We start from the raw sequence: 43,288 nt of genomic DNA, 5'->3' as shown, positions 1-43,288 counted from the left end.
GGGGCGAACACAGCGGCGACAGACGGGTAGTCGGCAGCAGGTATGCCAGTCACGAGCAAGGGGCCCTTCCTCCTTCGGGGCGGAGCAGCGGGGGGGTCGCCACCCCGCCCCCCACACATGCAAACTAAGTTCCTAAAGCTCTCCATTCAATGAATGCGCCGGAATCCCAGACAGGACCCCACGGCCGTCTGTGCGCTACGCGCGCCGACGGTTGCTCGGCGGCGGTTCGATGCTCCGGCGCACGGCCAGACCTTCGGCGTGGCCCTGCCAGTGTGGGTCCGGCTCGACGTGGGGACGCTCCGCGAGTTGCCCATGGCACTCCCGGCAGGGGCACGCGGCCACGTACGCCACGTACCTCGTGTCGCGGAGCGCGCCCAGGGCGTCCCCGATCAGTACGAGGCACGCGTGCCGGTAGGCCATGCGGTTCGGGTCATGGTCCTCGATCAGCTCGGCCAGGCACTCAGACGCGTCGATCAGCTCCGAGTAGAAGCCCTGCGCGGGCTGCGGCATCCCGTGCAGCGCCTCGAAGGTGAGCGGTTCGCCGCCGGTGGAAGCGGCGGCCAGCAGGGCGCACACCACCTCGTAAAGGGGGCGCAGCGCGCGCAGGAACACCCTGTCGGCGTTGCGCTTCTCATAGGCGTACCGCCACGCCTTCAGGGCGGCCGTGCAGTCGGAGACGAGAGCAGTAGGCGTTGCGGCCGTGTCCGGCGTTCTCATGAGGAGTGTTCTCCTTGGGTACTTACGTACGGGGATTGGGGCCGGGACCTGGTGCTGCCGGACTTCGCAGCGTCGCCAGCAGCGCGTCAAGACCTGCCCCCATGCCCCGTAGGGGGCCTTGGCGTTGAAGTCGGCGGGCAGCCCCCAGGCGTCCTCAATCCCGGCGTCCAGGTCATCCACGGCGGGCGGTGCTTGCGTCGCGCCCCGGCAGGTGGCCGGGGCGCCGCCCGGTGCTGGCGGCAGTCAGTCAGTCGGCGGGATCGAAGCCTTCGGCCTCGTCGATGAGTCGGCCGCCCTGGTCGCGTACGGACTCGTCGTACGCGCGCTGGACGGCGACACTGTGGGAGTCGACATCGAACGCGCAGGCCCAGGCCATGCCGTCGTCGTTGTCCTGGTCGTTGACGAGTCCGTCGATGGTGTCCTGGTCGCCGTCTTCGACCTGGTGGGACTCCTCGATCACGAGGTTTCCGCCGTGGTCCCAACGGCCCAGTAGCAGCGTGGACATCAGGAGTGTTCCCTTCGGGGTGATGCGTCGCGCCCCGGGGCGGCTCGTACATCCAGGCCCCGGGGCGCGACCGCCTACAGGTGAAGCCAGAGGACGAACAGAGCGAGGGCCTCGCCCCACTCGCGCATCTCGTCGGGGGTGTTGGGAGCGCCCTCGGGGAGGCGGGAGGCGGGCACGAGGTGGTCCTCGCCGGTCTTCCGGTTCTCGACCACCAGGTCGCCGACGGAGCCGTTACCGTCGACGTACAGGCGCAGCGAGACGCGGTCATCGGTGGTGAAGATCAGGCCCCACGCGCCGAGGTAGCCCGACTCGGCATCCCAGCCGGCCCCCAGGGCGCGGGCCGTGGCTCGCGCGTAGTCCGACAGGGCGTAGCTGTACTCGGTGCCCGGCGCCGGGTCGTACGGAGCGGGAGTGGTAGCAGTGCTCACGGGTGTTCCTCTGGTGTGTGATCGGCCCGGCGTGCTCTCACCGGGTGGTACGACGGGCGGGCGGATCCTGTGATCCGGCCCGCCCGTCTGTCGGGTGGTCAGCGCTGGTTGAAGGGGCGCGCGTTGGGAATCACCGCGCTGTAGGTGCCGGGGCGGAGCGGCTCAGGGGGTTGTCACCACCCCGCCCCGACACATGCAAACTATTCAAGCGAGCGACATAATTCAATAGACTCTCACGCGCCTCCGAGCGGCCCGCCGCTTTCACCCAGCCACCCGGCACGGGCCAACGCAGGCAGGCGGGCAGCCCCAAGCCGCGCCCCGCCGCTCGTTGAAGGCAGTTCAGTCGGTGAGGTCGACGGAGAGGTCCGCGCCCATGTCGGCACGCAGCAGCCCGGCGAGCGTGCCGAGCGTGGCCGACAGCACCGCGTCGTCCAAGTCGACCACCTTGACGGGGTCTCGGTGCCCATCCACGTACAGCCCCACGTCGCGGGTGCTGTAGTCGGCGTGGCCCATCCCCAGGCGACCGAAGTCACCGGCGCTGAAAACGGCCTCCGCGTACGGGCGGCTGTCGGCCGCCAAGAGGAGACGGACCCGACGTGCGATCGTGCACCGCAGGGCAGCCTCCTCGGCATCAGCAATGGTCTCCCGCCACTCCGTCAGCATCGCGGGGCCTACCCCGTCCAGGAGTGCCCGCAGCGCGGCCTTGCGGGCCCGTGCGCGTGCTCCGTCGATGGCCACCTGTGCGCAGCACTCGACGCGCCAGCACACGCACCGCCCGCAGTCCTGACAGTCCTGAGCCCGGTCACAGCAACATCGACAGCCGAAAGCCCGACAGCCGGCCGCGTGCTCGGCCTCCAGAGCCTTGGGGATCGCGGCCAGCAAGCGGCGCAACCCGGCGACATCACGATCCTCTTTCTGGGGTCCGGCGGCTGGCAGGGCAGCGTGCGGGCTATCGGTGACGAGGGCCAGCGACGCCGCGATCAACTCTGCGTCCGAACGCGGGTCCTCCCGCCAGCGCAGGATCGAGCAGCCTGAGACCGATCCTTCGTCGATTTCGTGCAGTGTCGGCTCCTGTCCCCATGCTCGGTCCTGCCAGCCGTCCGGTGGCGGCGTGGCCCCGCCGCAGTCGTTGTCAGGCCAGGTGATGCGCACGGCGCGCTCGGCGATGTCAGCGGTGAATACCTTGGTCTGCTTGGTCATTGGTGTGCTCCGGGAGTGTTGTGAGTGCTGATGCTTGCTGCCCAGTTTGCGAGCACTGCGAAGTCGTCTTCGGTTAGGACCTTGCGCGGGTCTACGCGGTGCGGCAGGACCGGGCCCGGGTGGTGTTGATCCACGTATGCGCGGTCCACGTCGCTGATCTGGTCGTGCACCCACGCGAATGGCCGCCCGGCCGCGTACTCGACGATCGGCCGTCATCGTTCGCCATCCTCTCTGGGCATGCGCGCGTTGTTTCTCAGTGGTCCAGGTCGTCGGTGAGTTCCGCGCCCTCGTCGGGCGCGGCAATTCGGCGAGAGTGCGAGCAAGGCTGACGGCCGACGGCACCGCGTCTCTAGGTCGCGGTGCCGTCGGGGCGTGCTTAGCGCTCAGACACCGAAGCCGACTCCTCGGTGCTGGGGAGGGAGGCCCACACGTCGTCGGGGAGTGGCTGGTGAAGGCGCCAGGTGATCGCCATGGGCTTGCTGCCTGTGTGCTGTTCGTATGTCGCGGGACCGAGCAGTATCCACGGCTGTGCCTTACCGATGGGGGTGTCCTTGTTGACACGCACGAAGAGCAGAACGTGGGTGCCCTGCTGGGCGTGTTGCTGATATCGCTGACCCGTGGGTGAGCTGCTCGCGGTCGAGTTCTGTGACTCCCAGTGGAACCGCGTGCGGCTCAGGGCGTAGTCCTTGTACCGGACGGTTGGTGAGAAGTGGCGTTCGCTCTTGTTCAGGGTGATCAGCAGTGCGTCTGTCTTGTTCGCCGCGTCCCACAGGACGCCTTGGGCGAAGAAACCGGGGAGCTGTCCACCGAGGCGGGCCACGCCCAGGGCGGCGAGGATTTCAGAGCGGTTGTACGCGTGGTGGACGCTCATAGGGATGTGGGCGTGGGGTCCTGCCAGCCGCGCGGCAGGACGCAGCGACCTGCGTTGCATCAGATGGGTGAGGATCTGACGGATTTCGCTTCGCACGGCGGGCTGCTTGCGGAGGGCGTCGAGGCCTTCCTCGTAGGAGGTGAACCCTCCGGCCTTGTCCCAAAGGTTGAAGAAGAGCATCCGGGCGAGGGTCTTGTCCCGCTCCGGGAGGCTTTCGTAGGGGGTCGCATCGTCGGCCACGAGCCGCGTGTAGGTCTCCGCGCGTTCAGTGTCGTCGGCGTGGAGGAAGACGTGCATGCGCTTGAGCAGGTCCTGTTCCCCTGGCGCGGAGGGGTGGGTTGCAAGGTCTGCGCGCCTCAGGACGGCCGTCCATGAGGTGTTGCCCCGGTACAGATCGGTGATGTCGCGGCCGGTCCGTTGAAGGAAGTCGGAGAGCTGGGTGACGCCGTGGGCTTTAGCTTCCTGCGCAAGGTTGCTCACGGTCGGCCTTGTCTGGCTGGCGCCGGTGGGCTTGTCGAGTTCGGTGTGGGGCATGTATCTGTTTCCCTTTCGTATCGGAGTCTCCGTGCGGGTGCCACAGGGCCGGTGGCGCTTCCACCAGGCGCACCGGCCGACCGTGGGGCGTTCGGGTCCATTCGTGGCGTGATGCAGCGGGTCTGCTGCGGCGTTTCTGCAGCCCGCGATCACCTGCAAACTATGCCTCTCACAGCTCTCATTCAATGAAAGTCATAGATCCGGAAGGCCGTGCGCTGATCTTGGCTGGCGTAGGAAAAGGAAAGCCCCGACTGAACCCCACGCCGCTCTCCTCTTGCAGGTGCTGCTGCTGCCGCTGATGCACCCGGCGCGTGCGCACAGCAGCGGCGAGGGACCGTCGGTGTGATCCTCAGACTTGGCACCCGGCTTTGCGGGGGATCCCGCTGCCTCTTGCATGCATTGCACAGTGGCGGCGCGCCACGGAGGCGCCCGACGAGCTGCGCGGAAACCTCAAGCCGGTGATGCTTCCGGCCATTGCGGCCCTCAGCGCCTCCGAAGCGTGGCGCGGGCGGAGGGTCCACGAGCGGCCGTCGCGGGTGGCGAGTTCGGTGCTGCCCAGGGCCGCCGGGTTTCCCATCGACGGGGCCCGGGCTGTGACGCCCGGGCTCGTCGGCGGGGTCAGTGCCAGGTGATCAGCTCGCGGGGGGTTACGGCGAGTGGATGCCACGGGCTGGATACAGCTCCCTGCACGGCGCCCGCCTCCGAAGGGAGTGTCGCGCGGAGCGCGGTGCGCTCCTGAGGGGGCACATCGAGCTGGTACAGCGTCGCCTGGTAGTCGGCGACCGGCTCATACCAGTCCTCGCCCTGGACCGCGGCTGAGACGGCCGCGCCCACGAACTTGCTCACAGCGTCGGCGATCATCTGGGCGATGTTCCGGATTCCCTTCGCGCCGGCGCGGGTCGGGATGTAGGTCCACGGGTAATCCCGGGGGAAGCCTACGAGGACTCCAAGATCCGACAAGGTGATCTTTGTGGTGCCTTCTCCCTGGGGGACGTCCGCGGGACGGAAGCGGATTCCATACCAGGGTGCGGTGACGCACTGCCCGACGTCGTTGAGGGGGAAGCTGCCGCCACCCAAGGGCTTGCCCGTCTTGGGGTTCAGCTTCCGCTTGCCGCGCGTGTCGGCCCACCAGTCTTCGGGGAGGTTCAGCGCGGTGGCCACGGTGACGACCGGAAGCGCGGGGCGGCCCTGGTAGGGCTCGATGCGACGGTCGAGCTCTGGCGCCCAGTCGGGCAGCTCGCCGGTGCGCTTGAGTATGTGTGCCCACATCTCGCGGGCAGCTGCCTCGCCGTCCACGTGTTCGGCGTACCGGGGCTGCCCGTAACGGGTCGCCACCATCCAGGCGCGCTCCCGGTGGGTGGCCGCTCCGTACTCGGCCGCGTCCATGATCTGCCAGGAGCACCACGCCCAGCCGAAGCCCTCCACGCTGGTGATCTCGGACTGTATGGCCTCGGCCAGGGCCGGGGTCTGCCGGAGCAAGTTCGCTGACTGCTCCATGGTGATCGACACCAGGGGGGCGCCGATCTGCACCAGGCACATGGGCCAGATCAGCATCTCGGCCATCAGCGCCGTGCGCTCGTCGGACACCACCGAGGCGGCCCACTCACGGAACTGGGCGGGGGTCATGCAGGGGGGAAGGAGACCACCACCGCACTGTTCTCCCCACCCGTCAGCGTCTGGGTGGTCCTCCATGCCGTCGAGCACGTCGCCGAAGTAGCCGTGCGGGCCGCCGTAGAGGGAACACAGGTCGTCGACCTCCAGGAAGCCGAACGCCTCGCTGGCCTGCCACATGATCGACTGCAGTTCCGAGATCTCATCGCTGTTCCACGCGGACCGCTTACCCGCGTCGGAGAGGGTCTGGCACGGCGGCGATCCGTGGAATCGGCGCGTGCAACGCAGGGCAGGATGGCGGGGGTCGAGCGTCCTGATGTCCGCCTCCACGACCCAGTGACCAGCTGCCCGGGCTGTGGCCGCCGCGTCCCGGTTGTTCTCGATGAGCGCCCAGTCGCCGCCATCGTCGACCAGGCCGCGCCCGGCGGACATGCCGCCGGGGCCGCCGAATGCCTCGACTCCGCGCTCCGGCTCGCCCTCCTGCCAATCACGCGCCCAGTGCGGGGGGTACGGCGCGGCGAAGGCCGTGCAGTCCTTGCAGTCCGCGCACGTCGCACCGGCTCCGCAGACGGTGCAGTCGGCACAGGTCCACCCGTCCCACTCGAACACGGCCGGCCGGAAGCCGTTGGCGTACGGACGCCCCTCCTCATCCGTGACTTCCGCGGTAGGTGTCGCGGTCATCGCGCTCATCTGAGCCCCTCCCCTGTCGGTTTCTTCCGGCCGCCCTCCTGGCCACACCTGCAAACTATTTAATTAAAGGTTCCTATTCAATAAAACTAGGGGGCAAAGGCGCTCTGACCTGCGAATATGCCCCCGCGGCAGACGCCTTACTACGGCTTCCCGGGCAGCATCTCCGCCCTTCTTGGTGGCCGCTTTTCCTTTCCTTCGCGATGCCGGGCAGTGGTGCTCAGGGACGGCAGAGGATCGCGTGGGTTCCTATTCGCCTCCATACGACATGGCGGGCTCCGCGGAGGCGTTCGGGTCCGTATGCCCAGGTGGCGCGGCCATTCGGGCCCCATGTCAGCTCGAATACCCCACGCGCCACCTGTAGGCCCCGGATCCGCAGTCCTGGACGAAACAGGCCGGATTCAAGATCTGGGACGAATTCCTCGAGCACCACTCGCTGGAATCTCTGGCGCTGTGCTGGGGTGAGCCTGGCGAGATCAGACGCGAAGCGCTGCGACGTCTCGTAAGTCGGCATGGCTTTCTCCGTGAATAGTAGAATCGCCCCCGACTGCTGCCGGGGGCGATCTTGGCTGATGGGTGCAGGCGCCCGGCCTGATGGGGCAGTTGGCCCTGAGGCAGCCCGGGGCGGCCTCCTCAGCGGGAACCGGCGTGGGACAATTCAATGGATGGGCTGATCGGGGTCGCCTCGTGATCAATGCCAATCCACAAGGTCTCCGGGGGTTACGGCAAGAGGATGCCAAGGTCGGTCTTGTCCAGGCTCAGCCTTCAGGCACAGGGTGGTCTGTCGGGGACTGCGCACTGACGCGATGATCCGTTCGCGCCAGCGCATTGCCCAGCGGATGCAGTTGGAGCAAGACTTATGCTTGCCGACGCATTCGGGCAGCGGGCCGGTCTTGGTGGCCGCCCAGCGGGCGTCGGCGGACCAGGCGAGGGAGTCGGCCGAGGCGAGGAATTCTGCGCAGGTGGCGAGCGCGTCGCCTTTGAGCCCGTAGCCGTGCAGGCGAAGGCCCATATCGGCGAGCGTGGAGAGGATCGCGTATACGTCGCGGACGTTGGTGCGCCGGCAGACGGAGCCGACGCCAACCCATGGGAAGGCTTTCAGGTCGATGCCGCGCCGCTCGTATTCCTCAACGCAGCGGACGTAGTCGGGGACCTTCCAGCCCTGGACGGTGGGGTAGATAGCGAGGGAGTCATCGATCGACATGAGGTCGATGAAGTTGCCAACCGTGAGGTCGATGTGGCGTGCCACGGACAGGCCGGTCTTGGCGACCATGTCAGGCTCACACATCGTGTCCTGCGGCCCAGCCCAGCGCATACGGCCGATCTCGTCGCGGAACCGGTACAGGTCGCGGACGTACTGGAGGGGGCTGACGGTCCAGGCGCCGTTTCGGTCGATCTCGGTGAAGGCGCCGGAGTCGCACATCCAGCTCTCGGCAGCGCGAGGCAGTCGGGCCATGCCAACTAGGGTGTTCCGGGATACGCACATCGGGACGTTCCAGGTCGACAACCAGTTCGCGTGATGGCCGCCAAGCCAGAACATCGGCCCATCGGGCGGGCAGTCGCTCGGGGCGAAGCCAAGGCCGTACTCGCACCAGCACAGACACGGCGACATGGCGCACATGCCGCAGTCCTCGCACTGATCGTGTCGGCAGTGCCCGCAGGTGTAACGGTTGCAAGGGGCGCAGGTGCATGTTTCGGGCAGCGGCGTCCACTCGGGCAGAAGGCGCCACCTTGGGGTGGCCGGCACCTTGGTGAACTGGGCCGTGGTCATGACTTCGTCGCGAATCAACGTGATCTCCGTCGCTGGGGAAGGGCTGGGCTAGTGAGAGCGAGGGCGGGGCCTTGGCGCCCGCTGGCTGTGTTTCGCGTGGCGGGCACCGATGTCCGTGCCTGTGCAGTGGGCGTTTGATGCCAGCTGCCGCTGCCGTGCACCGGCAGGCCGATGCGTGTGCTGCTCAACCTCGGTGATGGGTCGGGGTAGTCGGGGCCCCGCAATGTGGGGCCCCGACTCAGGGGCTTCGTGTCAGCGCGCGGCGAGGGCGAGGGCGTCGAGGGCCTTGGCTTCGAGGGTGTGGGCTGCGTCAGCATCCTCGATGGTCTGGGCGACAGAGGTGAAGGCCTGCATGACTCCGCCGGCTGTGGTCTGGCCGCCCTTGATGAAGTGGCGCAGGATGGCGTCGGCGGTCTCGTCCGGAATGCTGAGCTGCTTGGTGACTTCCTTCACGGTCGCGCCCGGGTCGTTGATCTCGGTGGCGGCCCTCTCCGTGATGCGTTCGATGACCTTCTCGACGTAGTTGTGGGAGAGGAAGTGGGCGACGGCGTCGGCGGTCTTGGAGGTGATGAGTTCGAGTTCCTTGGTCTGGGTTGCCACGGACCAGTCGATCGTGCCCTCCTCCAGCCGGGCGCCGAGGTGGACCGCTTGCATGGTGTCCTGCTCGATCGTCATGCCGTTGCGGCAGACCCGAAACACCGCTCGCGGGATGATGCTGACGGCTCCGCAGCCGACCTCGGAGTTGGTGATGACCAGCCCGGCGTGAACTTCGGGGAGTTCGGCTCCAGTCTGGCCGGAGAACGGGGACCGGTAGTCCTTGAGCAGCTCGCGGGCGGCGACTGCGACCTGCGGCGCTTCGATGCGGACGTACATCCTGCGGTCGCTGAGGTCGCAGCTGGTGACCTCGCCCGGGTGCCCGGCCTGGTGGATGCCGTCCAACGCGGCTACGAGGACGTCGAGGTTGTCCATCACCTTGTACTTGTCACTCAGCAGGGCGCGTGCCACGCCGGTTCCCCTGCTGCGGTCCTGGAGGGTGCGAACCATGAACTTGCGGCTCGGCGCGCTCGCGAGCCAGCCGTTGATGTTCGCGTCGTACAGGCCTATCTGCTCACGCCGGGTCTTCTTGAGGTAGCCGACGGGGATGCCCAGCTTGGCACCAGCCTGCTCGTCGAGGACCTCCGTCGGCAGGAGCAGCGTCTCCGCGCGCCCCACGCCGTGCGCGGTGATCGCTGTCGGGTCGCCGGCGATTCGAAGCATCCCACCCTCCATTCGCAGGTCGGAGGCGGAGGTGACGATGTCCACCTTCGAGTCCCGCTGGGCACGCAGCAGGGACACCATGTCGTCAAGGGTTGCGTTCCGCGCTCCCGTGATGCCTTCCACCGTGGGTGCGACGCGCGCGATCGTCCCGGCCGCCGTGCCGCCCTGGGGCTCCGCAGCGAACAGCGTGTTGAGGTCGAAATCCATCTTCTGTTCCTCCGTCTCAGCGTGTCCGGACTTCCCGGCCACAGCTGCAAACTATTTAATGAAGCATTGTCATTCAATAGATGTTCGGACCGGTCAGCGCGGCACTGGATCGGGCGGAAACCCAGCCTCAGTTGGTGAGGAGCCCGCCCCCACTGGTCCAACGGTCTGGCCTCGGCAAGGCGGCCCGCGCGGCAACGCCGCCGGCCTCTTCTTGCCAGCTCCGCCGTACCCAGGTGAGCTACGGGGAGCCGCCCGAGGTACTGCGGCTCCCCCTTGCTGGTGCGGGCCGCCGCAGAAGCCCGCACCGCTAGACGTTCCCCGACTTAGGACTTGCCTGGCGGCTGCACGCGGTGCCTTCGGCACTTCGCGGCGTGGTCCTCGACCATCCCGACAAGGGGCGGAAGCGTGTCGCCGTGCTCGACGTCGCACAGTCGCTGGCCACAGCCAGTGTGAATCAGCTCGAAGTCGTGCTTGGCGGGGTCCTCAGAGATACGGATCGGGTAGTCGTCCCAAGAGACACCTTCAGCGGCGGGCGTACTGCCGCCTTCCTTCACCGCGGCGGCGGTGGCCCATACCTGTGCCGCGTCCCTGTCCTCCTCCCCGGTTGCTGCTTCACGCGGGGCGAAGGTCTCCAGCACTCGGCAGCCCTCGTCAGGGGCCTCCGTTGCCAGGCAATCGCAACCTGTCGCTGCATGGTGAAGCAAGTGGATGTAGCTCGTGCCGTGGAAGTGCCCTGCCTCGTTGAGCGTGGCCAGTTCGCGGCGTACGGCAGGCAGTAGGGCACGGGCGGCTTCAGGAGTATCGAGCATGTCGCTGAACGTCCAGCCGAAGGCGATGCCGTCGCGTTCGGCGTACAGCGCGTAGGACCCGGTAGAAGCGGGTGTGGATTGATCGGCGCCATGAGGGACCGAGATGTTTGCTGCCAAGGTCACGAGATGCTCCGTTGCAAGGAGAGTCGAGGCTTGTCGTCCTCACGACAATGACCCGCAAACTATGTAAACTGCGAACTCAATTCAATGCGTTCCTCGCCTTTGACGGATTGGAACTTCCGGAGGCGTGTCAAGAAGGGAATCCGGAACGTAGGCCGACTGAGGGGCAGGATCAGTACTCGGCGTATCTCGTCGCGTGAGCGCCCTGTGCGTGCCGGACCTTGCGGGTGGCCTGTTGGGAGCCGGGTGCGGACGCGCGAGTGGATCGCGCGTCTCTCACCGTGTCGAGCGGCGTGGCCTGGCCTGGGTGTCTTCCTTGGGGCGGTCTGCCTGCAGAGACGCCGCGGTCCTGAAAGGAGTGGACCACACTCCACTCATCGTGCTATTGCAGCGGCTTGATCGGGCTGTCCCAGGCCGGGTCGGCGAGCACGGCATGGCCGGCAGAGTCCCAGGCGGGATCTCCGGGCGTTTCCAGGCTGGAGTCGCTGGTCGGTAGCGCGCTGCTGACTGTGATGCCGACGGCCACGGAGAGGCTTAGTGCTGCCGCAACCGCCGCGGCTCGACTTCGGAACGTGCGAGCTCGGATGGGATGCTGCGCCAGGCGTCGGGTACGGCTGGTCCCAGCTGCTGTGGACAAGGGAGCCTCCATCAGTTGAACTTGGTCTAGGCACCTAGTCTGCACTCGCAGAACTGGACGCGCGAGGAGCGGCGGCCAGAATGGCTGTACCCGTCCCGTACGGCGCTGTTGAAGGGCGCAGGCGCCCCGCGCCGAGCGGGGCGAAGAGGACGCGGCAGAGGGCCTGCGAAATGGCGAGGGCCAGCAACCGCCCCTGCACCAAGTGCTCGAGGCACCGCGATCGATACTGTCGCGGCCTGGAAGGGGTTGCTGGCCCGTCGGTTCACCAGAGTAGCGCGCGCCAGCCGTGGTCCGCCACGGCCGGCGTGCCAGCTAGGGCTTGCGCGAGGCATTGCCCCGCCGGTGCCTCCAGGTTTTCGCGATGAAGACTGTGGCTGCGGCGTATCCGAGCAGGGAGTACCAGCCGTCCGGCGCGACTACCCGCCAATTCCAGCCGCTGCCGAGGTAGGTGGCGCCGAGCGCGATGGTCACGGCGAAGTAGAGCAGGCCGACCACCATCACGAGCTCGGCGAAGGTGATTCTCCGTCGCACCACTGTTCTCCCCTCTGCTCGGGGCCGGGCATCGTGTGCCAGCCGTGAAAGTCAATAGATCATACGGGACTTGGATCAGCCCGTGCTCTCTGGTATTGCGGTCAGGGCAGCGTGGTGGCGCAGCAGGCCCAGCCGGGCCATTCCTTCGGCGAGCGCGTGTCGGCTTTGAGCTGCACTTTCGGGCCGCTGGCGGCGCCATGAGGCGACGGCGTTGTCGGCGCACAGGAGGGTGAGGCAGGGGTTGTTCTCCTCGTTTCGGGTTTCCGCGAGCCAAAGCCACGTTTCAGCGGCAGCCTCGAAGTTCCCGGTGAGCCAGGCAAGGTGCGCCCAGTCCTCGGCGGCGTGGAGGGTGACCGGGTGTTCGGCGCCGTACTGCATGGTCAGGTCGATGACGAGACTCTGTGCGTGATCGGCCGCTGCCGTGTGTGCGCCGTTTGTGGCGAGTTGGCTGGTGACCATCAGACGCTCCTCAAGCTCGGGCGCGAGGCCGGCGGGGAGTGGACGAGCCGGTGGCGTCTGGTCCGGCGGGGTGATGGGGAGGTGCAGGGTCTCAGATGAGCCTTCCTGTTCGATGTGTGCTCGCAGGATCAGCTCGGGTCGGGCGCGGGACCTGAGGTGAGCGAGGGCGGTTTCGGTGGGGGTGCGCCCTGCAGGGATAGGGATGGCGCTGCCGTCAACCGTCACGGTGTTGGAACCGATGGCCAGGTGGGTGGAGATGCTGCGGGGCTTGCGTGTGCCGGGGGTTTGGGCGCTCATGGTGCTCCTCAGGGATGTGATCAGATGGTGATGCCGCGTTCGCGCATGTACTTCACGGGGTCGATGTCGCTGCCGTAGGCAGGTCCGGTCCGTGCCTCGAAGTGGAGGTGCGGTCCGGTGACGTTTCCCGTGGCGCCGCTGAGGCCAATGACCTGGCCTGCCTTGACGGCCTGGCCGTTCTTTAAGTCAACGCGTGACAGGTGGGCGTACTGGGTGTAACTGCCGTCGGACATCTTCAGGACGACGTTGTTGCCGTAGCGCCCGCCCCATCCAGCCTCGATGACGGTGGCGTTTCCGACGGCGTGGACTTCTGTGCCGGTGGCGACAGGGAAGTCCACTCCGGTGTGCCTGCCGGAGGACCACATCGATCCTCCCGCCTGGTAGTTGTGGGTGGCCTTGATGCCGACCGGGGACTGCCATGCGCCCGAGGCTTTCGCCGTATTGCCGTCGCCGCCGGCCTGCTCGCAGTCGATGACGTCCGCTCCCCATACCTGGGCGACGAGCTTGCCAGCGCTTGTCTCCCACTTTGCGTAGGCGTCGGGGAAGCCGGACCGTTGAACGCCTTGGGCTACGTGGGCCAGGTCTTTCGCGTCCCAGTTGGGGATCTTCACCAGTGCGTCGTAGAACTTGTTGGACGCGTGGATGGGGTCTGTTACCTGGGCGGCAGTACCCCACCCCTGACTGGGGCGTTGTTGGAAGAGTCCTTGGCTGTCACGGTCTCCGTTGTGGAGGTTGCGCAGGGTTGACTCCTGCATGGCGGTGGCGACGGCGATTACTGCGGCGCGAGGCTTGAGGTTCCGTGTCCGGGCGACGTTGGTGATGACGGCCGCGTTCTTGGTTTGCTCTTCGTTCCAGGACGGCTGCGTCTGGTCTCCGCGTGGGCTCAGCGGAACCTGAGGGCGTTGTGCAGTCTGTCCATCAGCAGTGGATGCCTTGACGACGCACTGGCTGGCGGCTGTCGCAGACATGTCACTGGTGTCTGAGCCGCTGGCACCAGCAAGCAGGAGCACGAGCGCGAGCACCGCGATGGCTGGACTGAGCAGGACGGCTATTCCGATCAGCGGTGCTTTCCGCATTTACCCTCCGAGCGTCCCGCTGGACGGGCCGCTCCAGGAGCGGGTTTCCCGTGGTGCGGGCAGCGACAGTGCATCGTGCCCGTCAGGCGGAAAGGGCTGCGATGCGTGCTGAATTGGCCTCTAACGTCGTGCGCCGTCAGCTAGTCACGGAGGTGTCCGAAGAATCCAAGGCGGGACTTTACTTCACGCCAATAGCGAATAGTCAAGCTCCTCCCGCGTGGCGGGAACTGGACCTCGACTATCCGTACTGCGCGAATTCTTTCCTGCTTTTCGGACCAAGTGGCAACAGTTCGGCGCTCTTGCGGTTGCAGGGCGCCGAGTCAGCAGGGAGGTAGGCATGGTCGGGGCCATACAGGACGCCACCACTTTGGCGGGCGGCGTAGGCGACCTCGTGAACGGACTGAGCCCCGACTGGGGACCGTTCAGCGCGGTCGGCTCAAAGGCACGGACGATCATCCAGGTTCTGATGGCGGCCGTGGTGCTGATCCTTTTCGGCATGGCGATCTGGGGCGCCTGGCAGATCCGTGTCGGGAATTCCCAGCAGAACACCATGGATGTCAAGCAGGGCAAGACCATGGTGATTAGCGCGTTGGCGGGCCTGTTCCTCGTCGCCTCCATGTCGACGCTCTTCGGAATCGTCTTCGGCATGGGGGTCTGATGCCCAAGAAGGCGAAGACCCCCGCGGCAGGAACTCGGATGCTGGTCTCCGAGTCCACGAGTGCCGACTCGGGGAGGCGCCGGCCTCAGCTGCGTCTGTTTATTGGCGTGTTCGCCGCTGCGGTCCTTTTCGTCGCTCTGCTGGTTTCGCTGACCGGGCAGGGTGGCGGCTCCTCCGGGGGCGACAAGCCCGGCACGGCGGCCGCGTCTCAGGCGCCTGGCAAGCCGGGTGGTAGCGGCGGCAAGACCAAACCCACGGCCAAGGCAGTCGGTGTGCCCGTGGGCTATCCCCAGTCAAAGGATGGTGCGGCGGCTGCGGCGGCGAATTTCGAGATCGCACGCTCGAGTCGGTCGTACATCACCAACAAGCCGTACCGGGACAAGCTGATCGGGCAGATCATGGCGCCCGCCTCGGTTGCGAGCCAGATCAGCCAGGACGATCATGCCACCGCGGAGCTCATCGCGGGCTTCGGCCTCCAGGATCCCAAGGCCTCCGGGCTACTGCTGCGATCGGCGTGTCTGGGAACCCGGGTGACGAGCTACTCGGATCAAGTGGCCTCGGTCGACGTGTGGATGACCTCCATAGCCGGGGTCCCGACGGACAAGGCCAAGCTGCCCGTCTCCGCCAGCTGGACCACCTACACCTACAACCTCCAGTGGCGTGATGGCGACTGGAAGGTCACATCCATCGCTTCCGTCGACGGCCCCACCCCGCTGCAGTCGGATGGCTCCTCGCCGTCCTCGATGCAGACCTTCCGCACCGCTGAGGAGGAGTTCGATGCGCCGCCGTATGTGGGCTAACGCTACGTGCCGCCTGTCAGCACTCCTCCTCAGCCTGGTGATCGCCGTGGTGGCCGGGTCGACCATGCTCGCGACCCCGGCCGCAGCGGCGCCAGCAGCAGTTCCTGCCAAGGCCCCCGCGCTCGGAGGCATCGATCTGCCGTGCGTGCTGCCAGCGGGCCTGTGCAAGGACATCAAGGACACCGGAAACAAGGTCATCGACAAGACGGTCGATGGTGCGAAGTGGGTGTGTGACAAGGCCAAAAAGGTCTGCGAGGTGGCCGGAGACGCCGTAGACGGTGCAGTCAGCAGCGTGAGCGACGCAGCCGGCGCCGTAAGCGACACGATCGACTTCGCCTCAGACCCGCTTGGCTACTTGGCCAAGAAGTCCACGCCAGCGATCGGCAAGTTGATCGAGGCCATAGCCACGGACGGGACGTGATCCCGTGCTGCAGATCGACTGGAGCAATCCAGGCTTCCTCAAGCTCTACAGCATGGTCTTCGCCCTGGCGACCATCTTCACCTGCATCGCCTGGCTGATCGCCATCGTGAAGCGCGTCGCCCGCGGCGTAAACCCAGGCACAGCCATTGGGGAGTCCATCGGGCACCTCTTGCTCTCGGTGATCGTCACTGCCTTCGCGCCCGCGATCATCGCGACCGTCGTCGACCTCGTCGACGAAATGGCCATCAGCATGTTCAGACCCTTCCTCGCCGACATGGCACTGACAGGAGCCTTCGTCGTAGTGCTGCTTGCAGCGCTCGCAGCTTCCGGGGTGGGGCTGCCCATCGCACTGGCGCTGATCTTCTTCTTCCTGACCGTCGGGGTCGGCCTGTTCCTCATGCTCGTCGCCCGAAACGCCTTGATCTTGACCGGCGTAGTCTTCGGCCCGGTTGTGTTTGCCGGGCTAGTGGACAGAGACCTGTGGGGTCACACCAAGAAGTACATCGGCATCATCACGGGCATCATCATGTCCAAGTGGATCATGATGGTGGTCCTGGCCATGATTCCGGCCCTCTTCGGCGGCATGTTCCGTCACCCCCCGTCCGGCTTCGGCAAGATCCTGAGCACTTTGCTGATCATCCTGGCGCTGTTCCTCATCGCCGGCTTCGCGCCCTGGCAGGTCTCCAAGTTCATCCCGATGTTCGGTGACGAGATCCAAAACCTCGCCCAGCACCGCGACATGGCGATGCAGAAGGGCAAGGAGGCCTGGTCCAAGGCACGGGGGAGCAACAGTGATGACGAGATGCAGGACAAGGGGACTTCCGGAGGCGCGGATGTCCCAGGCGTAGGCGGAGGCGGCAGCGAAGGCGAACTCGCCGGAGCAGGAGCAACAGCTGCAGCCGGCCCTGCTGGGCTTGGGGTGATGGGCGCTCAGAAGGCCGAGGAGCAGAAGGAAGAGGCCGAGCAGGAAGTCAAGGGCGCGGTCGACCAAGGCTTCGACACCGCCAACATGGGCAACGACGACGCAGGCGCCATGAGCTCGGGCGGTGGCTTGTCTGATGGCTCGGGCGGTGGCTCTGAGCCGGGTCCCGACCAGACTGGTGGAGCTGGGGGCATGGGCGGAACTCCCCAGCCCGGTGCCGGAGGCGGCGGAAGCGGTGGAGGTGGCGGCAGAGGCGGGTCGTCTTCGACACCGAGCGACGTGCCACAGGCTTCCACCCCGCAGACGAACGCTCTGTCCGGCGGTGAGGCGCCTCCTCCCCCGCCGACCAGTGAGTGGCCCGACAGCGACCCCTCATCCCCCGCCTGACTCAGGCTCATCTGAACTGGAGGTGAGCTTGCAGTGGCACGCTCATTCACGTTCCCGAGGCCCCGTCCGCGCGGATTCCTCGGTCGAAAGTTCGAGGCCGACGAACAGTTGGTCCTAGGCGCAGGAGCAGTCCTAACCGTCATCTCGCTGGCAGCCCTGCCCGGAATTCCCCTCAAGATCGCCGGATCGCTCGGGGTTGCCCTGTTCACCGCTTGGGCGGTGCTCATCCCCTTCCGCGGGCGTACTTACCTGCGATGGTTCGAAATCCAGCGCTCATACCGGCGGGGGCTGCGCAACGGCTCGCTGCTGTACCGGTCCACCGCGCCGCTCGCCGGGCGCTGGGGCGACGGGCGTCCGGCCGCCGTCACAGCGCCGGCGGGTGTCCCCCCGAGCATGGAGTGGTTCGAGGCACGGACCGGATTCGGGACCGTCGCTGTCTTGCTGCAACCCAGTGAGGCGATGTTCAGTGCCGTGGTCGAAGTCGAGGGGATGAAGCACTTCGGCGGCCTGGACGCCGAGGACAAGGAAAGCCTCATCAGCGCCTGGGAGTTCCTGCTGCGCAGTACCGCCGAGTCGGGGGGCCGCATCCAGCGCGTGCAGTGGCTTTCCAAGATCATCCCAACGGATCCCAATGCTCACATTCGCGACGCCGCCACACGCCGTGACCCCAATGCGGCCAGCTGGCTCGACGCCTCGTACGAGCAGCTACTGAAGCGGGTGGCTATCTCCGCAGAGGACCGCCGGCTCTTCCTCGCGCTCGGTATTCCCTACAGCCGTGACCTCGTCGAGGAGGCCAGCCGGTACAGCACGCTGGCCGAGGGTTACGGCATCGTCCTCGGCAAGGAGATCGAGACATTCATCCGCAACCTGGGCCGAGCCCAGTTGCGTTGGGTTCGCAGCCTCGACGAGGCGGCGCTGTCTTCTCTCTTCCACCACAGTTATGCGCCCGGGCACTGGCTGGACGACAACCGCGGCATGGACCGCTCCACGGCCTGGCCGGCCGAGGTCGACGCGCGGGACGAGACCCTCATCGCCGCCCGAGGCTTCGAGGCGGACGAGCCGTGGTACAGCGCGACGGCCTGGGTGAAGCAGTGGCCGACGATGCCGGTCGGGGTCAACTTCTTGGCACCGCTCCTGCTCTACGTCCAGGACATGATTTACACCGTCGGGGTCACGATGGAGCTCGTCCCCGGGGAACGGGCGCTGGCCGAGGCGCTCTCGGACGTGACCTCAGAGATCGGCCAGGCCGACGACACCCCAGGCAAGCTGCAGGACCCTCGCGAGCGGCGGGAGATTCGCGCTGCGGCGGGGACGGTCGAGGAGATTGCTGCCGGAGCCTCGGGCGTGCGGCTGACGGGCTGGGTCACGGTGACCAGCTCGGACAAGGAAGAGCTGATCCGGCAGAAGAACGACATCCGGGCCGCGGCTGCCAAGTGCCAGCTGACGCTGGAGTGGTGCGACAAGGAGCAGTGGCGCGCGTTCGCGAACACGCTGCCCCTGGTCGGCGGCATCCTTCCTGAAGGGCGGCGGTGACCCATGCTGCGCATGATCCTGCCTCAGACCGCCACCCGCCGGCGCGCGGTGCGCACCACGACGATGCAGGCCTGTGGCCTGTATCCCGCAGTGGGCGCGCCCAGCCTGGATCCGCGTGGCGTCATCATCGGCCGGGAGATCTACAGCGGGCGGGCCTGGATCTACGACCCGTTCGTGCTGTACGACCCAACAGCCCGGGAGCGTCTGGCCAGTGGGCATGTCCTGGTGCTCGGCAAGTCGGGGCACGGGAAGTCCGCGCTGGAGAAGACCTACGTGCTACGCCAGTTGCGATTCCGCAACCGGTCGTTCTGCATCCTCGACGCTCAAGGGGAAGACGGCCGGGGAGAGTGGGACCAGATCGCCCGCACCCTCGGCATCACCCCGATCCGTCTGGTCTACGGCGGATCCGGCCAGGGCGTACGGCTCAACCCTTTGGATCCCCGGATCCCAGCCCGTCACCAGTTCCGCGTGCTGTCGTCGATGGTCGAAATCCTGGCTGGCGCGCTGTCGTCAGAGACTGACTTCGCGCTGTCACAGGCCCACTCGGTGGCCCTGCGGGTCGCTGCTTCCGAGAAGCGGGTACCGGTGCTGTCCGACGTTCATAACGCGCTTACCCACCCCGTCGCAGCAAAGCTCGGCCAGCGCGAGATCAGCGCGGAAGACCTGGTGATATGGGGCCAGCCCGCCTCACTCGCCCTGGACAAGCTATGCGCCCCGAATCGGGAGCTGGCAGGTCTGTTCAACGGCCCTACCTCGGAGGGCATCGACCTCGACGCACGGCTGATCGTCTTTGACCTGGCGCAGCTGCCCCGCGAGGGTGTCGCGATGCCGCTCCTGATGGCCGTGATCGGACCGTGGCTTCGATTCGGCTGGCTGAAGGAGGACGACGACGTCAAGAGGACGTTGATCGTCGAGGAGGCCTGGCACATCCTGTCCCACCGCGCTGTAGCCCGGCTGTTCGAGGAGTTCATGAGGTACGGCCGCAGGTTGGGGCTGAGCTTCTGGTCGATTCTCCATCATCTGGGCGATCTGCTGATCGCCGATGCTCCCGAGGCCGCTGCCATCCTCAAACTCAGCGCGACGCGCGTCATTTATCACCTGGATCAGCACGAGGCCGAGATCACGGCCGACTACCTGCAGCTGCCCAAGTGGGCGGTGGCCGCCATCACGGACCCTGCCAACCTGTGCGCGCCTGGCCGAGCCGTGTGGCAGGTGGGCAAGCGGGTGTTGCTGGTCGAACATATCCGGTCGCAGACAGAGATCCAGCTGACGAACACCGACAGCAGAATGACGGAGAAGCGCACCGCGCCCTCTGAGGGCTTCACCGCTCCCATTGTGCCCCTGCGCAAGGGGGGTGGCGTGTGAACGGCAAGGTTGTCACCCCCCATAGCGGGATACGGCTTCACCTCTTCCGCGACGGGTGGTGGCTGTTCGGGATTGCCGCGGTGGTCGCCGGGTCCTTCCTCATGTGGGTGGCCGCGGCCGTCTCCGGCCTGCTCAACCACGGGCGGATCGCCACAGTGTCCTGGTCGGAGGCGGGGCAGGCGCTGGTGAAACTGCCAGCCGATCCCCTGGACCCGGGGAAAGCATTCCCGCCCGGGGCAGGGGTGGGCCATGCGCTCATCTTCTATCCGGTGCTCGTCGCCACCGCAGTGTGTACCGCCGTAGTCGGGCGCAAGGCATGGCGACGGTGGTCCGCCTGGAACTCTGAGGGCACGGACGGCCTCGCCACCAAGCGCGAACTGGAAGCGGCTCTCGGCGAGGGCTACGCACTGTCCCGGCTTCCAGCCCTGCGCCCGAGTCTGGCCAAGCAGGCGAAGGCGGCCGGTGCCACGACCAAGGCGCAGTCCCTCCTGCCGGCCCGGCTTCGCAAGGACGATCAGAAGCTGTCCGTTGCCAAGCCCAGCGTCAAGACTGTCGCCGTCCACATCGGCGTGTCGGATCCCACGGGTGTCCCGCTGTGGGTGCCGATTGAGGAAACCCTTCTTCTGGTCGCGCCACCCCGAGAAGGCAAGACGAGTCAGATCATCATGCCAGGAATCCTTGATTTCGAAGGAACGGTTCTGGCGACCAGTTCGAAGGTTGACATCCTCTACGCCACCGCAAAACTGCGGGAGCGGCACGGTCCCGTGCAGGTTCTGGATCCGACCGCTCTGTCCGGGTGGCCACACCAGTTGCGGTGGTCGCTCGTGGACGGCTGCGAGGATTTCACAACGGCACGAAAGCGCGCCGAAACCCTCACCTCCACCACAAAGTCGGAAGAGGGCACGAAAAATGGCGGCTATTTCGCGATGAACGCGCAGATCTTGATTACCTGCTGGCTTCACGCGGCCGCCCTGGAAGGGCTTGGGGCGATGAATTTGCTGCGCTGGGCCACCGCGCCCAGCATCCGAGAGCCGGTGGACATCCTTGCCAGGCACGGCCGGTCAGATCTCGCGCGCGCGCTCGCCGCCCAGCACGCCGCGGCGCCTGAGGAGCGCAGCGCCTCGTGGCGTACTGCAGAGCAGAGCTTCACTGCGCTCTACGACCCCCTCGTGGCGCAGATCTTCGCCGCGGACCCGAAGGATCCGTCCCTGTTCAGTATCGAACACTGGCTGCGCACCGGCGGAACACTGTTCTTGATCGGCGAGGAGGACGAAGGGTCCAGCCTGGCCCCGATTATGGCGGCCTTCACCAGGTCCATTCTGGACACCGCGAAGAAGGTTGCCGCAAAGATGCCGAACGGTCGGCTCGACCCACCGCTTGGCTTCTTCGGTGACGAGTTGGCGAATGTCGCGCCGCTCCCTCAGATTCCGTCTCTCATGAGCGTCAGCGGATCGCAGAACATCTTCGTCGTCGCCGTGCTCCAGAATCTCGCCCAAGCTCAGGAAAGGTGGGGCGAGATCGGTGTCCGAAAAATGTTCGCCGCGGCCACAGTGAAGGTAATTCTCGGTGGTGTCAGCGATGAGCAAGAACTGAAGACGTACAGCGCATTGGCGGGAGAATTCGAAGAGGACACGGAGTCCATATCTGACAGCGGGGACAGCATGTCGGTCTCTGTGTCGACCCGGCGCCGGGCGGTGCTGGAGCCGGCTGACATCCGGATGATTCCCGAACGGCACGGCCTGGTGGTGCACCGCCGCACCAAGGTCACCAAGGTCAAGTTCGAGCGTATCCACGAGAGTTCTCGTGCTGCGCAGATCAAGGCCGCGACGGACGCCGCCCTGCGGGAGGCGCAGAACAGTGGCTGAGAACGAGGACTTCGGCCTGGAGGAGCCGGAAGAGGACCCGTTCCAGCCGCTGCTCGACGCGCTGGACGCCTTCAATGGCGAGCAGAAGATCATCACCAATCGGCTCACCGAGATCGAGCAGCAGCTCAGTGCCCTCCCCCAGCAGGCTTCCGCGGGCGCGGTGGGCAGTGGACCAGCGGGCGGCGCCCCTGCCGAGGGCGAGCGGGTGCCGGGAGCTGCCATCGACTGGCGCACTGTGCCGGAGGATCAGTACCAGGAGCTGTGGGACAAGTTCGTGGACTGGGTGCTGTGGCTGGCCGACGAGTTCGAGCTCTCGACCGATCAGCTTCCGCGCCAGTGCTGGTATCTGCACGGCGCGGCGCGACAGGAGCTCACCGCACTGTGGACAGGGTGGGAGTCCGCCTACAACCCGACGGGGCAGGATGCGGCCGCCGGGCCGTATCTGTGGCACGACGCTCTGGCACGGGTGCTGGAGCGCCTTCCTCGGATGTACCTGGGCGAGTGCGCGAACGGTTACCACCAGCCCCGCACCCGGGTGCCGTTCACAGGCAGCGTCGAGTACCGCGATGCAGTGCGGGGGCAGGTGAGCCCGCCGCAGGGAGCCTGAGCGTCGACACGTCATGCAGGTGGGCCTGCCGACCCCAGAACATCGGGGGTCGGCAGGCCCACCTGCATGACGCCGCCGGTCAGCGTGCTCTGGCTGCCATCGTCGGCGACTGGAGCTCGGCGTAGTAGTGCTGCGGTCGCGCAGGCTTGGGAGGCAGCGGAGCCGCACGGGCGGCCCGCTGGTCGGCTTCCAGTTGTCGAAGACGCATCTGCGTCTCGGTGACGACCTGGATGTGGCGCCGGGCCCGCTCCTGTCTCTGAGTTGCTTCGTCGCCGGCTTCTGCCTCCTGAGCCATGGGTGCGGTCCTTTCCCTTCGTTGGGTTTCTCGGTGAGTCCTCTGTTCAGTTACGGCCGGCACCTGCTGTCCGCGCAAGTGGCTGCTGAGCTTGCCGCGCGGCCTGGTCCTGCGGACGTATCGGTGTGACGGCAGGGCTCACTCCTTGCGCCGCTGGCTCCGGCGGCCGCTCCGTCTTGAGGGCCTTGACTCGCTCTCCACTGTCCTTGAGGAAGCCCGCCACCCGGGCCTGGTTGGAGGGGCGCACGCGCCGCTCCGGTTCGGGTGCGCTCGCTGGCTCCTCTGGACTGCTGGACGGTGCTGCGGGCCCGGATTCCGGCTGGGAGTCGGCGGGCGGCGGCACATTTGCGGGCGTGTCCTCTCCCGCCGCGGGACCCGCGCTCGCGGGTGGCTCGGCTGCGGGCCCATCCGGGGTCGGTGCCGCGCTGGCCTCAGCAGCGCCGACCTCAACGGGGCTGGCTTCGGCCGATGCGGACGGGTCCTGCTGCGCGGATTGCGCGTGCAAGCTGGCGCGGTAAGTCGCGAGTTCGGACTCGGCGCGCAGCAGGGCATGCTGCAGTTCGCCCGGGTCGGTGATGAGCATGGCACGGCGAGAGGGACCCTCGGGGCGCGAGGCGTCCGCCCCTGAGACGATGCCCAGTCGCTCCATGACTGTCAGCGCATGCTGGGCGCGTTCGAAGGCCTCCGGGCTGTCAGCGAGAACTAGCGGCGAAGGCTCCTGAGTGGCGAGGGCTCGCTGTGCGAACTCCTGGATGTCCGTCGCCGTCAGCCGCGCCGCGGCGGCCGGGTCGGGTGTGGTGCTTCCGCTGATGGTGAGGTGAATGCGCTCGGCCCATGCGTCGAGCAGCTGGCGCCGCGGGTTGCGTTCGGACAGGGTCTCCGCGAGCTCGAGGACGGCAGTGCGAATGCGGCTCCACTCTTCGATCCGCGCGGGGCCGTCCACGTCCTTGAGTAGGAAGCCGATCCGGTCGGAGGGATCGAGGGCTGCGTCGAGGCCGTTGCTTTCACCGCGCTGCGCGGTGTAATCCAGCTGGGCCAGTAGCGCCCGGGCGTGGATGCTGGCCCGGCGGGCGGGCGTCTCTGGGTCGTCCGGGTCGAGCGCTTCGAGTTCTTTCCATGCGGCGCGCGCCTGCTGAATGGCCGTCTCGTACACGCCATTGATCTTCTTGCCCGTGTAGAAGCCGGGCTCCCGCGTCTCTCCTTCGCTGATCCTGCCGCGGAGGAGGTCAACGGTCTCCCTGGCCCAGTGGTGGACCGCCTCCCAGAGCGCCGTGCTGAGGCGATGCCCCTTGCTCTCGGATTCCGCAGCCAGGTAGCGGGCGAGGGTTGCGATCACTTCGGCGCTTCGGATCTTCAGCGTCCGCCCGAGCCCATTGAGCTTTCGGTCGTCCTGGAAGCGTTCCAGTGCGACATCCAGGCGGGTCCAGCGGCGGGTGAGGTCGACAGCCGCTGCAGCGGCCGGTGAGCGGCGCATGCTAGGCAGGGAGTTGCGCAGCGCGTCCCAGGTGAGGGCTTCAGGCCAGCTGGGGAGGGGGATGCGGCGCTCGCTGGGCGGGGCAAGTGCCTCCAAGGCAGTGACGAGCTTGTCCATTTCGCGTGTCACGGCAAGGAAGCCGGCGAGACTCGTACCGGGCTCAAGGACTCCGGCGGCCTGGTCAGCAGTGTCACTCGCGACGCTCGCGAGTGCGCTCAGAGCCCGTCGCCGCGGGTGCGCCCAGATGCCTTCGTTGAACATCTCCTCCGCTATGGCGGTGCTGTTGATGGCGATGGCACGGGCTACTGCCGAGGTGAGCGCCGCCTGACGCCGTTGGCGTGTGTACTCGCTGATGTCGGTGTCCGTGCGGATTGCGGTCAGCGAGGCGTTGGCCGCCGCGACGAGACGCTGGATCTGCTGGTACCGCGGATCTTCCCGTAGCGGAGGGAACTTGATGATGGCCGCGTCGTCCATGGCGGCGAGCGTCTCCAGCTCCCGCGTCAGGGGGTGCAGGTCGAGCGGGACCGTGAGGGTGACTTGTTCCCCTGCCGCTGCCAGTGTGGCGTCAGCCTCCTGGGCGTCAGCGACCAACTGCTCTCGGAGAGGTGCCGGGGACGTGGCAGGCGCAGTCTCCTGGGCCGCGCTGACGCTCGGCTCCGTGCCGGCGGCTTCGGCAGCCTGGATGACGGGTTCAAGATCGGCGGCCAGTTGCTCCGCGGGCAGGTTCTGCGCTGGCTCGGCGGTGTCGGTCGCTGCCATGATCGGGAGTTCCTCCTGGGAGTGTGTCTCCTGCTGGGCGCGTTGGCGCTCCTCCATGACCTGGTGGATGGCTTCAGTTGCCCGCCGAAAGGCCGAGTCGGCGCTTTCGTGTTGGTTACGTTCGGCGAAGGCCGCGTAGGTGGTGTGCTCGGCTCCCATCCCCAGGGTGTCTTGCAGGTGCAGCGCTAGCTTGATCACGGTTGCCTCGGGCAGCCGGGCGGCGCCAAGCATCACGCCGATCGCCTGGGCGGCGTCGACTGGAGGCAGAAGGCTCTTCTCGTCCTCCATCTTCTTGAGCGTCTCGGTGGCCCTGAGTTCAACGACTCGTGCGAGGGCCTCATCCAGGGGAACTGGCGCTTCCGTGAGTGCCCGGTGCAGGGCCTCATCACCTTGGGTCAGGCGCAGCTCATCGGGGTCCTTGGCGCCGTCGATGAACACGGCATGGACAGGGCCGTCCCATTCGGCTGCCAGGGCCGCCTGCCGAAGCAGAGCGTCCTGGCCCCCGCGGTCGTTGTCGAGGACGAACACCAGAGGCTGCGGGCCGTCGTGGAGGGCCGCGAGTTCGGCGATGTGATTGGTGGTGAGCGCGGTACCGCAGGGGGCCACGGACACGCCGGGACTCTCGGGGTCCGGGTGCCCGACGGCGTCTAGTGAGGCGGTGTTCGCGTTGGCGTCGAACGGCCCCTCACTGAGGTAGATCGGGCCGCCGCGTGCGGCGGTGGCCTGCCAACCATCGGGCCCGTACAGCTGCTCGCCCTTCTTGAAGACGGGGGTGTTCTTGGAGCGGTACTTGCCGTAGTCCTCGACCGCCTTCGGGTCGAGGGCACGGCCGATGAAGGAGATGACACGGCCCTGCTGGTCGCGGATGGGGAGCACCACGCTGTCGATGAACTGGTCGACCTCCTTCCCCTTCTCTGTGATGTTCAGCAGGCCTGCGGCGACCAGCTCCTCCTTACTGAATCCCTGGTTGCGCAGTTCGTTGGTGATCGCGCGCCACTTTCGAGTACGTGGCCCAGCAGGCGCGTACCCCAGGCTCCAACGCCGGGCCTCTGCCGGCTCAGTGATGCCGCGCTTCTCCGCGAGGTGGGCTTGGGCAGTTGCCGCTTCAGGGGCTGCCAGTGCCTGCTCGAAGAGGGGAAGGGCGGCTTCGAGAGCAGCGTAGATCCGCTCCTCGGCGACCGGCTCCTGCTGCGGCTCGCTGGCAGTGGCGGCAGACGGTACGGCGGTGCGCCGGGACGGTGGGCCTACCTCCACCGAGGACGCCGCTCGGGTCACCTCGCGTGGAGCGGTGGAGGCTGGGGCGGCGGGGGCGGGCCCATTCACCGCCTCAGGGCCGCCATCCTGGGGCGCCTCAGGGCCGCCATCCCGGGGCGAGGGCGAGGCTTCTCCGCTGTGTGCAGGCGTCGCCTCGGCCGCCAAACCTGCGGGCGCGCCAGCGTCCGTCTGAGCAGTCGTTTCCGCATCAACGCGGTTGAGCTGGGTCTGCAGCCACACTCCCAGCTGCACAACCCCTAGGGGGCCATGAGTGTCAACTGGAACTTCGCTCAGGCCCTGTTCCTCGGCATGGGCGGCCATCTGCTCTAGAGCGGCTCGGTCGACCGCCTGGCTCGCGTCGTCGCTCAACCGCTGCGCGTCGGCTCTGGCGACCTGGTTGGGTCCAATGGGTGCCTGCGGGACGAGCTTCGGTCCGGACGGCGCTGTCTGGCCGCTGGCCTCCAGGCGTGCCGCGATGGCGGTCACCAGTCGGGGGTAGGGGGATTCTTCACGCGGCGGGCGCACGCCGGGGGTGAACGGTGTCATGTCGGTGGGTGTCACCGTCAGGACGGGTTCCGGGTCCTCTTCGAGGCTGAAGACGATCCCTGCGGGCGTTGCCTCCCAGTAGAGCGGCAACTGCCGCTTTCCGATGCGCCCGTACATCGTGCGCGTGGCGGGGGCGCCGCTATGGTGCAGGGCGTTGCGTACGTCTGCCGCGAGGCGGTCCGAGGCCTGGTTCTGGAAGGTGTACGTGTCGCCGTTCACTGTGAGCACGACCACCTGGCTGGCGGTGGGCTGGGGGGTGGCGGCTGTGCGGGGCTGCGCCGCCCTTGCGGGCTGGGCAGCCGGAGGGGGTGCAGCCATGGGCTTCTCCATCGGCTCGGTGGCGGGCTGGGTGGCTTCCGGCGCGGTTGTGGGCGGCTCCGGGTCTGCGGTGCCTGAGGTGGCGTCTTTCTGTTTGGGAGGGAGTTGAGGAACGGCTGGGGCGAGGGCGACTTGAGGCTGGGCAGCTGATGTGGCATCGGCTGGCTGCCGGAGTGCAGTGAGCACCTTGAGCAGCGCGTTGGGGTCCGGGAGCTGTGCGACCAGATCGTGTCGGCGGCTGCGCTGTTCTGGCGTGCCGGGCGCTGTCCGGGCGGTGTGGATTGTGAAGATGGTCGTGTAGTTGGCGACGGCGCTTCCCTCGGGGGTGATCGCGATCGACCCGTCCCAGCCGGCGATGTAGTCGAGGTGACTGCAGACCTGGTGGGGGTCCAGTCCGAGCATCTCGGCCTCGTCCGCAGCGCGGGAACGGTGCGCGGCAACGGTCGCGGCAAGCCGGCTGATGGTGGGGGGCGCCTGGGTGGTGTCCTGGAGCAGGGTCGTGAGCTCGGCGTGGAGCGCGCGTTGGACTTCGCCGACCAGGCGGTGCTCTTCGGTGTCGGTGATCTGGTCGAGGACCGATCGGGCGTTCTCTTCGAACTGAGCCAGTGGATAGGCCTCCTCCCAGGCGGCCTGGCCGATGACCTGATCTCCAGCGTCTGAGAGATAGGCGGCGGCCAGTGCCGAGAGGTCTCGGCGCGGGGTCCGCGTGTAGCGGCGCTGTGCGCTGCTGAGGGAGGGCCAAAAGCTGGCCTCGGCGGTGCTCGCAGGTGTGGCGTGAGGTGCCTGGAGGGCGGGCAAGTCCAGTGCTGCTCGGGCCTTGTTGTGCTTGTCCAGCCAACCCACGCGCTGGAGCATCCAGGCGAGGCGGTCGTGGGCGGAACGGTAGGCGGCGTGGACAGGTACGTTGAGTCGGCTTGTGTTCATCAGGCGGCCGTCGTGAATGCTGCCGTCCCAGCCGGCGGCGTCGGCCAGCACCTCAGTGACTGCGCCCGCGTCGATTCCACGTCGCTGTGCTTCGGCTTCGGCCTGCTCAACGACGTGGATGAATGCACTGTGGCTGCGCCGGTAGGCCTGTTCGGTGGGTAGGTCGCGCCCGTATCCGCGCGCATAGTGCAGGATGCCGGGTGCGATCATGGCCGTCTGGAACTGCTCTTGCGCTTCTTCGGCGCAGGCGACGAGTTCCTCACGGAGTGCCTGGCCAGCTTGGGAGGCCAGGGCGCGTACGGAGGAGTTGCGCGTTCGGCTGAGCGCATTGGCAAGTGCGGCGTCGAACTCTGCCAAGGGGTTGAGCTGTTGGAACAGGGCCCGGGCGTCGCTTCGGACCTTCGGGTCCGTGATCTTTCGGGTTGCCTCGGTCAGCGGATCGGTGTGGGGGTTGGTGCCCGGCTGCAGGTCTGTGCCGCGGCTGCGCCATGCCTGTAGCCGCCTTCCTCCCATGCGACCGATCTGCGGCCATTTGGAAATACGGAAGGGGGGCGGTATCTCCTCTTCGGCTGCTGAGGGGAGTGTCGGGGCAGCGCCGGAGTCGGTGGTGGGCGTCTGCCTGGCCGGTTCCGTCTGCGTGGAGGGTGTGGCTTGCTCGGTCCTGGTGTCCTCCGCAGGCTCAATGTCCTGGTCCACGGGTTGAGTGGGCGTTGCTGCCTGGGTGACGGTGATTTCGACCGGTGTGTTGCTGTGGTCTCCGGAGAGCCCGGCCCTATTCGGTTCCTCTACGGGTTCTTCCGCCGAGCGGCCCCCGTCGGCGTCCCAGGTATCGAGACCGCCGGGGTCCGAGACGACGTCGGCCAGTGCCGCAGGCCCTGAGGTGGTGGGTATTGCGGCGCTGCCTTCTGCGCCCTCGGCTGCGGCCATCCCGAAAAGCGCCTCTGTGTTCGTTTTTTGGCGTGTCGGTGTGTTCTGGCGGGGCCGCTGGGGCGGCCTTGCCGGGGCATCGTCGCTGGCGGCCGCGGGGTCAGTCGATCCTGCCTGCTCGGTTGAGGGGCGTGAGGGGGAGTGGTTGCCGCCGCGGACTGCTTCGGCCGGTTCGTCCGCGAGATCTTCTACGATGCTGCGTCGCCGCGTTGGGGTGGAGACCTCTTCGACGGCAAAGAGTGCGTCTTCGTCCGCTGACTCGGGCGCTGGCTGTTCGGCTCGGACCTGACTGGGTGCGGTCGTGGGCGTGGTTGGCGGGGTTGTCTGCTCTGATGCTGCGGCCTCGGTGGTTTCCCGCGCCTTGGCAGCAGCGCGCTCGGCGGCCCGCTGCTCCAGGCTGGCGACGTCCGCATCGAGGTGCTGGGCCTGGACATCAAGGGCGGTACACAGGTTGAGGATGTCTTCGCCTATGCCGGACTGTGTCCGTACAGACAGCGGCAGTCCGGCGTTGATCTCCTGGACCATAGGCAGCGCTGCGCGCAGTGCTGCAGCGCGTTCACGGCAGCCTGCGGTGCCGTTTCCCGCGGTTTGCAGCGGTGCGAGCGCCTGCTCGACCTCGCCCAACGCTGCGCTGAGTCCGGGCAGGATTTCCGAGCGCCGCTCGGCTTCCGCCTTGAGCCGGGTGAGCAAGGAGTTGGGGCCGGCTATGCGGTTCATGTCGAACTGCATCGCGCTGAGGGAGCTATGCGGCCCGAGCAGCCGTGCCAGGTCCTCGGGACGACGTCGTTCGCGGGGAACGACCTGTAGTTCCTCACTGGCTTCCGGAAGGTAGGGATACTCGTCCTCGCCGAAACGAAGGCCGATGTGCAGTGTCCGGTTGGTGACGTGGAAAATGTCCGTCACTGCGACGCCGGTGCGCCCGCGGGCCACAAGGTCACCGACGCGGACTTCGTCGGCCCGTCGTGGCTCGGGCCGAAGGTCGTCGCGGTACTTTCCGGGGTCGACAAGCACGCTGGACGGCAGTCGTGTAATGAGGACATGCGGTTCGTCCGTAGTCAGTACCTTCCCGGTCCCTGCGTCTGTGAGGGTGGCCTCGAGCAGTGCGACGGAGCCCCAGAGCTGCCCGTCGTAGGACGGATACACCAGACCCTGCACCCTGACTTCCTCAGGCTTCTTGTCCATGTCCCGGGTGCTGTCCGGCCACTCGAGACCGCCTCGGCCGACGGTGAAGGTCACGTGGTCGCCGGGCTGCATCTGCTTCGGCGTGATCTCGTGAGGCTCTGGCGTATCCGGACGCGATTCCGCCTCTTGCGCGTACTTATCGCGGGGTTCGGGCGCATCGTCGTCGAGCTGTACGAACTGGCCGAGCTCGTTCAGGTCGCTGAGGGTGAGCGTGATGCTGTCACTGGTCTGAACGAGGAGGCGGCCGTTGCTGTCGTACCGTCGCCGTCCAATGGTGCTGTGGTCCGTCCGGGAGAGGGGGCGTCCCCCTTCGTCCCACAGGCGGACCCCTTCGAGGCGGAGGTCTCCGCTGTCCGGAGACACCGAGGTGACGGTCGCCCAGCAAGTGATGACGTGTGAGGCTCCGAGCGCTTCGGAGAGGAGGACTCGGCCGTACAGCGTGCTGGCCGGCGTCTGCAGCTGGATGCGTTGCCCCGCCTCGAGTTCGAATGGCAGGACGCGGGTGCCGAGGGCCCGTCCCTCGTCGTCCACTGCGGACCGCTGCGGTTCGCCCGTGGCCAGGGGTACGCGCTCGTCGGGGCCTACGGTGCGTTGGCCGGCGGTGGTCAGCAGCGTGATCTGGTCGTCCGTGCGGCGGGTAATGGACAGCACCCGCTCCGGCAGCGTGGGGTCCGCCTCATGCCGCAGTTCCGTGCCGTTCTGGATCTCCCGGCCCCAGATGCGTCCGGTTCCGGCTCCGTCGTTGTCCGTTCGCTCGCGTTCAAGGTCGTAGCGCCGTTGGGCATTGCGGTGTTGGTCGCCGAACTGAGCGGCATGTTCGGCGTCGATGCGCAGGAAGGCGAGCTTCCAGCTCTCCCCGCGGTCACTCCCGCGATCGTCGGGGCGGACGTCGGGAGCTGCCCAGTTGAGTGGGTTGCCGTCGGCGTCGTGCAGGGTGGCGACGAGCGCGGCCCAGCCCTCGGCTGCTTTGCGGGTGGGGTGATTGGTGCGTGCCTGGTGGTTAGGGTCGGTGGCCGGGATGAGGCTGTTGCCGCTTCGGGCGGTCAGAACGAGCCACCCGAGAGGTGCCGAGATGAGCGCGAACTGTCCGTCCGCGGAGAGGTGGACGGTCTCGGGGTTCTGGGTGGCGATGTTCCGCAGCGCGTTTCGGTGGTCTTCGGGCAGCGCCGGGTCGGCGCCTTGAGCCCAGTAGGCCAGCAGATCGTCGCGGCGGCGGAAGGGGCCGGTGTGCGGGTGGGGGTCGGCGGGCCGCTGGGCCTCGAGGGCTGCATCGTCTGCGGCGGCTCGCTGGACCTGGAAGCGGAGGCCGGTCTGGTTGTAGATCTCGTCGTAGGCGTAGCCGGGGATGGTCTGGGTGTAGCGCAGCTCATCGCTGGTGGTGAACTGCGCCCAGTTGATGGGGTTGCCGTCGGCAGTGGTGGCTTGTTCAAGGAGGTCGGCAAATTCGGTCGCGTCGCGCTTGGTGTCCTCGCCGTCTGCGGAGGAGATGAGGGTCCCGCTGGCGGTGTGGACGGTGTACCACTTGCCCTTGCGGTACAGCGGCTTGTTCTTGGCTGTGGACTTGGCGACGAGGAATGAGCCGCGATCGGTGACGTGTGCGCGCGTCAGGTCGAGGTTGGCTAGGAATGGTGGCTGCAGGGAGGTGAGGTGGTCGATGGCCTCTTGGCGGGTTTCGGCACGCTGCTGGGGGGTCGGCTCGGCCGGTTCGGGGGGATGCGGTGGGGTCCGCTCCGCGGCCTGCGAGGTGGAGAAGCGAGGATTCGCGGGCTCTTGGGCCGGCAGCGCTGGCTCGGGGATGGTAGACGACGGACTGGTGGCCTGCTTCTCCGATGCCTGGGTGACTGCTGCGAGGGTAGCTGGAGCGTGCTCTGGGGCGTTCTTGAGGAGCCAGCGGGCGTGTGTGCCGTCGGGGTCGAGCCCCGGTGTGAGGGTGCGGATTACCGCGACGGCTGTGGGCCAGTTCCTGCCCTCGGCGTCACGGAACCGACGCAGGCGGTCCGTGAGCCCGGGCTGATCGAAATCGAGCGGCTTCCCCTCGTGGTCCCGCAGTGCCTCGAGCGCAGTGGCCAGAGTTTCTGCCTCGCGCAGGGTGGGGACGGGGAAGACTCCGGCAATGGTCTGGAGGCGATGGGGGGACTGCAGCACCCAGTTGGAGACGATGCGGGGCGCGCTGTCGCCGGAGTCCCAGAGCTTGGCCCGATTCAGCTTGAGGGAAGTCTCGAGGTCGGCGCGGGTCCGGGTCTTCGTGTCGCCACGATGCAGGGCAATCCGCTTGCCGGGTGAGAGGCGCACCGGGGCGAGGTCGATGGGCCTGCCCTTCTCGTCCCTTGCCTCCTTTCCAGCGGCTCGGCGGCAGTACTCGACGATCCGCTGCTCGGCTGTGGTTGCGGCGTTGGGCAGGGTGCGCAGGTAGGTGCGGAAGGCGACGCTGTTGGCGAAGCGCGGAGTGGTCGGCTTGGCCTGAGGGCTCTTGGCGGCGGGGTGGTGATCGCGGAAGTAGGCGGCCATGGCCCCGTGAGGGCTTTGGTAGGCGCGCTTTTCTGTGCTCCCGTCGCTGTGCTGGACTCGATACCCGCGCTTGCGTGTCCGCCGCGGATCGTCGAGTGGCGCTCCTGTGTCTTCCGGCATGCCGTCGGTGTCATGGGCAATATGCGCGACGGCGGTGTCGCTCTGGTCGAGGATCGCGATGCGACCGTGTATATCCCGGGCACCGAGGTGGAGGTGGTGCCGGGCGCGCTCCAGCGTCAGGGTCCCGACGGCGTGTAGGTCCTGGGAGAGTCCGCTGCGCGTGGCCCGCTCGGCGTCTAGCCGGGTGCGAAGTTCCTGAACGGTGATGAGGCGCCGTGTTACCGGCTCCTCGGGGTCGATCTCGGTCAGGGCATGTGGGTAGGCGGTCTCCAGCCAGGCCGAAAGCTGGTTGATCGCCTGCTGCAATTCGACGTCGGTGAGCGCCTCGGGCGGCCCGATGACCGGCGCTGGGGGTAGCGGGGTCTGGAGCTCGTCGTCGGTGGGCTCGCTCAGCTCCTCGATAGCGTCGGCGACGGTGGCCAGCGCAATTTGGTGGTCTTGGTGGTCCTTGCCGCGAACAGCCAGGACTTCGTGGAAGCCGTGCAGATCCTGGCCGGTGTGCACGGTGAACGCATTGACCGTAGTGATGGTCTTCCACTGGTTCCCTATCAGGACCTCGAAGAAGGGCTCAAAGGACGCCGGCGTCCAGGCCATGCTCCGCTGTGGGTAGGGAAGGGCACGCAGTACGTCTCGCTGAGTGGGGGTCAGGTCGGGCCAGTCCCGCGACTGGGCTGGACTTGCCGAGGTGCCGGCGGGGGTGATGACGGGGCTGCGCAGCAGGGTCTGTGTACGCCCGTTGCGTCGCTGTGCGGGTTCGGCGACGGTGCCGGTGATCGTGACTTCCTGGCCAGGTCGCAGGTCTGTGGGGGCGTAGGGGGTGGCATCGAGGCGCACGGCGAGGATGGTGTTGTCGTGCGCGCGGATAGTGATCCAGTGGTAGTCGCCCTGGGTCGAAGTCTTCTTGCGGTTGCTGACGACTTGCCCGCTTCGGGTGACGGACTCGCCCACAAGGAACTGCTCGTGGTCGTCGTCTGCCGGGGGCGTGGGCTCGGGCTTGCCCTCCTGCCGCTCGGGCTCTGGTGAGGTCTCCGTTGCCTGGTCTGCGGCAGCGACGGGCTCAGGGGCTGGCGGCTGCGTGTCGACGGGGTTGGGAGGCGCGGTGAAGGTGCGGCGGGCTTCGACCAGTGCCTTGTGGAAGCTCAGGCCGCTGGGGTTTCTGAAGCTGGTGAGTTGCGAAGTCAGAGTGGGGCTGTCCCAGTCGAGGGGGGCTCCGGTGTGGTCGACGAGTTCGCGTTCCAGGTGCTGGGCTAGAGCGTACGCCTGGTCGCGGTCGAGCATTGGTGGCAGGCCGAGGGCGAGCGCGGCGGACGCGGGGAGGATGTGCCAGGCGGGGTCGTAGCCGCGGTCGGGGCCGATGACCAGACCTGCAGCCGTGAGCTCAAAGGAGTCGTTGGGCGTGATCCAGCTAGGGGGCCAGGACTCGACGACGTCGCGGAGTGTGCGTCGGTGCCCAGCCCCTTCGCTCGCGGGGTACCACGACTTCTCTTGGAGCGCGGTCACGGTCTTGATCAGGTTTTGGTGCGCGGTGAGCCGTTGGTCGACGTCGGGCGAGGTCCAGTCGAAGGGTTGCTGGCCTACCGCCATGTCCTCCAGTGCCTGCGCCAGTTGCAGGGCGCGGTCCGCATGGCGCGTGCTGGCCGTGGTGACGGTGAGGCTGCTCCCGGTGTGCTTGATCACGAACGAGCCCCGGGAGTCCTGCCGGGCAACGACGAGATGCCCGCGTTGCGTGAGCTGGTCAGCGTCGCTCAGGTTGTCGGCTGCCCTGCGGGCGTTGTCTGCGTGGAGAGGGGCGCTGGCAGGGTCGGGGCTGTTCCTCCAGTGCGCGCGGACCTCGTCAATGCTGGTGAACCGTCGGTCGGTCGGCAGTTCCTTGGGCGTTCGCGAGGTGGTCTCCAGGCGTTCGCGCAGGATGTGGCATTGGTGTGCGACAGCACGCAGTGCCTCCTGATCGGCCGGATCCTCGTAGGAGTGTTCCAGTGCCGCTTCGACTCGGATCGCGTGGTCGGTGGCTTCCTGGAGGGTTTCATTGAGGAGCCGCAGTGGGCGCTGGTTTTCCAGGAGCCAGAAGACGTGATCGAGCTTCTTGTCGAGATTCTCGCAGGCGTAGCGCAGGTCGAAGCCGCGGTCCGCACCCGCGCTGGCGGTCTGCCGCCAGGTGTCGATGTTCTGCCGGAGCTCGTCCACGGACTGTTTGAAGGACTCGCTGTCGAGCGTCGGAAAATCTGTGAGCGTGTCGACGCTGTGCTGGATGGATCGGGCCAGGGCCTGCTCTTCGGCATCGGTGGGGGTCTTGAAGAGGCGGACGTCGTCGTGATCGACCGACACGCGCCATTCGTCGGGGGCCAGTTGGCGTACGGGCTTGCCGTAATAGTGCGCCTGGCGGGAGAAGTACAGGACGGCCTCGGGACCGGTCCAGATTTGGTTGCCGCGCTTGAGCTTGCGGTCAGGTAGCAGCTCTTCGGCAAGCACCCGGGGTTGAGGGGCATCGCTGGCGAGGAACGCGGCGTATGCGTTGGTGCCTTGGGTCTGCCGGCACTGATCGAGGTGCCGGCGGATCTCCGACACGACTTCCTCGCGCCGGGCGGTGACCTCCTGCGGGCGGGGATAGTTGTCGTGGTCGAGCGTTGTGAGGTGTTCGAGAAGGGTCTCGTAGATGTCCTCGTCAGTCAGGTGTCGGTCTGGCTGGCCGTTGCTCTCGTAGGTGTGCTGTTGTTTCTGCAGTGCCTGGACGATCGTCACTTTGGCCGCTTCGACGGCGACCTGCTCCTGCAGGTAGTGCACGCTGCGGGTGTGGAGGGAGTGCCCCTCCATGTACATGATCCAGTCGTGCAGCTTTTTGAGGAGCTGATCTTCGCTGGTGCGGTGTTCCTCGCGGGTAGCGAAGGGGCCTTCTTGTACGCGGTTTGCCTGCGCTCGGTAGTTCTCAATGTTGGGCCTGCCGTCCTCGATGTCGGAGGACACGTTCCGGCCGAGTGCCGTCAGGCCGCGGACCGCACTGAGAGCGGCGGTGCGTCGTGTCTCCCACTTCCGGGCGTGCGGCTCCCATCCGCGGCCGCCACTGCCACGAATCCTGCGGAAGCCGGCGGCACGCAGTACTTCCTCGGCTCGGGCGTCGCCGGGCGCGACACCGCGGACCAGGCTCTCCAGTGGATGCCCTCGGTGGACGACCTCGATCGTGACGGCGTTGAAAGCATCCTGATCGACGCTGTCGCTCTGGACGCTGGGCTCAACTTGCTGCGCTTCGTGTGCGAGCTCTGGCGGCTCGGCGGTCGTCTCCGCCGCCGTTGCTTGGCGCGGGGCTGCTGCCGGTGCAGGCTCGGGGCTCGTCGCTGAGTTCTGCTGGACTGTGCGCAATTCCACCTTGCGGCCGAGGGCGCGCAGCCCGGTGACCGCCTGCTCGGCACGTGTGCGTCGTGTGTCTGACTCGACACGGGCGTCAGTATCCCAATTGACGCCGCTGGAGCCAGTGATGGGCCGGAAGGACGCATCGCGTAGGACAGCTGCTGCCGCTCTGTCGTACGGAGCGAGGCCCTGTACACGTGATCGTGTTCCTGGCCTGTCGTCGTGGACAACGACGATGTTGGCCGCATTGGTAATGGTCTTATGGGCTTCGGGCCAGTTCTCTTCCTCCCGGGCCCACTGATCGCGCGGTGCTCGGGCCGCCCACTCCTCCACGGTGTCGAAGAGTTGCTCGTCACTCATCTCACGCAGAGGAGACGGTGCGGACCACTGCTGCCGAACCTCGGTGATCGCGCGGCCCACCTGGTCGCTGTGCTGGTGGAGGAGCAGGGAGCGAAGGTGACTGCTGGCAGAGAACAGCGGCTCGAGGCCCGGCGGCATGTAGACGTCGATGCTGCCCACCGTCTCGTCGACCAGGTCGTAGATGCTGCGCGTGGCACGCAGGAGCAACGCAAAGTCGGCTGTCTCAATCGCCTCATCGATCTCGGCGAGCAGTGCGGGCAGGGCGGTAGCCAGCGGCTGAAGGCGATCGTGCTGCGGGTAGGTGGTGTCGGTTGAGGCCATGAGGGATGCGGCCTGATGGACGACCTGGGCCATCAAGACGATGTCGGGTGTTGAGGGTTGCCGGGCCTTGTTGGCGTGCTCGATCTCGAAAACGGTGAGTGGGCGGTCCAGCATGGCGTCGAATGCGGCGTGATCTGCCGTGATCTGGACCGTGCGCTGGCCGAGGCGCCATATGACCGGGACAGCTTCTCCGTAGGGCCCCTTGCGGTCGGGGGTGTGGTTGCCCCATGTGCTCCCGGACAGGGCGGTGACGCCCTCCATGTGTGCTTGGAGTTGCCCCTCAGGGGTCGTGGTGAGCTCGCGGATGCGGCCCCGCAGTTGGTAGGCCTGCCCGTATTCCATGTCAGGGAGTTCGCGTTCGCGTCGGGTGTGCCGGACCCCTGCGTTCGCTTCAATTTGAATCCACTGGCCCGGCTGCAGAAGCGTGGACTCGACTCGTCGACCGATGGCGCGTCCTGCCGTGTCTACCGCTTCCGTCTGCTCCGCGACGGGAAGGGCCATGTTGCGCGGGACCGCCACCGTCTGGCCGCCGTCCAGCGTCAGCTCTACCTCACCGCGTGGCAGCAGCATGAGGGACGTGACGAGGACGTCACGGGACGGCTGTCCGTCGAGTGCTGGCAGGTGGACCCAGCTGTTACCGGGGATCTCGTCGGGCCACACGTGATCGTGCGGTGCCTTGCCGCGGGAAGCGCCTTGGTCCTCGTAGGGCTGGTAGGTCCGAACGGCAGCATAGAAGGGTTCGCGGCCGCGGCTGCGGTCGAACTCGACCCTCAGGCGTGCCAGGGCCAGCTCGAGCGGCTCCCCTCGGTCGCTGCGCCAGCCGTCGAAGGCCGGGCGGAAGTCGGTTGCGGCCCAAGGAAGCGGCGCAGCGTCCGCGCCAGTAACGTCGGCCAGGTGCTTGGCGAATGCCTCCGCCTCCGTCTTGCTGGCGAAGCTGAGGCTGTCCGCAGTGCTGTCGAACGGCATTCCTGTACCGGACGGTGCGAGACGCCAGTCGCGGGTGCTGCCGAAGCGGATCAGTCCCCCGGCCATGACCTCCATGGACGCGTCGGATGCCCGGTGGTTCCACGCCAGTTTTAGGGGGCCGTTGCTGGTGTGCTGAGCCCGCAGCCGGTAGTAGGCACGCAGTTCTTCCAGATCCTGCGGGGCCTGCTCAGGAAGCGCCGGCAAGGACTCCGTGCGCGAGGGTTGCTCGTGAGCCTGGGTATCGGGGGTCGCCCTGGGCTGGGGATCGGGCATGGGGACTGCGACCTCCTTCTCGCGCGTGGCGGCGTGCCGCCAGATGACGGGGGCCCGCATGGTGTGCTCGTCCAAGGCCGTGAAGTCGCCGGAGACGTCGTAGTTGTTGCGGTCGGCCAATGCCAGGGCTTGGGCAGTGCGCACGGCGGTGATGTGGTGCCCGGGCCGAAGAAGCGGGGCGGACTGACGGAAGTTACCCAGCCGCACGCCGTGGCAGTCACACGAGAGGTAGTGGCGGACGTGGCGGACTTCGTCGGCGGCAAGGTAGAGCCACTTGGTCTCGCCGTTGCAACCCGCACGGTGGTAGGGGGCGGCGGCGTCTTCGTCATCGGTCCTGTCCGCGTCGTCCCCCGGGTCCATGGGCTCGGCCGGCGCTTCCGGCGTGCCATCGGAGTCTGGAAGCTCGACTTGTCCGGGAACAGGGGTGACAGGCGGTAGGGCGGGGGCAGTGGTGCGTCGATCTATGCCGAACGCGGGGGGTTCCATCTGAAGCCAGTTCAGGCCTCCACCGCTTGTCAGTACAGGAGCTGGGGAGCTCTGTCCTTCTGGTGCCTCTGGCGCTGGGGAGGCGCTCTGCTCCGGCGCAGCGGCTGCCGCGGTCGGCGGGACTGCTGTCGGCTCGGGGGTGGAGCGGGTATCGGCAGGTGCGGGGGCGGTCAGGCTTTCGTGGGCGGCGGCAAGCACAGACCGAAGGGCGGACAGCCTGCTGCCGAAGTCATTGTCGGCCGCGGACAGGGAGCCGATCAGAGCGTCAGCCTTGTTCAGTGTGTCAGTGAGGGCGCTCGCCACGTTGTCTGAGTGCAGCGGCCTACTGACGGCGGCCCGAGCATGACGCTTGAGAGCCTCCAGGGCGGGGACATGGTTGACCGGCATGATGGGGGCACCGCCGACCGTGTCGACGGCCGTGCGGACCTGCCGGCGTAGCGCGGTGAGCGCCACTTCGTCGGGGGTGAAAGCCCATGCTCCCGTCGCCTCCCGGAGGATGCCGTACTGAATGTGGCCGTGGTGGATGGTCTCCTGTGTGGGTTGGCCGTCTCGTTCCCCGTGGAGGGTGACGGTGCCGGTGTCGGATCGCTCAAGGCGAGTGAAGATGAACGGTTTGCCGACGAGGTCCGCGTCCAGTGTGTGGCGCAGGGTGCCCGGAGTGCGGCGCAGTCCCGGCACGCGGATGAGGGCGCCGGGTTCCACGTCGCGCAGGAAGCTGGGTCGCCAGCCGTCCGGTGATGCTTCCTGCCGCGCTTCGAGATCGGTGAAGGCCCACTGGCGGACCTGGTTGGCATTGTCTGCCACCGGCGTGGTGTGTCCGTCAGCGGACAGGTAGACGAAGGCCTTGGGCTTCATGCGGATGATCGCACCGAGCAGTCGGCCGGCTTCGTCGTGAAGGAGTTCGCCGCCGCGCTGCTCCAGGGCATTCGGCATGTCGAGCAGGGTGGCAGCGGTCTGCCGTTCGGTCTCCTGGCGCTGCGCGGCAGCCCGGCGCCGGTCCACCACGGTGGTCAGCGTTTCACGTCGACGGCGGATCGCTGTCTCGTGCTCAGGGCTGCGCGCCGGCAGCTCGAGGTTTGCCAGTTCAGCGGCGATCTCAGTATCGGTGCGGTTCTGGACGGCCGCAAGGAGCGGCCGCGCGTATCCAGTCTCGACGACGGGATCTGTCCAGCGGGTGACGATGCCCGCGCGTCGCTGGGCGTATACGGAGGTGACCATGCGGCTCGTGCCGTCCGCCGTGGTCAGGTTGAGGCCGTCGACCGCGGTGACGCGACGCCAGTAGCTGTCGCCGCGCAGGCAGATCTCGTCACCGGGTTCGAAGTCGGCGACGGACCACCGGCCCTCGTCGATCCGGAGGTGGCTCTGTGCCTGCCACTCAAAGTCCTGTGCAGTGAGGTCCTGGCGATTCGGTGGCGGGTCCGCTTCACGGTCGCCGGTGTTGGCGTGGACTTCGACGATGCGGCCCTGGGCGGCCAGGGTCCGCACCAGGATGTTGACGGCCTGCTCGCGGGCGCCTAGGCCGCCCGCCCGGGGTTCCGTCGTGCCTGTTTTGCTCTTGTTGACGAATCCTGCTGTCGTCAGTGCGGCCTTGGCCTGCGGGTCAGAGGGGGTCAGGCCGTGGATGCGGGTGCTCTGCTGGTTGTGCTCTACCCATAGCGGTTCGCGGCCGCCGTTCTGGTTGGGCTGGGTCTGCAGGTCCTGCCAATGGCGGGCGACACGGCGTGCAGCGGCTTCAGGTGTCGGCCCAGTCAGGGTGGCGTTGCCCATGTGGATCGCCCAGGATCGGTCGCCCAGCCTCCCGGTCGCGATGACGGTGCTCTGGAAGCCGACCGTGAGTGTCTCGCGCCTCCAGGAGTAGTCTGCGCCTGGATCGTCATTGCTCGTTACATGGGTGGTCCACCAGAAGCCCGGCATCCCGTCGACTGCTTGGGCACCCTCGGGGGCCCCCTCCATCAGGTCAGCCGTAAGAGATTCGGATGGCTGGTCGGAAGCCTGCTGTTGACCAAGGGGGGCCGGCCGGGCGGGCGTTGTGGAATCAGAAGGAATGTGCCGTCCTCGGCTGGCCAGCAGTGCGGTCAGCCTTTCGGCAATGGTCTGGCGCTCCTCCTCGGTGCCTGGGAATTCCCAGTACAGGAATGGTCCCTTGTGCCCGCGGCCTCGCTTGCTGCTGGCTGGGCGGCCGTAGACCGGTCGGCCTTGGCCGGCGACCTCGATTGCGCTGCGTGCCTCGAGATCGTCTTGACTGGTCCCGTACAGGCGAGTGTGTTCCGAAGTGTGCTCGAATCGCAGGGTGTCAGTAGCGGGTGGCTGGGCTGGCCGGGTCAGGTGGTGGTGGACGGTGGCGATGTGACTGGCAGCCGCGATGTCGGACCATTTCTGGGTGAGTTGGTCGTCACCGAGGTAGCAGCGGAATCGAGTCTTGTCGCGGGACGTGGTGTATCGCTCGGCGTGCCCGATGGGCTGGCCTTCGTGGTACACGATGACCGTGTCGTCGCTGAGGTGCCAGAGGTAGCCGGGTAGGCCATCGATCGTGGAGGCGTCGGCAGGCTGTGCGGGCAGGTTCGGAGGCTGATTCCACCGCGGAAGGTCCACGGCACCGGCGCCGAGCTGGGCCGTGCTGGCTATTTGCTGTGGAGTGCGTGATGCGTCGGAGGTATGCGGGGGTCGGGCAGCCTCGTCGTCGTTGGCCTCTCGATCGGTGTCGGCCGGGACGGTGGGCGGGCCAGGCTGGGGACTGGCCGCTGAGTGTGTCTCAGGCAGGCGGGCGGGAGAGTCGGCGTGCTCGGACGGCTCGGCGCTCAGGCGGTCGGAGCCTTGGTGGGTGTGCGGGGTGCTGCTGGGAGACGTGCGGGCTGCGTTCGGCCCCGTCGGTGGCTGGGACGGTGCGGCGGCCGAGGGGAGCTGTTGCGGTGTGTTAGCGGCGGCGGCATTGTCGGCTCGAGGGGTATTGGGGGCAAGGCGGAGAGGGCTGCCTCGCTCGCCGGTCACCGTACGGTGGTAGCTGCCGATATGGCCTTCCAGTGCGTCCAGGCCGGTTGTGTCGACGTCTGCGGGCAGGCTGGCCCGCAAGTCGGTGCAGATCTGGGCGAGGCGCACCATCGGGTAGAAGTACTGCTGTCGGGCGAGGGGCAGCGTGAGATCTTCGGAAGCACTGAGGCTGTCGCCGGTCCAGGAGGCCAGGAAGTTTTCGGCCCGCAATCGCGCGGGGTGGGTGAATGGAAGGCGCTGCAGCAGACGGTTGAGGTCTTCGTGGGCGACGAGAGACGGAATCTGGGCGCGCAGGGTTGCTATGTCGGCGGCGGCGCCGGGCGCCTCGGCGAGTGTGGACTTGTGAAGCTCGCTGAGCAGTGTGTCAAGGGGCGGTGCGTCGCCGGCGGGGTCGCGGACGGTGGCTAGGGTCCGCAGAGCGTGGTGTCGGGCGTGCTGGGCGAGTTTGGCGGCTTCGTCCGCAAGTCCTACGTGGTGGATGGCGAGGCGCTCGGCCGCGTCATGCAGGTGCGACAGGGCGCCGATGAGCCCGGCAGGTCTGAGAAGAATGTCGCGGGAGTGGGCGTAGGCGGCGGTCACCTCGGTGAAGAGGTCCGCGTGCACGGCGTGGTCGAGCGCGCCGGGCTGCGTGGCTGCGTGTTGGAGGTGGTTCCAGCTTGCGTGCAACTGGGCTAGGTCGTTGCGCACTTCGCTTGTCAGCCGGTAGGGCGCGATGCCCTCGAGGGGAGTCTTCGTCAGGGTCGACGCGTCGGCCGGGAACGTGTTTTCGCTGGCTGCCAGTCGCTTCTGATGATGTACGGCCAGACCTTCGAGGATTTTGAGGTCTGTCCAGATCTGGCGGTTGGTCGGGCGCACGTTCGTGGACAGCGTGCCGTGCAGTCTCTGTGTGGCTCGAATTGCCGCGGACAAGGCTTGGGTGTCTTCAGGCCGCTTGCTTGAGGCATAAGGCGTGAAGGCGGACCACTTCTTCGAGAAGTCTCGGTAGTCCCATTCACGGCTCTTCGGGTCGCGTGCGCGCAGCACGCTACGGGCCGCACCCTGTAGGAACTCGGTCGCCGCTTGGTGTTGGGCATAGCTGCGGTACGGCTCGTTGGCGGCATTCAGGGTGTGGTGGATCCCGGCCCGTAGTGCAGCAACGGGGGCGGGTAGACCTTCACCGATCCGCGCCGCGAGGCGGATCGCCGGCACAAGCGGGCTGGGCATCTGGACCGAGCTGGCCAGCCATGTATCGAGGGTTTCGTCCCAGGTGTCGCTGTCGCGGGCGCTTCGCAGATTGGGCTCGGCCAGAGCAAGTTTCTGGATCGAGGCGAGCATCTCCCGTGAGGGGGCCGGCCCGGCCATTTCGTCGCGGACTGCTCGAATCAGGTGGGCGGTGTAGGTCTGCGTCACGCTCGCGAGGGCCGCGGCCGCGGTCCGGATGTCGTGGTGCGGCTGGCTCGCCTCGGCGGCGTAGTGGTGGGCGATCCGGTGCGCCGTGTGGGCCAGGGAAGCCAGCCGGTTGAAGTGTTCTGGCGTGGAGCGGGGCTGCGTAAGCGACCAGGTCGCCAAGTCGAGGTCAAGGCGCAGGTCGGCATCAGCGGTCGGATGTGCCAGAGCCTGACGGCAGGCGTGCAGGGCCGCCGAAAGGTCTTCCTCGGAGACGGCGGCCCGGTGGTCTGCGGCCTGTGAGGTGATGTTGGCCAGCTCGGTGTTCAGGTTGAGATCAGCCCCGTGGGAGGCCTCCAGCCGCTGAACGTGTCGGGTGAGGTGGAGGTGGAGGACGTCGAGGCCCTGCCGCAGTTCGCTGTGGCGGGGTTCGGGGCCTTCTTGGTTGTTCAGCCAGCGCCTCATGGCTGCGACCCGGTCGACCAGCTGGGTGTACTGAAGGTGGAGAGCGCCCCCGTCGGGGTCGGTGGCGTGCCAGGGTGCCGTACGGGCTGTCTTCCAGGCCTTCTTGAACTTGTTCCACGTGGTTGATCGTTCGCTGACGA

At 67.3% G+C, this 43,288-nt stretch carries 22 protein-coding genes and 1 pseudogene (1 of these 23 running past the window's edge); 8 read left to right on the top strand and 15 right to left on the bottom strand.

Translation table 11 applies throughout. The annotated features are described in order from the left end of the window. Positions 1–195: 195 nt before the first annotated feature. The 13 genes and pseudogenes from AC5WS8_RS32670 to AC5WS8_RS32610 all read right to left on the bottom strand — a co-directional run bounded on the left by AC5WS8_RS32670 (position 196) and on the right by AC5WS8_RS32610 (position 13,717). Complete coding sequence (locus AC5WS8_RS32670) at positions 196–717, bottom strand: hypothetical protein (protein WP_496107123.1); 522 nt, start codon at positions 715–717, stop codon at positions 196–198. Positions 718–964: 247 nt separating this feature from the next. After that, a complete protein-coding gene (locus AC5WS8_RS32665; RefSeq protein ID WP_496107122.1) occupies positions 965–1,222 on the bottom strand; it encodes a hypothetical protein in 258 nt (85 codons plus the stop codon). 74 nt (positions 1,223–1,296) lie between these two features. Next, a complete protein-coding gene (locus AC5WS8_RS32660) occupies positions 1,297–1,650 on the bottom strand; it encodes a hypothetical protein (RefSeq protein WP_496107121.1) in 354 nt (117 codons plus the stop codon). A 339-nt stretch (positions 1,651–1,989) separates the two neighbouring features. Next, positions 1,990–2,850, bottom strand: coding sequence for a hypothetical protein (locus AC5WS8_RS32655; protein WP_496107120.1), 861 nt, complete (start codon positions 2,848–2,850; stop codon positions 1,990–1,992). A 376-nt stretch (positions 2,851–3,226) separates the two neighbouring features. Next, a pseudogene (locus AC5WS8_RS32650) lies at positions 3,227–4,219 on the bottom strand (DUF3427 domain-containing protein); the annotation flags it as partial. 654 nt (positions 4,220–4,873) lie between these two features. After that, positions 4,874–6,547 carry a hypothetical protein gene (locus tag AC5WS8_RS32645; protein WP_496107119.1) on the bottom strand — a complete coding sequence of 558 codons (1,674 nt, stop codon included), beginning with the start codon at positions 6,545–6,547 and terminating at the stop codon, positions 4,874–4,876. 697 nt (positions 6,548–7,244) lie between these two features. After that, positions 7,245–8,342, bottom strand: coding sequence for a deazapurine DNA modification protein DpdA family protein (locus tag AC5WS8_RS32640; RefSeq protein ID WP_496107118.1), 1,098 nt, complete (start codon positions 8,340–8,342; stop codon positions 7,245–7,247). A gap of 234 nt (positions 8,343–8,576) precedes the next feature. Then, on the bottom strand, positions 8,577–9,788 hold the full coding sequence (locus AC5WS8_RS32635; RefSeq protein ID WP_366902719.1) for a DUF932 domain-containing protein: 1,212 nt from the start codon (positions 9,786–9,788) through the stop codon (positions 8,577–8,579). A gap of 323 nt (positions 9,789–10,111) precedes the next feature. Then, positions 10,112–10,720, bottom strand: coding sequence for a hypothetical protein (locus AC5WS8_RS32630; RefSeq protein WP_496107117.1), 609 nt, complete (start codon positions 10,718–10,720; stop codon positions 10,112–10,114). Between the two features lie 379 nt (positions 10,721–11,099). Then, on the bottom strand, positions 11,100–11,243 hold the full coding sequence (locus AC5WS8_RS32625; protein ID WP_496107116.1) for a hypothetical protein: 144 nt from the start codon (positions 11,241–11,243) through the stop codon (positions 11,100–11,102). A 423-nt stretch (positions 11,244–11,666) separates the two neighbouring features. Next, positions 11,667–11,885, bottom strand: a complete 219-nt coding sequence (locus AC5WS8_RS32620; protein ID WP_496107115.1) for a hypothetical protein — start codon at positions 11,883–11,885, stop codon at positions 11,667–11,669. A gap of 75 nt (positions 11,886–11,960) precedes the next feature. Beyond that, entirely contained in the window at positions 11,961–12,641 is a 681-nt protein-coding gene (locus AC5WS8_RS32615; protein ID WP_496107114.1) for a hypothetical protein, read from the bottom strand. A 20-nt stretch (positions 12,642–12,661) separates the two neighbouring features. Continuing rightward, positions 12,662–13,717 carry a M23 family metallopeptidase gene (locus AC5WS8_RS32610; protein ID WP_496107113.1) on the bottom strand — a complete coding sequence of 352 codons (1,056 nt, stop codon included), beginning with the start codon at positions 13,715–13,717 and terminating at the stop codon, positions 12,662–12,664. Between the two features lie 337 nt (positions 13,718–14,054). Here AC5WS8_RS32610 and AC5WS8_RS32605 point away from each other — a divergent pair, with 337 nt between their 5' ends. The 8 genes from AC5WS8_RS32605 to AC5WS8_RS32570 are packed head-to-tail and all read left to right on the top strand — an operon-like array spanning position 14,055 to position 22,275. Beyond that, the gene (locus AC5WS8_RS32605; protein WP_403822816.1) at positions 14,055–14,375 is read left to right on the top strand and encodes a DUF8827 family protein; all 321 of its coding nucleotides are present in this window, start codon (positions 14,055–14,057) and stop codon (positions 14,373–14,375) included. A gap of 38 nt (positions 14,376–14,413) precedes the next feature. Then, the gene (locus AC5WS8_RS32600) at positions 14,414–15,175 is read left to right on the top strand and encodes a DUF8175 domain-containg protein (protein WP_496107112.1); all 762 of its coding nucleotides are present in this window, start codon (positions 14,414–14,416) and stop codon (positions 15,173–15,175) included. A gap of 37 nt (positions 15,176–15,212) precedes the next feature. Then, the gene (locus tag AC5WS8_RS32595) at positions 15,213–15,596 is read left to right on the top strand and encodes a hypothetical protein (RefSeq protein WP_366902725.1); all 384 of its coding nucleotides are present in this window, start codon (positions 15,213–15,215) and stop codon (positions 15,594–15,596) included. Positions 15,597–15,600: 4 nt separating this feature from the next. Next, positions 15,601–16,905: a hypothetical protein gene (locus AC5WS8_RS32590; protein WP_496107111.1), complete on the top strand. Its 1,305-nt coding sequence runs from the start codon at positions 15,601–15,603 to the stop codon at positions 16,903–16,905. Between the two features lie 33 nt (positions 16,906–16,938). After that, positions 16,939–18,438, top strand: coding sequence for an SCO6880 family protein (locus AC5WS8_RS32585; protein WP_496107110.1), 1,500 nt, complete (start codon positions 16,939–16,941; stop codon positions 18,436–18,438). 3 nt (positions 18,439–18,441) lie between these two features. Continuing rightward, a complete protein-coding gene (locus AC5WS8_RS32580; protein ID WP_496107109.1) occupies positions 18,442–19,803 on the top strand; it encodes a putative type IV secretion/conjugal transfer ATPase in 1,362 nt (453 codons plus the stop codon). After that, complete coding sequence (locus tag AC5WS8_RS32575) at positions 19,800–21,668, top strand: type IV secretory system conjugative DNA transfer family protein (protein WP_496107108.1); 1,869 nt, start codon at positions 19,800–19,802, stop codon at positions 21,666–21,668. The genes AC5WS8_RS32580 and AC5WS8_RS32575 overlap by 4 nt, the downstream gene beginning before the upstream one ends. Beyond that, complete coding sequence (locus tag AC5WS8_RS32570; RefSeq protein ID WP_496107107.1) at positions 21,661–22,275, top strand: hypothetical protein; 615 nt, start codon at positions 21,661–21,663, stop codon at positions 22,273–22,275. The genes AC5WS8_RS32575 and AC5WS8_RS32570 overlap by 8 nt, the downstream gene beginning before the upstream one ends. 79 nt (positions 22,276–22,354) lie before the next feature. On the opposite strand, the gene AC5WS8_RS32565 is transcribed toward AC5WS8_RS32570, so the two are convergent. Together AC5WS8_RS32565 and AC5WS8_RS32560 are read right to left on the bottom strand one after the other, a co-directional pair. Continuing rightward, entirely contained in the window at positions 22,355–22,570 is a 216-nt protein-coding gene (locus AC5WS8_RS32565) for a hypothetical protein (protein WP_496107106.1), read from the bottom strand. A 46-nt stretch (positions 22,571–22,616) separates the two neighbouring features. After that, on the bottom strand, positions 22,617–43,288 hold the 3' portion of the coding sequence (locus AC5WS8_RS32560; protein ID WP_496107105.1) for a helicase-like domain-containing protein. Its footprint extends 10,618 nt past the window's final position; 20,672 of the gene's 31,290 nt are visible here — the last part of the coding sequence; its start codon lies beyond the right edge, outside the window; the stop codon is at positions 22,617–22,619.

This window comes from Streptomyces sp. PTL18 (genome assembly GCF_059510295.1).
This window is presented reverse-complemented; position numbering and strand designations above follow the sequence as displayed.

Coding starts and splice junctions, on each gene's coding strand:
- AC5WS8_RS32605 (WP_403822816.1), top strand. CDS start 14,055: ATGGTCGGGGCCATACAGGACGCCACCACTTTGGCGGGCGGCGTAGGC.
- AC5WS8_RS32600 (WP_496107112.1), top strand. CDS start 14,414: ATGCTGGTCTCCGAGTCCACGAGTGCCGACTCGGGGAGGCGCCGGCCT.
- AC5WS8_RS32580 (WP_496107109.1), top strand. CDS start 18,442: ATGCTGCGCATGATCCTGCCTCAGACCGCCACCCGCCGGCGCGCGGTG.
- AC5WS8_RS32610 (WP_496107113.1), bottom strand. CDS start 13,717: ATGCGGAAAGCACCGCTGATCGGAATAGCCGTCCTGCTCAGTCCAGCC.
- AC5WS8_RS32635 (WP_366902719.1), bottom strand. CDS start 9,788: ATGGATTTCGACCTCAACACGCTGTTCGCTGCGGAGCCCCAGGGCGGC.
- AC5WS8_RS32565 (WP_496107106.1), bottom strand. CDS start 22,570: ATGGCTCAGGAGGCAGAAGCCGGCGACGAAGCAACTCAGAGACAGGAG.
- AC5WS8_RS32615 (WP_496107114.1), bottom strand. CDS start 12,641: ATGAGCGCCCAAACCCCCGGCACACGCAAGCCCCGCAGCATCTCCACC.
- AC5WS8_RS32645 (WP_496107119.1), bottom strand. CDS start 6,547: ATGACCGCGACACCTACCGCGGAAGTCACGGATGAGGAGGGGCGTCCG.
- AC5WS8_RS32670 (WP_496107123.1), bottom strand. CDS start 717: ATGAGAACGCCGGACACGGCCGCAACGCCTACTGCTCTCGTCTCCGAC.
- AC5WS8_RS32655 (WP_496107120.1), bottom strand. CDS start 2,850: ATGACCAAGCAGACCAAGGTATTCACCGCTGACATCGCCGAGCGCGCC.
- AC5WS8_RS32665 (WP_496107122.1), bottom strand. CDS start 1,222: ATGTCCACGCTGCTACTGGGCCGTTGGGACCACGGCGGAAACCTCGTG.